The sequence below is a fragment of the Rhodoferax sp. genome (assembly GCF_037143375.1).
GTDB lineage: Bacteria > Pseudomonadota > Gammaproteobacteria > Burkholderiales > Burkholderiaceae_C > Rhodoferax.
Genome location: NZ_JBAWYV010000017.1, coordinates 1 through 45764, shown reverse-complemented (window position 1 = coordinate 45764; position 45764 = coordinate 1). Strand labels below are relative to the sequence as shown.

31 protein-coding genes and 1 pseudogene are annotated in these 45764 nt (G+C 59.8%); 25 read left to right on the top strand and 7 right to left on the bottom strand.

Annotated features, from left to right (window positions below; genetic code table 11):
• From WCG50_RS04830 to WCG50_RS04820, 3 genes are all read left to right on the top strand, one after another.
• The coding region (locus WCG50_RS04830; RefSeq protein ID WP_336898439.1) for a PAS domain-containing protein at positions 1 to 846 on the top strand (846 nt) is incomplete at its 5' end.
• Positions 816 to 3488, top strand: a complete 2673-nt coding sequence (locus tag WCG50_RS04825; RefSeq protein WP_336898438.1) for an EAL domain-containing protein — start codon at positions 816 to 818, stop codon at positions 3486 to 3488. The genes WCG50_RS04830 and WCG50_RS04825, both read left to right, overlap by 31 nt.
• Positions 3489 to 3695: 207 nt before the next feature.
• On the top strand, positions 3696 to 4823 hold the full coding sequence (locus WCG50_RS04820; RefSeq protein ID WP_336898440.1) for an HPP family protein: 1128 nt from the start codon (positions 3696 to 3698) through the stop codon (positions 4821 to 4823).
• On the opposite strand, the gene WCG50_RS04815 is transcribed toward WCG50_RS04820, so the two are convergent.
• The 3 genes from WCG50_RS04815 to glnE are packed head-to-tail and all read right to left on the bottom strand — an operon-like array spanning position 4792 to position 11967.
• Positions 4792 to 7935 carry an efflux RND transporter permease subunit gene (locus WCG50_RS04815; RefSeq protein WP_336898437.1) on the bottom strand — a complete coding sequence of 1048 codons (3144 nt, stop codon included), beginning with the start codon at positions 7933 to 7935 and terminating at the stop codon, positions 4792 to 4794. The two genes, WCG50_RS04820 and WCG50_RS04815, sit on opposite strands and share 32 nt — an antisense overlap.
• Positions 7936 to 7944: 9 nt before the next feature.
• Positions 7945 to 9177, bottom strand: coding sequence for an efflux RND transporter periplasmic adaptor subunit (locus WCG50_RS04810; RefSeq protein ID WP_336898436.1), 1233 nt, complete (start codon positions 9175 to 9177; stop codon positions 7945 to 7947).
• A gap of 57 nt (positions 9178 to 9234) precedes the next feature.
• Entirely contained in the window at positions 9235 to 11967 is a 2733-nt protein-coding gene (glnE, locus tag WCG50_RS04805; protein WP_336898435.1) for a bifunctional [glutamate--ammonia ligase]-adenylyl-L-tyrosine phosphorylase/[glutamate--ammonia-ligase] adenylyltransferase, read from the bottom strand.
• 56 nt (positions 11968 to 12023) lie between these two features.
• Here glnE and WCG50_RS04800 point away from each other — a divergent pair, with 56 nt between their 5' ends.
• The 3 genes from WCG50_RS04800 to WCG50_RS04790 are packed head-to-tail and all read left to right on the top strand — an operon-like array spanning position 12024 to position 18655.
• A complete protein-coding gene (locus WCG50_RS04800; protein WP_336898434.1) occupies positions 12024 to 16019 on the top strand; it encodes a YhdP family protein in 3996 nt (1331 codons plus the stop codon).
• Complete coding sequence (locus WCG50_RS04795) at positions 16016 to 18010, top strand: PAS domain S-box protein (RefSeq protein ID WP_336898433.1); 1995 nt, start codon at positions 16016 to 16018, stop codon at positions 18008 to 18010. Before WCG50_RS04800 ends, WCG50_RS04795 begins: the two co-directional genes overlap by 4 nt.
• Positions 18011 to 18019: 9 nt before the next feature.
• A complete protein-coding gene (locus WCG50_RS04790; protein WP_336898432.1) occupies positions 18020 to 18655 on the top strand; it encodes a response regulator in 636 nt (211 codons plus the stop codon).
• Here the strand turns inward: WCG50_RS04790 and WCG50_RS04785 are convergent.
• Positions 18608 to 18775: a hypothetical protein gene (locus tag WCG50_RS04785; protein WP_336898431.1), complete on the bottom strand. Its 168-nt coding sequence runs from the start codon at positions 18773 to 18775 to the stop codon at positions 18608 to 18610. The two genes, WCG50_RS04790 and WCG50_RS04785, sit on opposite strands and share 48 nt — an antisense overlap.
• On the opposite strand from WCG50_RS04785, the gene WCG50_RS04780 reads away from it, so the two are divergent.
• From WCG50_RS04780 to WCG50_RS04750, 7 genes are all read left to right on the top strand, one after another.
• Positions 18708 to 19925, top strand: a complete 1218-nt coding sequence (locus tag WCG50_RS04780; protein ID WP_336898430.1) for an MltA domain-containing protein — start codon at positions 18708 to 18710, stop codon at positions 19923 to 19925. The two genes, WCG50_RS04785 and WCG50_RS04780, sit on opposite strands and share 68 nt — an antisense overlap.
• Positions 19926 to 19991: 66 nt before the next feature.
• Positions 19992 to 20945, top strand: coding sequence for a chemotaxis protein (locus WCG50_RS04775; RefSeq protein ID WP_336898429.1), 954 nt, complete (start codon positions 19992 to 19994; stop codon positions 20943 to 20945).
• Positions 20946 to 21310: 365 nt separating this feature from the next.
• Positions 21311 to 24928 carry an indolepyruvate ferredoxin oxidoreductase family protein gene (locus WCG50_RS04770; protein WP_336898428.1) on the top strand — a complete coding sequence of 1206 codons (3618 nt, stop codon included), beginning with the start codon at positions 21311 to 21313 and terminating at the stop codon, positions 24926 to 24928.
• A 120-nt stretch (positions 24929 to 25048) separates the two neighbouring features.
• Positions 25049 to 25381: a preprotein translocase subunit YajC gene (yajC, locus tag WCG50_RS04765; protein ID WP_336898427.1), complete on the top strand. Its 333-nt coding sequence runs from the start codon at positions 25049 to 25051 to the stop codon at positions 25379 to 25381.
• Between the two features lie 30 nt (positions 25382 to 25411).
• Positions 25412 to 27292, top strand: a complete 1881-nt coding sequence (gene secD, locus WCG50_RS04760) for a protein translocase subunit SecD (protein WP_336898426.1) — start codon at positions 25412 to 25414, stop codon at positions 27290 to 27292.
• 12 nt (positions 27293 to 27304) lie between these two features.
• Positions 27305 to 28258, top strand: a complete 954-nt coding sequence (secF, locus tag WCG50_RS04755) for a protein translocase subunit SecF (protein ID WP_336898425.1) — start codon at positions 27305 to 27307, stop codon at positions 28256 to 28258.
• 14 nt (positions 28259 to 28272) lie between these two features.
• Positions 28273 to 30669, top strand: a complete 2397-nt coding sequence (locus WCG50_RS04750; RefSeq protein WP_336898424.1) for a DUF1631 family protein — start codon at positions 28273 to 28275, stop codon at positions 30667 to 30669.
• Between the two features lie 12 nt (positions 30670 to 30681).
• Here WCG50_RS04750 and WCG50_RS04745 read toward each other — a convergent pair whose 3' ends face one another.
• From WCG50_RS04745 to WCG50_RS04735, 3 genes are all read right to left on the bottom strand, one after another.
• Positions 30682 to 31191 carry a DUF494 domain-containing protein gene (locus WCG50_RS04745; RefSeq protein ID WP_336898423.1) on the bottom strand — a complete coding sequence of 170 codons (510 nt, stop codon included), beginning with the start codon at positions 31189 to 31191 and terminating at the stop codon, positions 30682 to 30684.
• Positions 31192 to 31269: 78 nt separating this feature from the next.
• Entirely contained in the window at positions 31270 to 32499 is a 1230-nt protein-coding gene (gene dprA, locus WCG50_RS04740) for a DNA-processing protein DprA (RefSeq protein WP_336898422.1), read from the bottom strand.
• Between the two features lie 23 nt (positions 32500 to 32522).
• Positions 32523 to 33722 carry a LysM peptidoglycan-binding domain-containing protein gene (locus tag WCG50_RS04735; RefSeq protein WP_336898421.1) on the bottom strand — a complete coding sequence of 400 codons (1200 nt, stop codon included), beginning with the start codon at positions 33720 to 33722 and terminating at the stop codon, positions 32523 to 32525.
• Positions 33723 to 33932: 210 nt separating this feature from the next.
• On the opposite strand from WCG50_RS04735, the gene def reads away from it, so the two are divergent.
• The 12 genes and pseudogenes from def to WCG50_RS04675 all read left to right on the top strand — a co-directional run.
• A complete protein-coding gene (gene def / locus WCG50_RS04730) occupies positions 33933 to 34442 on the top strand; it encodes a peptide deformylase (protein WP_336898420.1) in 510 nt (169 codons plus the stop codon).
• Complete coding sequence (gene fmt / locus WCG50_RS04725; RefSeq protein WP_336898419.1) at positions 34439 to 35449, top strand: methionyl-tRNA formyltransferase; 1011 nt, start codon at positions 34439 to 34441, stop codon at positions 35447 to 35449. The genes def and fmt overlap by 4 nt, the downstream gene beginning before the upstream one ends.
• A gap of 13 nt (positions 35450 to 35462) precedes the next feature.
• Positions 35463 to 36194, top strand: coding sequence for an AzlC family ABC transporter permease (locus tag WCG50_RS04720; RefSeq protein WP_336898418.1), 732 nt, complete (start codon positions 35463 to 35465; stop codon positions 36192 to 36194).
• A complete protein-coding gene (locus WCG50_RS04715; RefSeq protein WP_336898417.1) occupies positions 36191 to 36541 on the top strand; it encodes an AzlD domain-containing protein in 351 nt (116 codons plus the stop codon). The genes WCG50_RS04720 and WCG50_RS04715 overlap by 4 nt, the downstream gene beginning before the upstream one ends.
• Positions 36542 to 36613: 72 nt before the next feature.
• Positions 36614 to 37801: pseudogene (locus WCG50_RS04710) on the top strand (phosphoglycerate kinase); the annotation flags it as partial.
• Positions 37802 to 38314: 513 nt separating this feature from the next.
• Complete coding sequence (locus tag WCG50_RS04705) at positions 38315 to 38698, top strand: response regulator (protein WP_336898416.1); 384 nt, start codon at positions 38315 to 38317, stop codon at positions 38696 to 38698.
• 71 nt (positions 38699 to 38769) lie between these two features.
• Positions 38770 to 41118 (top strand): methyl-accepting chemotaxis protein, encoded by a 2349-nt coding sequence (locus tag WCG50_RS04700; RefSeq protein WP_336898415.1) that lies wholly within the window; start codon positions 38770 to 38772, stop codon positions 41116 to 41118.
• 3 nt (positions 41119 to 41121) lie between these two features.
• Positions 41122 to 41784: a hypothetical protein gene (locus tag WCG50_RS04695; RefSeq protein WP_336898414.1), complete on the top strand. Its 663-nt coding sequence runs from the start codon at positions 41122 to 41124 to the stop codon at positions 41782 to 41784.
• 10 nt (positions 41785 to 41794) lie between these two features.
• On the top strand, positions 41795 to 42163 hold the full coding sequence (locus WCG50_RS04690; protein ID WP_336898413.1) for a response regulator: 369 nt from the start codon (positions 41795 to 41797) through the stop codon (positions 42161 to 42163).
• Between the two features lie 72 nt (positions 42164 to 42235).
• Positions 42236 to 42544, top strand: coding sequence for an STAS domain-containing protein (locus tag WCG50_RS04685; protein WP_336898412.1), 309 nt, complete (start codon positions 42236 to 42238; stop codon positions 42542 to 42544).
• Positions 42541 to 44763 carry a chemotaxis protein CheA gene (locus tag WCG50_RS04680; protein ID WP_336898411.1) on the top strand — a complete coding sequence of 741 codons (2223 nt, stop codon included), beginning with the start codon at positions 42541 to 42543 and terminating at the stop codon, positions 44761 to 44763. The genes WCG50_RS04685 and WCG50_RS04680 overlap by 4 nt, the downstream gene beginning before the upstream one ends.
• 64 nt (positions 44764 to 44827) lie before the next feature.
• The coding region (locus WCG50_RS04675) for a methyl-accepting chemotaxis protein (protein WP_336898410.1) at positions 44828 to 45764 on the top strand (937 nt) is incomplete at its 3' end.

Here is a 45764-nt window from a genome sequence, read left to right as displayed (position 1 = left end):
TCCAACGAGGAACTGCAAAGTTCGAACGAGGAATTGCAATCGGTCAACGAGGAACTCATCACCGTCAACGCCGAGTTTCAGGAAAAAATCGACATCCTCAATCGCCTCAATGCCGACCTCGACAACATGGCACAAGTGGTTCCGGCTGGCACGGTGTTCGTTGATGAAAACCTGAAACTAACCCGTTTCAGCCCGGATGCGACCCGCATCTTCAAGCTGCGCGACTCGGACCTCGGTCGCCCGCTGGACGACCTGGCCCACACGTTGCTCTACCCCGAACTGATCGCCGACCTGAGCCGCACGCTCAAGGATGGCGACAAGGTGGAGAAAGAAGTGCGCGGCGTCAATGGCCTGCATTACCTGGTGCGCATGCTGCCCTACAGCGTGCCGTCCTCGTCGGCCAAAGGGGCGGTCACCACCTTCATGGATGTGACCGCGTTGCACGAAATGTCGCGCCTGCAGCACATCATCGATGCCCTGGCCGAGCACATTGCTGTGCTCAATACCCATGGCGTCATCACCCTGGTCAACAGTGCCTGGCGCCACTTTGCGATCGAGAACGGGGATGCCGATATGGCGCACTCCGGGCCGGGCATCAATTACCTGGATGTCTGCAAGGAACTGCATGAGCCGCATGACAACACCGCCAGTGCCGCGCGTCGTGGTGTGCGCGAGGTACTTGAAGGCAAGCGTCACCATTTCTCACTTGAATACCCGTGTCACTCCCTGACTGAGGAGCGCTGGTTTGTCATGCATGTGTCCACCGTCGGTGGCGAGCAGCCCGGCGCCGTGGTGAGTCATATCAACATCACAGCGTGGCGCCAGCAGCAACTGGCGGCGGCATGATGGCGAGGCCAGAGTCCGTCACCGAGCGGTTGCAGCAGCTTAAATTGCGCGCTCAGGCGCAGGTGCAACCCCAGGAATCCAGTGTTGACTGGCCCGGCATCATCCCGGTCGAAGTGGCCAAGTTGCTGGAAGATTTGCGCATTTACCAGATCGAACTCGAACTGCAAAACGAGGAACTTCGCGCGTCCCAGCAAGATCTGGCGTTGTCGCGCAAACGCTACCAGTCGATGTTTGAACAAATGCCGCTACCTGCCCTGGTGGTCGAAGCCAAAGGCCTGATCGAAAACCTCAACGAGCGGGCAGCGGTCTTGCTGGGCACCCGCAAATCGCAGGCGGGATTTGACAACCGCCTGTTCCAGGGCTTGGGCCGCGACGACCGCACCCGCCTGCACGTGGCACTGCGCGATGTGCGCCACGGTGACCCCTTGGTGCTGCAAAAGCTGACGCTGACCGATGCGCAGAACCAGCCTCGTGTGCTTGACGCCCATTTGATCCAACTGTCGCTGGACTACCACCTGGATAACCATGTGCTGGTGCTGCTGGTGGACCGCAGCCTGGAGGCTGCCCATGAGACCGAGCAACACATTTTTGCAAGGCTGCTCGACAGCAGTGACAACCTGGTGTCGGCCGCCGACACCACGGGCCGCATGATGCTGGCCAACCAGCCGCTGCTCAAATTCCTGGGCCGTCCAAGGGACCAGGTGCTGGGTCACAAGCGTGAAAATTTCCTGCCCTTGCGTGATGCGATCCTGCAATCCGAGACCGATGCGCAGGTGCTGCGCACTGGTGAGTCGGTGACGCTGGAGGAGCAGTTTCATGTTGGCGGCGCGCAAGGCTCGGTGGCGTTCCTGACGCGCAAGTTCCCCTTGCATGATGCGCAGGGTCGGCTCTACGGTGTGGGCGGCATCTCGACCGACATCACTGACATCAAGGACAAGCAGCGCCAGAGCCTGCTGAGCGAGTCGGTTTTCATGACGGCGGCGGAAGCCATCATCGTGACCGATCCGCAAACCCACATCGTTCGGGTCAATCCGGCATTTACCCAACAATCAGGGTTTTCTGAGTCCTCGGTGCTCGGCCATCGCACCAATATCCTGAAATCCGGGCGTCAGGATGCTGACTTCTACCAAGCCATGTGGCAAGCCCTGACGCAGGAGGGACGCTGGTCCGGCGAGATCAGCAACCGGACCTCCGCGGGCGGCTACTACACGGTCTGGAGCAACATCAACGCGGTGCTGGATGCACAGGGCGAGGTGATCCATTACATTGCCATCCAGACCGACTTGACCCCGCTGCGTGCCGTGCAGTCCCAGATGTTGAAAATGGCTTCGTATGACAGCCTCACTGGCTTGCCCAATCGGGCCTTGTTCAACGACCGCATTGGCCAGCTCATCTCTTTTTCCCAGCGGCGCCATCAAACCTTCGCCCTCTTGTTCATCGATCTTGATCACTTCAAGGAAGTCAACGACAGCCTCGGCCATTTGGTCGGTGATGAGTTGCTGAAGATGATTGCCAAACGCCTCCAACTGGCGGTGCGTGCGGAGGACACAGTGGCGCGCCTGGGCGGGGACGAGTTTGTTATTTTGTTGCCGATGACCAATAGTCAGAATGCCCATGTGGTGGTGACCAATCTGCTGGATCAGTTGCGGGCCCCGATGATGCTGGGCCAGGGCGTTCACTACATTCCGATGGCGTCAGCCGGCATTGCCATTTTCCCGGTAGATGGCGACACCCCTGATCTGTTGCTGCGCAATGCCGACATTGCCATGTACGAAGCCAAACTGTCCGGACGCAACCGCAGTGCCTCCTACATGGCACAAATGAGCCAGGACAATGCCCAAAAATTTTCAATTCAAACGGAATTGGCGGGCGCCATTGAACGCCAGGAGCTAAAGGTTTATTACCAACCCAAGTTCAAGCTCGCAAGTGGAGAACTGGTCGGAGCCGAGGCGCTGGTGCGTTGGCAACGGCCCGGCCATGGTTTGGTGATGCCCGGGGCGTTCATCGCCATTGCCGAAAAGTCTGGCTTGCTGGTGGCGATTGACCAGTGGGTGCTGAATGAATCGCTGCGCCAGGTGGGGCAATGGCAGCGTCTGGGGTTGTGGCAACTTGGCATGCGGCTGGCCGTGAACCAAAATGCCAGCGACCTGCGCCGCCCCCATATGATTTCTCAAGTGCAAGCCATGCTTGATGCGCATCATGTGAGCGCCACCGTCCTGGAGCTGGAAATAACCGAGGACGCCCTGCTGGTGCACACCCAGGAATTGATAGAACGGCTCCATGAACTTCGCCAGCTTGGGATCACGCTGGCGATCGATGACTTTGGCACCGGTTACTCAAGCTTGTCCTACTTGCGAAAACTACCGATCGCTGTGATCAAGATCGACCAGAGTTTTGTGCGCGGTATGATGGTCAACGAAAGCGATCGGATCCTGGTTGAAACCATCGTCGTCATGGCCCACAAACTGGGCCACAAGCTGGTGGCTGAAGGTGTGGAAGAAATCGAACAGCGAGATTTTCTGGCCCGGCTTGGCTGCGAAGTGGGGCAGGGTTACCTCTTCAGTCGCCCGGTGCCTGCAGATCAATTTTTCGACCTGCCTTTGAGTACCAGCGAACCGGTAGGTTGCATTAATGCAGTTTGATTTTTTGTGAGTCGATATCGCCGATAGCGCTCGTGTTACCTGCGTGAGCAGCTATTAAAACCATAGTTTCTTAAGCTGGAATAAGTTTTGTTTTTTGCGACGGAGTCGGTATCATCTTCCGACTTCTTGCAAAGGATTATTAGCGTGAGTCTTGATGAAAAACCCGCCGCCTGGCGTGTCGCGCTCAGCCTTGGGGCGGTCAAAAATATTGCATTGAGATTTCTCGCGGCCCCCTTGCAGGTCGATGCCCGAGAACGCGGGCGTGCTTTTTTGGGGGCGGGCTTGGGCATTTTCATCACTGCTTTGCTGAGTCGCTGGTGGGGTGGCAGCGCTGTTGCGGCCACCTGGCTGGTGGCGCCCATGGGGGCCAGCGCGGTGCTGGTGTTTGCGGTGCCGTCCAGTCCGATGGCGCAACCCTGGTCGGTGCTGATGAGTCACACCTTGGCAGCCCTGGTCGGCGTCACTTGTGCCATTTATATCGGCGATCCGGTGGGGGCGGCTTCTGTGGCGGTGGGTCTCTCGCTGGCACTCATGTTAGCGTTCAGGTGCGTGCATCCCCCTGGCGGGGCCACGGCCTTGCTGGCGGTTTTGCTGCATGCCTCCAACTACTATTTTGTGTTGTTTCCCGTGCTGGCAAATGCCTGCCTGTTGGTGATGAGCGGCGTGGTGTACAACAACCTGACGGGGCGAGCCTACCCTCACTCACAACGCAGTTCCGACCCCAAGCCAAGCGAGGCGGCCCGCTTCAGCAGCAAGGACCTCGATGACGCGCTGGCGCACTACAACCAGGTGCTGGATGTCAGTCGCGACGATCTGGAACAACTGCTGCACTACGCCGAACTGGCTTCCTACCAACGCCATCTGGGCGAACTGCGCTGCGCCGACATCATGTTGCGCGATCCGCCTTCAGTGCAATTTGGCACTTCGTTGAGTGAGGCCTGGAAACTCATGCGCCAGCAGCACCTCAAAGCCTTGCCGGTGCTGGACCGGACCCGTCGCATCGTCGGCATCGTGACCGCCGCTGACTTCTTGCGTCAGGTGGATCTGGATGAGCTGGGCGGCATCGGGCAACGCTTTCGCGCTATGGTCCGGCGCAGCGGGTCAACGCATTCGGACAAGCCCGAGGTAGTAGGGCAGATCATGACGCGCAAGGTTCAAGTGGCCAGCGTGCAGCGCCACGCGATAGATCTGGTGCCGCTGTTCTCGACCGGCGGCCACCAGCACATCCCCGTGATAGACGGAGACAACCGGCTGGTGGGGCTCATTACGCAGTCTGATCTGGTGCGCGCCCTGTACCAGGCCGTCAAGCCCGCAAGTACGCCATCCCACGCTTGATCAGGTTGGCCAAGTCGTCGATGTAGGTGAACACGGCCGGCACCACCAGCAGGCTCAATAACGTAGACGTGATGAGCCCGCCGATGACGGCAATCGCCATCGGTGAGCGAAAGCTCGGGTCGGCGCCCCAGCCCAGGGCGAGGGGCATCATGCCCGCACCCATGGCGATGGTGGTCATGAGAATCGGGCGGCTGCGTTTGTGGCAGGCGTCGACCAGCGCGTCGAAGCGGCTCTTGCCAGCCTCGCGCGCCAGAATGGCGTAGTCCACCAGCAAAATCGAATTCTTGGTGACGATGCCCATCAGCATGATGAGGCCGATCATCGAGGGCATGGAAAGTGCCCGCCCGGTGAGCAGCAGTGCGACAAACGCACCGCCCATGCTCAAGGGCAGTGCGGCGAGGATGGTGACCGGTTGCATGAAATCATGGAATAAAAGCACCAGCACGCCATAGATGCACAGCACACCAATCAGCATGGCGATACCGAAGCTGGCAAACAGCGCCTGCATCTCTTGCGCGTCGCCCAGCTCGGCAATCTGCACACCCGGTGGCAGGTTTTTCAGGCTCGGCAAGGCCCGTGCCTCGGTGTTGACTTCCCCCAACTGGCGGCCGCCCAACTCGACGTCGAGCGTCACGTTGCGGCTGCGGTTCAGGCGGTCAATCTGGGCCGGGCCGCTCTCCATGCTGAGGCTTGCCACGTTGCCCAGCATCACCGGGTTAGGCACCCCGCCCGCGCCCATCTTGCCGGGTACCGTCAGGCGTGCCAGTGTGGCCAGATCTGCCCGCACCGCCTCCGGCAGCTTGACGCGAATCGGCACCTGGCGCTCAGACAGGTTGAGCTTGGGCAGGCTGGTGTCGTAGTCGCCGGCGGTGGCCACGCGCACGGTTTCGCCGATGCTGGCCGCGGTCACGCCCAGGTCGGCAGCGCGGGCGGCGTCGGGGCGCACGATGATTTCGGGGCGCACCAGCGAAGCGCTGGAACTGACGTTGCCCACGCCTTGCAAGGTGCGCAGCTCGCGTTCCACTTTTTGCGCCGTGGCCAGCAGCGTCACGGCGTCGTCGCTCTTGAGCACCAGTTGCATCTTGACGCCTGAATCCGGCGGGCCCACCGTGAAACGGGCGCCCGCAATGTCCGACATTTTCTGGCGCAGTTGCGCTTCAATATCGGCCATGCTGGCGGACCGCTCGGTGCGGTGCGTAGTGGTGAGTGTGAGCACGGCGCGGCGTGCTTCGGCCGAGGCGCCGGGCGCAAACGCATCGCCGCTGGAGCCACCGCCAATCGAGCTGAAGATGCTCTTGACGTGCGGCACCGCCATGGCGGCGAGGCGGGCGCGTTCGGCCGTCGTGCGGGTCTCGGCCAGCGTGCTGCCGGGCGGCAGTTCGATGTTGATCTGGGTCTGGCCCCGGTCAGCGGCCGGCACAAAGCCGGTCGGCAGCAAAGGCACCAGCGCGATCGAGCCGACAAAAAACAGCGCCGCCCCGGTCATGGTGAGGGCGCGGTGGCTCAGGCACCAGCGCATGGTGCGCATGTAGCGCGCCATCAGCCAGCCATCCGGTGCTTCATGGTAGGCCGCGGTGGGGTCGTCATGGGCCGCATTTTTATGTGGTTTCAAAATGTAGGCCGCCATCATCGGCGTGAGCAGCCGCGCCACCATCAAGGACGCCAGAATTGCCAGCACCGCGGTCCAGCCGAATTGCTTGAAAAACAGGCCCGGCACGCCACCCATGAAGGCGGTCGGCAGGAACACCGCCACCAGCGCAAAGGTGGTGGCAATCACCGCCATGCCAATTTCGTCAGCCGCTTCCATGGCGGCTTGGTAGGGTGACTTGCCCATGCGCAGGTGGCGCTCAATGTTTTCGATCTCGACAATCGCATCGTCCACCAGCACGCCGACCACCAGGGCAAGCGACAGCAGCGTGACGGTGTTGAGCGTGTAGCCAAAATACTTGAGGCCCAAAAAGGTAGGAATCACCGACAGGGGCAAGGCGGCGGCCGACACCAGCGTGGCGCGCCAGTCGCGCAGAAACCACCACACCACGAGGATTGCCAGCAGTGCGCCTTCGTAGAGCAACTCCATCGAGCCCTTGAAGTTCTCGGCCACCGGGGCGGCGTTGTCGATTACTTGTTGCAAGGCGATGGTTGGGTTACTTGACTGCAATTCGGCGACCGCGGTGCGCACGCCTTGGGCCACGTCAATTTCACTGGCGCCCTTGGTTCTGAAGACTTCAAAGCCGACCACGGTGCGGCCATCCTGAGTGGCCACCGAGCGCGGCTCGGCGACGGTGTCGAGCACCTGCGCCACCTGGTCGAGCCGCAGGTGGCGGCCATCGGCCAGCGGGATGTCGAGTTGCGCCAACTCAGCCGCGGTTTTGACGGTGGCAATGGTGCGCACCGACTGCTCGGCACCGCTCACATCACCGCGGCCACCGGGCGCTTCCTGCTGCACCAGTTTCAGGCGACGCGACACGTCGATGGCCGACACGTTGAGTGCCGCCATCTTGTCGGCGTTCAACTCAATCCGTATCTCGCGGCTGGCGCCACCCATGCGTTTAACGGCACCCACCCCCGGCACGCTGAGCAGGCGCTTGGCCACGGTGTTGTCAACAAACCAACTCAGGGCCTGGTCGTCGAGTTGGCTGGCGTGACCAGTCGTGCCCGGCTGGGTGGGTGCTTGTGCTGCGGTGGCGGTGAAGGTCAGCACCACGCGCCCGGCGGTCGAGGCTTTGGTGACCGAGGGGTCGCGGACATCGGCAGGCAGGTCGGCGCGGACGCGGGCCACGGCATCGCGCACGTCGTTCACCGCTTCGGCAATCGGTTTTTCAAGGATGAATTCGACCGTGACGGTCACCTCGCCATCAAGCACCTTGGCGTAGATATTCTTCACGCCTTGCAGCGTGGCAACTGCGTCTTCGAGCTTGCGCGCCACTTCAGTTTCCAGCTGCGCCGGGGCCGCGCCCGAGAGTGCCGCGCTGACGGTGACGATGGGCAATTCGATGTCCGGAAAGTCCTGCACCACGCTGGCGCGAAACGACAGAATGCCCGCCAGCGAGAGCAGCACAAACAGCATGATCGCGGGCACCGGGTGCTTGATGGAGAGCGAGGAAAAATTCACACTCGCTCCTTATTTAATAGCTGCTTGCGCAGGTGTTACGGGGGCTAGATGGCTATTTGGCGCTAAACTTTGGGCTGCGACCGGGGCTGAAGCCGGTGCCGTCACAGAGGCCGCCGCCACCGTTTTAACCAGATCACCGTCGTTCAAAAACCCGGCGCCGCTGGCCACCAGCACGTCCGCAGGCCCGATGCCACTCAGCACCTCCACCCGGTCGGCCACGCGCCGGCCAATTTGCAGCTTGACCTGACTCACGCGCTGGTCCGCATTCAGACGAAACACGTAGTCGAAACCATCGCGCACCACAACCGCCTGCTGCGGCACGCTCAAGGCCGATGACTGTCCCAACTCAAACTCGCCGCGCGCAAACATGCCGGCCTTGAAGCCTGCGTCGCCCGCCGTTTTGGCGGCTGTGGGCAAGTCCACATAGACCAGGCCGGAGCGCGTTTGCGGGTCGACGGTGGGCGCCACCATGCGCACCCGGCCCTGCGTCTGCGCGCCACTGGCAGACGTCACGGTGACGGCCGTGCCCACCACCATGCGGCCCAACTCGGTCGAGGTCACTTCGGCGCGCCACTCGAGCCGCCCTTGGCGAATCAGCCGAAACAACTCGGTGCTGTTCATCACCACCGCGCCCACGGTGGCGCTGCGGCTGGAGATGACGCCGCTGTCAGGCGCCAATACCTGGGTGTTTTTGAGGCGCAGTTGCTGTGAGGCCAAACCCGCTTTGGCCGACTCGACCCGGGCTTTTGCGGTTTGCTCGGCGGTCAAATACTGGTTGATCTGCTGGCCGCTGAAGGTGCCGGTGGTCATCAGCGTGCGCACCCGGTCGGCGTTGGCGCTGGCCTCGGCCGCGTTGGCCGTGGCTTCGTTGACGCCCGCGCGCGCTTGCGCCACGTCGGCTTGCACGCTGTCATCGGCAAACCGCGCCAGCAACTGGCCGCGTTGCACCGCATCGCCCACATTGACCAGCACCTCGGCCAGTCGCAGGCCGTTGCTTTCGGTGCCAATGCTGGCTTCCTGCCAGGCCGCCACGTTGCCATTGGCCGTCAGCGTGATCGGCAAGGTGCTCATCTGTGCCTGTGTCGTGGTGACGGTGAGGGCGGGTTTGGCGGTCGCAGTGGCTTGGCTGGCAGGTTTGGTGGGGGCTTTGTCTTTTAAGGCAAATAGGGCTATAGCCCCCGTCGTTATTGCGCAAGCAGCTATTAAAACAATAGCTATTGGTTTGAGTTTGAAAGCGTTCATAAGGGACCGGTTTGACGGTGATGCGTGCGGGCAGCGGCCCGCACGGTGAGAAAAAAATCAGTGTGACACTGCGCCAAACACCGTCTGCCATAACGCCAGCACCGCATCGCGCTCAGTCTGCAACTCAGGCATGAAGACGGTGGTGGGTTCTTCGTTGAGGCGGGCGCGGTGCTGCACCCGGCGCATTTCGCGGTAGGCGCCGGCGGCCGCATGCCCGACACCGGGGGGCAGCAAGCCCAATACTTCGGCGCGTTCCAGCAGGGCGATGTTACCGGTGTTGTCAATCAACTCGGGGTACTGCGTGGCGTTGGCCAGCACCAGGTATTGCATGACAAATTCGGCGTCAAACATGCCACCAGGGCTTTGCTTGACGTCAAAGAGTTCGTGCGCCGGGTCGCCCTTGGCCGGGTGGGCTGCGCGCACTTTTTCACGCATGGCGTTGATTTCAGCCTTCAACTCCTGCGGGTTGCGCGGGGCCGCGATGACGGCTTTGCGAATTGCATCAAAGCGCTGGCGCAAAGTGTCGTCGCCCAGCACGAAGCGGGCGCGGGTCATGGCCTGGTGTTCCCAGGTCCAGGCGGTGTTTGAGCCGCGTTGCAACTGGTAGTTGGCGTAGGCGTCAAACGAGGTGACCAGCAGACCGGCGTTGCCGTTGGGGCGCAGCGCGGTGTCAATTTCGTACAAATCGCCTTCGCCGGTTTTGACGGTAAGCCAGTTGATGAGCTTGCGCACCAGGGCGGCATAGACTTCTGAGGCGTTGTCATCTTCGTCGTCATAGACAAACACGATGTCGAGGTCGCTGCCGTAGCCGAGCTCTTTGCCGCCCAGTTTGCCGTAGGCAATGATGGCAAATTGCGGGGTTTCGCGGTGTTTCTTTTTCAGCAGGCCCCAGCACCAGCGGGTGGTGATGCGCAACACCGCTTCTGCCAGGGCACTCAGGTCGTCGGCCACTTGTTCGACCGTGATCTTGCCTTCGATGTCGCGCGCCAGCGTGCGGAATATTTCAGCATGGTGCGCGCGGCGCAGCAGGTTGAGCAGGGTTTCGTCGTCGTCTTCACCGGTGCCGGCCAGGGAGGCGCGCCGGTGGTCGAGTTCGTGCTCAAACTCGGCGGCGATAAAGCGTTCATCGAGCATTTCAACCCCGGCCAACTCGTCAATCACACCGGGGTGCAGCAGCAGGTAGCGGGCCGGCCAGCGGGCGGCGCCCAGCAGGCGCAGCAGCCGTTCATGCACGTTGGGGCGTTCCAGCAGCATGGCCAGGTAGCTTTCGCGGCGCAGCAGCGGCTCTATCCAGTCGGCCAGGCGCACGGCGGCTTCTTCGGTCACTTTGCCTTCGCTCACCCATTGCGCCGTGCGTGCAATCAGGCGAATCAAGCGGGTGCGGGACTCTTCCCGCAGGGCCAACACCCGGGGGTGCTCGCGCCAGGCCGCGACCCGGGCCTGAAATTGCGCGGGCAATTGCGTCAGCAGTTCATCAAAGCCGGGGGCTGCCGCCGGTTTGGCGCCGTTGCAACTCTTGCAGCCTTTTTCGGCGCCGCCACCGAGCAGCGCATCAAACTCCTGCGCCACACCTTCGCGGTGGCGGTCGAGCTGGTGCAGCAGTTCTTGCGAGGTGGCAAAACCCATGGTGTGGGCGATCCAGGCGAGGTCCTGGTCTTGGGTGGGCAGTACATGGGTTTGCTGGTCGTCCAGGTACTGGATGCGGTGCTCGACCCGGCGCAAAAAGTCGTAGGCTTCGGCCAGCGATTGCGCCGTGGCTGGCGGCATCAGGCCGGCCTTGACCAGTCGGGGCAGTGCACTCAGGGTGGGGCGGGTTCGGAGTTCCGGAAACTGGCCGCCGCGCACCACCTGCAGCAGTTGCACGGTGAATTCAATTTCACGAATGCCACCCCGCGACAGCTTGACATCGTTGGCCCGCTCCGGGTGGCCGGCGCTGCGTTTGCTGGCATGGTCCCGGATTTGCCGGTGCAGGATGCGCAGCGAGTCAAACACGTTGTAGTCGAGGTAGCGCCGGAACACGAACGGAATCACGATGCTGCGCAGACCTTTGGAGGTGAGATCGCCGGGGTCGCCCATGCGCGCCACCACCCGGCTTTTGAGCCAGGCAAAGCGCTCCCACTCGCGGCCCTGCACATGCAAGTACTCTTCCAGTGCGCCCAGCGACACGGCGGGCGGTCCGGAGTTGCCGTTGGGGCGCAAGGCGAGGTCGACCCGAAACACAAAGCCGTGCTCGGTGACGTCGCCAATCAGCGCATAAATAGCCCGCACCGCCTTGGCAAAGTATTCCTGGTTGGACAGGCGACCGCGCCCGATCTCATCGCCCGTGGTGTCGCCGTCCTGGTCGTAGATGTAGATCAGGTCGATGTCGCTCGAGACGTTCAGCTCGCGCGCGCCGAGTTTGCCCATGCCGATAACCCAGAGTTGGGCGCGTACGCCCTCGGGCGTCATGGGGCGGCCGTGGGCTAGGTCCAGCGCCTGCTGCACTTCGGCGCAGGCCGTGATCAGGGCGAATTCGGCCAGGTCGGTCATGGCCTGGGTGATTTGGCGCAGCGGGGCTTGTTGGTCGCAGTCCAGGCACAGCAGGCGCTCGAGCACCAGTTGGCGCGTGGTGCGCAAGGCGCTGCTGGTGTCATAACCCCCGGTTTTCAAGGCCGCGAAGGTCTGGGCCATGGTGGTCTGGTCCGGCAGGCCCGGTGCCAGCAAGTGCAGCTGACTCTCAAAGCGACGTCGAATGCGCACACCAAAACGCGAGTATGAGGACATTGCGGTGCCGGTGATAATTCCTGTCATATTTCCAAGTTCCAATGATCGACTTGACGCCTGCCCCTTCAACACTGCTGAAAACAATGACAACCGTCGCCCGCTGGTCGCTGGGCTTGTTGCTGGCTGCGTGGCTTGTTTTCTTGCTGGCCTGGGGCGCTTTGCACTGGCTGATTGTGCCGCGTATCGGCGAGTTTCGTCCGCAGCTTGAAGCCAAGGCCACGCAGGTGTTGGGTGTACCGGTGCGCATCGGTGCCATCACGGCGGCTTCCACCGGGTTGATCCCGTCGATCGAACTCACCAATGTCCAGTTGATTGATGCCCAAGGTCGGGCGGCCTTGAGTTTGCCGCGCATCCTGATCGCCCTGTCACCGCGTTCACTCGTTAATCTCGGGTTTGAACAGTTGTATATCGACCGGCCTGAACTCACGGTTCGCCGTGACCGCACGGGCAAGATTTTTGTCGCTGGACTGGATTTTTCGAAACCCGGCAGCTCTGAAAATGGGGCGGCAGAGTGGTTTTTTTCACAACTCGAATTTGCCATTCATGACGGGACCCTCCAGTGGACCGATGAACTGCGGGCAGCGCCCACGCTGGCGCTAAAGCAGGTGGAGCTGGTGGTACGCAACAAGGGTCGGCGCCACGATCTGCGCTTGGATGCCACGCCGCCGGTGCTGTGGGGCGAGCGGTTCAGTTTGCGCGGCCAATTTACGCAGCCTTTGCTGTCGCGCAGCAAAAGTCAGTGGCAGGATTGGACGGGCCAGCTTTATGCGGAGTTTGCGCGGGTCGATTTGTCCGAACTGCGTCGCCATGCCGATGTCGGTATCGATCTTCATCAAGGCAATGGTGCGGTCACGGCTTGGGTCGATGTCAGCCAGGGCGAGGTGGTGGGCGCCGTGGCCGATGTGGCTCTGGCCGCGGTGAATGTCACGCTGGGCCCTGATTTGGAGGCCCTTGAACTGGCATCAGTGCGCGGGCGTCTGGGAGGCAAGGTGCTGGCCGCAGGTTTTGAGTTTTCGACCCAGGGACTTCAGTTTGACACCCATGACGGTTTGCACTGGCCGGGCGGCAATGTCAGCGTGAGTTACCTCGGCGCTGAGGGCAAGATCGCGGCCCGCGGTGAGATCAAAGCCGACAAGCTGGACCTGGCCGCCCTGGCCCAGATCGCCAACCGTTTGCCCATGGATGCGCCGGTGCGGGCCCAATTGCTGACCTACGCTCCCAAAGGCTTGGTGGAACGTATTCAGGCCAGTTGGCAGGGCCCCATGAGCGCGGTGAGTCAGTACGCGGTCAAGGGCCTGGTGAGTCAGTTTCAGTGGGCGGTGGTGGGCGATACGCCTGGCATTTCGGGCGCCACGATTGATTTTGACCTGAATCAGTCGTCCGGCAAGGCTCGCATCAGCCTGGCCAACGGCGCCGTGGACTTGCCCGGTTTTTTTGAAGAGCCGGTGATCCCGATCACCCTGATGTCGACCGAGGTCCAGTGGCAGATCAATGGCGAGCGCATTGCGGTGCAACTGCCCAACCTGACCTTCAGCAATGCCGATACACAAGGCGAAGCGCAGATCAAGTGGGAGACCAGCGACCCGGCCAAGTCCACTTCGCACGGCCGTTTTCCAGGGGTACTGGATTTGCAGGCCAGTCTGAGTCGCGCCAACGGCACCCGGGTGTTCCGTTATTTGCCCACCGTGATTCACAAGCCGGTACGCGACTATGTGCGCGACGCCCTGCTGACCGGCAGTGCCAGCGTGGTGAAGTTCAAGGTCCGGGGCGATCTGAACAACATGCCGTTTACCGACCCCAAGCTGGGCGAGTTCCGGGTCTCGGCCGACGTTCAAAATGCCACTCTGGCCTACGTGCCCTCCAGCATCCAGTCGCCTGGCGCCCCGCCTTGGCCGGCGTTGACGCAACTCAATGGCGAGCTGGTGATTGACCGGGCTCAGCTTCAGGTTCGCGCGGCCCGTGCCCGCATGGGGGCTGCCAATGGCTTGCAGGTCCACAAGTTGGAGGCGGTGATTCCCGATTTGAACCATGCCACGGTGACCGTTAATGCCGAAGTGAAGGGTCCGCTGGCCGAGGGGCTGGGCATTGTCAACAGCTCGCCGCTGGCAGCCATGACCGGCAAAGCTCTGGGGCGGGCCGTGGTCAATGGCGCGGCCGACATCAAGCTGAAGCTGGTGTTGCCGATTGCCGACATTGAAAAATCATTGGTGCAAGGCAGTGTCACTCTCAACAACAACGACCTTCAGATCATCCCGGAAGCCCCCAAACTGACCCGTGGCAGGGGTGTGGTTAATTTTTCGGAGACTGGTTTTTCACTGGTGGGCGCCCAGGCGCGCATGCTCGGTGGTGACACACGCCTGGAGGGTGGTTCCGTTGCACAGACTGCTAGCAATGGCGCTCGGGGCCTGCCGCCAATCGTGATCCGGGCCAGCGGCACCGCCACGGCGGAAGGTTTACGACTGGCCCGGGAGATCGCCCCGCTGGCCCGACTGGCGCAGTTCACCAGCGGCAGTGCGGCCTACACGGCGGTGCTGGGGTTTCGCCAGGGTGAACCGGAGTTGCTGGTGACCAGCAACCTGCAAGGCCTGGCCTTGAGCCTGCCGGCGCCCTTGAATAAAAGCGCCGAAACCGCGCTGCCCTTGCGGCTTGAAACCGCACTGGTGCGCGAGTCCTTGCTGCCCGGGCCGGGAGGCGCGTTGCGCTTGCAGGACCAGTTGACGCTGGAGTTGGGTCGCGCCGCCTCGGTGGTGTATGTGCGCGACCTGTCCGGACCCGAGCCGCGGGTGCTGCGCGGCAGCATGGCGGTGGGTCTGTCGCCGCAAGAGTCAGCGCCCATGCCTTCAGAAGGGGTGGCTGCCAACATCAATTTGAGCGGCGTCGATCTGGATACTTGGGGCGCCGTGTTGTCGCAGGTGGCAGGCACCTCGCTGGCCACCACGGCCTCCCAGGGCTACCTGCCCAGCAGTCTTGCGGTGCGGGCCTTGGAATTGGGCTTTGGTGGACGCAAACTGCACAACGTGGTGGTCGGGGGTACGCGTGAGGGCCGCTTGTGGAAGGCTAATCTGCAGGCCACCGAGTTGAACGGTTACCTGGAATACCGGCAACCGTCAGACACCGGGGCGGGGCGCGTCTATGCCCGTCTGGCCCGGTTGACGATTGCGCCTGGCGCCGCCAAGGAGGTGGAAGCCCTGCTGGAGGAGCAGCCCGCCAGCATTCCGGCGCTCGACATCGTGGTGGAAGATTTTGAGTTGCGTGGCAAACATGTCGGGCGGGTTGAGGTCGAGGCCGTTAACCGGGGTGCCGGGACAGCGGCGCGGGAGTGGCGCTTGAACAAGTTCAACCTGATCACCCCCGAAGCGGTGCTGACGGCCAGCGGCAATTGGGCGGCGGTGGGCTCGCCGATCGCTCGTGGCGCCACTGATCGCCGTCGCACGGTGATGAATTTCAAGCTCGACATCACGGATGGCGGCGAGCTCCTGTCTCGCTTTGGCATGAAGGGCGTGGTTCGCAAAGGGCGCGGCAAGATGGAAGGTCAAGTGGCCTGGATGGGGTCGCCCATCACACTGGATTACCCGTCCATGACCGGCGCTTTTACGGTGAATGTTGAAGAGGGGCAATTTTTGAAAGCCGACCCCGGCATTGCCAAATTATTGGGGGTGTTGAGCTTGCAGGCCTTGCCGCGCCGCCTGACGCTGGATTTTCGGGATGTCTTCAGCGAAGGCTTTGTGTTTGACTTTTTCCGCGGCGATCTCACGATTGAGCAAGGTATTGCCAAAACCAATAATCTGCAAATGAAGGGCGTCAATGCCGCCGTGCTGATGGAGGGCTGGGCTGACATTGGCAAGGAAACACAAGACCTCAAGGTGGTGGTGGTGCCAGAGATCAATGCCGGTACCGCCTCGCTGATTGCCACCGTCATCAATCCGGCGATCGGGCTGGGTACCTTTTTGGCCCAGATGTTTTTGCGCCGCCCCCTGAGTGAGGCGGCCACTCAGGAGTTTCACATTGATGGCACCTGGACCGACCCCAAAGTCACCAAGGTAGAGCGCAAGGCAGCGCCCGCCAGCAACATCCCGTGAACACCCTGCCTTTGTCCCGACGTCGGACCCTCTGGACCGCGCTTGTACTCCTGGTGGTGGCGATGCTGGCGATGCTGGTCTGGCTGGCCGGGGTCTATGAGGCCGCCCAAGTGCAAGGTCGTCTGGAGCGCGACGCGTCCGAAGCCGTGGCTGATGTACGGGCTGCATTCACGCGCAACGTGCAAAGTTTGCAAGCCTTGCAATACAGCGACCCATCGCCCAACTCCTGGGCCATCGATGCGGCGGGTTTTCTGCGCGAGCACCGTGAGTTGGTGCGTGTGGAATGGCGCAGCAACGACTTGCATTTGCTTTCACAGGTCGACACCCCCTTTCGCACCCCGGTGTTTGATCACCGGGGCCGCAGCTATGCCCAGTCGGAAGTGGCGCTGGCCTGTGCCACGGCCCACCGCTTCAGTGGCCCGGCCTACACCAGCAGTTATTTCGTTCCCTTCGCCAATGGACTCGGAATGCAGGTGATGGAGTTGTGCCTGCCGCTGCAAAGCGGCGGCAAGCCGGCAGGGTATCTGGTGGCTACCTACGCCTTGCAGGAGGTGCTTGACGCCATTCCTGCGCGCCAAGGCGGACGCAATGACGAAATCGCCTTCACCGAAGGCGATGGCACCCGGCTGGCCATGCGCCGCGCCACCCGCAGCGGTAGCCGGGTCTTTTCCGTGCAGCAATTGGTGGACTTGCCCGGCACCAGCCTGGTGTTGCGCATGGACAGCTGGCGCGGTGCGCCCGATCTGTTTCCCAATGTGCTCACCGCGCTGGTGGCAGCCATGTCGCTGGGCCTGCTCTTGGTGATGGCTTTGCTGGGCCGGGACATGCGACGGCGCCTCAAGGCCGAACACGATCTGGCCGATGCGCTGGCCTTTCGCAAGGCGATGGAAGACTCGCTGGTGACCGGCATGCGGGCGCGTGATTTGCAGGGGCACACCACCTATGTCAACTCGGCTTTTTGCCAGATGGTGGGCTTTTCGGAGGATGAGTTGTTGGGGCGGCACATGCCCGCACCCTACTGGCCCCCCGAGTTCATAGATGAGTACCAGCAGCGCCAGACTATTCGACTGGCCGGTACCGCGCCGCCGCGCGAAGGTTTTGAGTCGGTCTTCATGCGCAAGGACGGATCGCGCTTTCCGGTGCTCATCATCGAAGCGCCCTTGATTGACGCCCAGGGCGTACAAAGTGGCTGGATGAGTGCGTTCCTGGACATCAGCGAACAGCGCCGTGTTGAGGAGTTGTCGCGTACCAGTCAGGACCGGTTGCAGGCCACCGCCCGGCTGGCGATGGTGGGCGAGATGGCGTCGCTGCTGAGTCACGAACTGAACCAGCCGCTGGCCGCCATTTCAAGTTATGCCAACGGGTCGCTCAATTTATTGCAAGACGGCGCCAACGCGGCGCAGGCGCATGGGCCTGATTTGCAGGTGGCGATGCAGCGCATTGCGCAGCAGGCAGAGCGGGCCGGCAAAGTTATCAAGAGCGTGCATGACTTTGTGCGTCGGCGCGACCAGGTACGCGAAGTGGTGGCACCGCAAGTGCTGCTTGACGCCATCCTGCCCCTGATCCATCTGCAGGCCCGCAAATTAGGGGTGAGGGTGCAGATTGAGATTGAACCTGAGGTGCCGCCAGTGGTGTGCGACCGAACCATGGTGGAGCAAATCTTGCTGAATCTGGCGCGCAATGCCATGCAGGCGATGGACCAGCCCGCGATTGTGGAGCGGGTCTTGCAGCTCACGATCCGCCGTGCCCCGGGCGAGGGCGCCCGGAAATGGCTGGAGTTTTCAGTGGCGGATGTGGGCAGCGGCATGACGCCGGAGGTGCAACAACAGTTGTTCAACCCGTTTTTCACCACCAAGGCCGAAGGCATGGGCTTGGGGCTAAGCTTGTGTCGTACGGTGGTGGAACAGCACGGTGGAGTGCTGCTTTTTGAGCCCAATTGGCCGCAGGGGACTATTTTTGTTTTCACCCTGCCGTTGCGCGCTGTGGCATAACATCGGCGCATGTTGCCTTTGATCGAATCCCAGGTTTTTGTCGTGGATGACGACGCCAGCGTGCGTGAAGCGCTGGCATGGCTGCTGCGTTCGCGGCGCCTGGCCAGCGAAGTGTTCGAGAGTGCCGAAGACTTTCAGCGCAAGCTTGAAAAGGGTGCGGTCATCAACCAGCCCAGCTGCCTCTTGCTGGATGTACGCATGCCGGGCTTGAGTGGCCTGGCATTGTTTGAGTGGCTGATTGAGCGCGGCTTGCAGCAGTCGATGCCGGTGATTTTTTTAACCGGCCATGCCGATGTACCCACAGCGGTGGATGCGGTCAAGCGCGGGGCGTTTGATTTTTGTGAAAAACCCTGCTCCGACAATGCCCTGGTTGACCGCGTGGTGCAGGCCTTGGCGCAGTCAGCCGCCTACCTGCAAAAGCATCAAAAAACCGGGCGTCTGCAGGAGCGACAAGCCGAACTCACCGAGCGCGAGCGCGATGTGATGGCCTTGGTGGTGGAAGGCTTGCCCAATAAATTAATTGCTGACCGGCTCGACATCAGCATCAGAACGGTCGAGGTGCACCGGTCCCGCGTGTTCGAGAAAATGGAAGTCAAGTCAGCGGTCGAGCTGGTCAACCTGTTTCGCCAAGTCCCCGGTGGTTGAGTCACTGTCGGCCTTGGCGGCGGGTAACTCGCCCCGGTCGCGCCCCGAGAACATGGTCCACCACACAATCAACACCAGCAACAGCAAGGCCCCCAGAGCCTCCAGCAAGAGCAAACGCATGAACCGACTCCTGTATCCCGTTTTGATCGGCCTGATTGTAGGGACGCTGGTGGCTTGCGGCAGTGCCCCGAGGCAGACACCTGCCGATCGCCCCTCCGTTCCCGAAGTGGCCGCGCCTCAACCGGTGGTGGTGGGCGATACCAGCCTCTTGCCCGGCGCCCTTTTACAAGCCAAAAGTCGCTGGACGCCAGTGCGTTGGGCCGAATTGCCAGGTTTTGACGACGATGCCCTGCATGAGGCCTGGAATGCCTGGGTTAAAAGTTGTGAGCGCCCCGGCCCGGTGTTTGCGCCTCTGTGCAGCGAGGTTCGGCGCTTGAGCATTGGCAGCGGCGAGGAGCAGCGGGCCTGGCTGGTGGCGCGGCTGCAGCCGTACCGGGTCGATGCCCTGTCGGGCAGTGCCGAGGGGCTGCTCACCGCCTACTTTGAGCCGGTGCTGGAAGGCGCCCGCACACCCAGTGCCGCTTTCAGCGTGCCGCTGTACCAGCCGCCGCTCGGATTGGCGCAGCGCAAGCCCTGGTTTACGCGCCAGGAAATTGACACCCAGCCCTCGGTGCAAGCGGCGCTCAAGGGCCGTGAAATCGTCTACCTGGCCGACCCGATTGATGCGCTGGTGCTGCAGATTCAGGGCTCCGGGCGCGTGCGCATCACCCAGCCTGACGGCACGCAAACCGTGGTGCGACTGGCCTTTGCCGGTTCCAACGACCAGCCCTACAAAAGCGTCGGTCGCTGGTTGCTTGACCAAGGCGCGGTGCGTGATGCCTCATGGCCCGCCATCAAGGCCTGGGTGGCGCAAAACCCGGGCCGCGTCAACGAATTACTGTGGAGCAACCCGCGCACGGTGTTTTTTCGTGAAGAAATTTTGTCGGATCTGGATGCCGCCTTCGGTCCCAAAGGCGCGCAGGGCGTGGCGCTGACACCCGGACGCTCCATTGCGGTGGACCCCGGCAGTATTCCCTATGGCACACCGGTCTGGCTGGCGTCACCAGGCCCCACGGCAAGGCTCCAAAAACTGGTACTGGCGCAGGACACCGGCAGCGCCATCGTGGGGGCGGTGCGGGCCGATTATTTTGCCGGTTGGAGTCCGTCGGCGGCCGAGTTGGCCGGCCGTTTGAAACAGCCGTTGCGGCTTTGGGTTCTTTGGCCCAAGTAGTCCGCGGCAAGTTACCATTGACCCTGAAAAATGTCACATCTCCTGCACCCTTGAATGGATAAATTCATGAAAACAGCCATGCGCGATATCGATGAGCGGACTAATCTGGCCGGCAACAGCATGTTTGAATTGCTGCTGTTTCGTTTGGGCGAGGCGCCTGGTTCTGACCGGCGCGAGTTGTTTGGCATCAATGTTTTCAAGGTGCGCGAGATTCTGGTGATGCCCGAGATCACCGTGATGGTGAACTCGCCACCGTCGGTCATGGGCGTGGCCAACATCCGGGGGCAGATGATCACCGTGATTAACCTGCCGCAAATTGTGGGCTGCAATCCCACCAAAGGTCTGGGCATCTTGTTGGTGACGGAGTTTGCCCGCACCACCCAGGCTTTTGCGGTCGAAGAGGTGAACGAAATCGTGCGCCTCGAATGGAAGCATGTGCTCTCGGCCGACAACACCGGGGGCGGTTTGGTCACCAGTATTGCCCGCCTCGATGGCAGTGCCGAGAACACCCGTCTGGCGCAGGTGCTGGACGTTGAGCAGATTTTGCGTGATGTGTTCCCTCAGGAGCATCAGGCCGCCCAGGATGCTGAAGTGATTTCCAAAGTGCACTTGCCGCCCGGCACGGTCATTCTGGCTGCGGACGATTCAGCCGTGGCCCGGATGATGATCGAGCAGGGGTTGAAAGCCATGAATGTGCCTTTCATCATGACCAAAACCGGCAAGGAAGCTTGGGAGCGTCTGCAGATGATGGCCAACCAGGCCGAGGCGGAAGGTAAATCAGTCAAGGACAAAGTGGCGCTGGTCCTGACCGATCTGGAAATGCCCGAGATGGACGGTTTCACCTTGACGCGCAACATCAAGCAGGACCCGCGTTTCAAGAATATTCCGGTGGTGATCCATTCGTCTTTGACGGGTTCAACCAATGAGGACCATGTGAAGAGCGTCGGCGCGGATGGTTACGTGGCCAAGTTCGTGGCGGAAGAACTGGCGGCGACAATTCACAAGGTGCTGACCCGGTAATATTTCTTGACGGGCACATCGGGCTGCGTGATTGCAGCCCTTTTTTTGTCTGAACCTTTCATGGTGGTTTGTATTCATGCTATTTAATTTGTAGCTACTTGCGCAGGTGCAGCGGGGGCTAGGAGCTGATTTTCCTTAAGCTTTCTGGTTTATGCGGTTGGGACGGGTCCGCCCCGCCTTTGCGTTCCTTGTCGTTAGATACACGGGTAAACGAGACCTTGCGCGCAAAGACAATGCCGGACTTCGCGCATACACTTTCCTACTCAAAATAATTGAGACTGCTGGCTACCCGCCGTGCAGTTTTTAGCCGACCGCCCACAAGGCGATCAACCTTGAACCCCTGCCAGTACCCTGGAGATACCTTCATGAACGCACCGCTGCCCGCACACCTTCGACAATCACTTGAGACCGTGACGCTGGATGACAAGTATTCCCTGGACCACGGACCGGCTTTCATGAGCGGCGTACAAGCGCTGGTTCGCCTGCCGATGTTGCAGCGCGTGCGTGATGCGCAATTGGGCAAAAACACCGCCGGCTTCATCAGCGGCTACCGCGGCTCGCCGCTGGGCGGCTATGACCAGGCGCTGGTCAAGGCCGAGAAATACCTCAAGGCGCAGCACATTGTTTTTCAACCCGGCGTCAACGAAGAGCTGGCCGCTACCGCCTTGTGGGGCACGCAGCAACTGGGTTTTGCCCCGCCCGGCAGCAATAAATACGATGGCGTGTTCGGTATCTGGTACGGCAAAGGCCCGGGCGTGGACCGTTGCAGCGATGTTTTCAAGCATGCCAACATGGCCGGCACCACCCCTTGGGGCGGTGTGATTGCGGTGGCGGGGGATGACCACATTTCCAAAAGCTCGACCGCTGCGCACCAGAGCGACCACATTTTCAAGGCCTGCGGCTCGCCGGTGTTTTTTCCGGCCACGGTGCAGGAAATTCTGGACCTGGGCATTCATGCCTTTGCCATGAGCCGTTTTTCGGGCGTCTGGGCCGGCATGAAGACGATTCAGGAAATTGTCGAATCCAGCGCCACCGCCCTGATCGACCCGAACCGGGTGCAGATCAAAATCCCGACCGACTTTGAGATGCCGCCGGGTGGGCTGCACATTCGCTGGCCAGACGCCGCGCTGGAGCAGGAGGCTCGCCTTTTTCATTACAAGTGGTACGCCGCGCTGGCCTATATCCGCGCCAATCGCCTGAACTACAACGTGATTGAAGGCCAGCATGACCGGCTCGGTTTGATCGCCAGTGGCAAGGCGTACAGCGACACGCGCCAGGCGCTGATCGATCTGGGGCTGGACGATGCCACCTGCCAGCAGGTTGGCATTCGGCTGCACAAGGTGGGCGTGGTGTGGCCGCTGGAGGCGCAACTGACGCGCGAATTTGCCACCGGCTTGCAAGAGATTCTGGTGATTGAGGAAAAGCGCCAGGTCATTGAGTACCAGTTGAAGGAAGAGCTTTACAACTGGCGTGCCGATGTGCGGCCCAATGTGCTGGGCAAGTTCAATGAAGGTTCGGGTGATTTCAGCGGTGGCGAGTGGTCCAACCCGAACCCGACCGCCAACACGCTGTTGCGCGCCAATGCCGATTTGTCGCCCGCCATCATCGCCCGCGCGATTGCGCAACGCCTGAAGAAGCTGGGCGTGAGTTCTGACATTGGTGCCCGCATCGACGCGCAACTGGCCATTTTGGCGGCCAAGGAAAGCGCGATGCAGGTGATCGATCTGGCGGGCAGCAAAGACGCGGAGCGCCAGCCCTGGTTTTGCTCGGGTTGCCCACACAACACTTCTACCCGCGTGCCTGAAGGCTCGCGCGCCATGGCAGGCATTGGCTGCCATTTCATGACGATCTGGATGGACCGCGCCACGGTGGGTTTCACGCAGATGGGTGGCGAAGGCGTGCCGTGGGTCGGGCAGCAGCCGTTCAGCAACGACTCCCACATGTTTGCCAATCTGGGCGACGGCACTTACTTTCACAGCGGCTTGCTGGCGGTGCGCCAAAGCATTGCCGCAGGTGTCAATATCACCTACAAAATTTTGTACAACGACGCCGTGGCCATGACCGGGGGTCAGCAAGTCGGCGAGCGCCCGGAGGGTCACTCGGTGGTTCAAATCGCCCAAAGCATGCGGGCTGAGGGCACAGTCAAAATCACCATCGTCACCGATGAGCCGGAAAAATACGCCCACATCACCGGCTTGCCCGTGGGGATTGCGATTGAACACCGTGACCAACTCGACCGCATCCAGCGCGAGTTTCGGGAGATCAAGGGCACCAGCGTCATCATCTACGACCAAACCTGCGCCACCGAGAAACGCCGCCGCCGCAAGCGGGGCACGCTGGTGGACCCGGCCAAGCGCGTGGTCATCAACGAGCTGGTGTGCGAGGGCTGTGGCGACTGTGGCGTGCAAAGCAATTGCCTGAGCATTGAGCCGCTGGAAACCGAATTTGGCCGCAAACGCCAGATCAACCAGAGCACCTGCAACAAAGATTATTCGTGCGTCAAAGGCTTTTGCCCGAGCTTTGTCACGGTCGAAGGCGGGCAGCTCAAGAAGGTGGCCAAAGGCCAGGGGCCGTCACCGTTTGAACTGGGCGCTCTGCCAGAACCCGTGTTGCCGTCGATTGAGAGCGTGGATGGCAAGGTCTGGGGCATTGTGGTTGCGGGGGTGGGCGGCACCGGAGTCATCACCATTGGCCAGTTGCTGGGTGTAGCTGCGCATCTGGAAGGCAAAGGCATCATCACGCAAGATGCCGGCGGCCTGGCACAAAAGGGCGGCGGCACCTGGAGTCATGTGCTGATTGGCGCGACGCAGGACGCGATCCGCACCACGCGGGTGAGCATGGCAGCGGCCGACCTGATCATTGGGTGCGACCCGATCGTGGCCGCCAACAAGGAAACCGCGTTGCGCATGCGAGAAGGGCGCACCCATGTGGCGCTCAACTCACACGCCGCACCGACGGCGGCTTTTGTCACCAACGCCAACTGGGTCAATCCGTCGGACGCCTGTGTTGGCGCGGTGGTGAAAGCGGTCGGGTTGAGCGCGGTGGCAGCGTTCAACGCAGACTCTGCCGCCACCGAGTTGATGGGCGACAGCATTTACACCAACCCGATGATGTTGGGCTTTGCGTGGCAAAAAGGCTGGATTCCGCTGGGCTTTGCCGCGCTGATGCGGGCGATTGAACTCAACGCCGTGGCGGTAGCCAATAATAAAACCGCGTTCGAGTGGGGCCGCCGGGCAGCGAACGAGGGCGCTGCGTTTGAGAAGCGCCTCCTTCCAGGGCAAGTTATTGCATTCACCCAGCGCACGCCGCTGGACGAGTTGATCGCTAAACGGGTGGCGTTTTTGACCGACTACCAAAATGCAGCCTACGCGCAAACCTATCTGGACTTTGTTCAAAAAGTGCGTGCCGTAGACGCCTCGGCGGGCAACAAGAACCTGGCGTTGACCGAAGCGGTGGCGCGCTACCTGTTCAAGCTGATGGCCTACAAGGACGAGTATGAGGTGGCACGGTTGCACACCGACCGCGCTTTCCACAACAAAATCAACGCGATGTTTGAAGGTGATTTCAAGGTGCATTACCACTTGGCGCCACCGCTGATGGCCAAAAAGAACGACCGTGGTGAGTTGCAAAAACAGGTGTTTGGCCCTGCGATGCTGACGGCTTTCAAATTTCTGGCCCGTCTCAAGGGTCTGCGCAGCACGGCCCTCGACGTTTTTGGCTACAGCTTGGAACGCAAAGAGGAAGTCGCACTGATTACCGAGTACCGAGCGAGTCTGGATGAGATTTTGAGTGTGCTGGGCCGTGGCGCCTCGACGGGTGACAACCCGCAGCGTTACCAAAAAGCGCTTGAAATGGCCCGTATCCCTGAGCAAATCAGGGGATTTGGGCATGTCAAGGCGCGTCATCTCAAGACCGCACGCCAAAATTGGGCGCTGCTGTTGGCTCAGTTTCGCAGCGATGCGCCGGTCCTTCGGTCGGCCTGAGGCGTCGCAAATGGGTCACGCAGGCCCGCTTACAATGGCAAGTTGCCTGCCTTTTGCACAGTCAAGTGCGAAAGGCAGTGCTTTGTGTTGCTTTCCTGATTCAATTTTCTGGAGTTTCCTTTGTTTATTTCTTCTGCTTTTGCTCAAACCGTTCCTGCCGCTGCCGCTGGCGGCGATATGCAATCTTCGATCATGAGCATGCTGCCGCTGGTGCTGATGTTTGTGGTGCTTTACTTTGTGATGATTCGCCCGCAGATGAAAAAACAGAAAGAGCACAAGGCAATGATTGACGCTTTGTCCAAGGGCGACGAGATTGCCACCTCTGGCGGCATGCTGGGCAAGGTCACCAAATTGGGTGACAGCTATGTGTCACTCGAAGTGGCCACCGGTGTTGAGATCCAGATCCAGCGCAGCGCCGTGGTTCAGGTCTTGCCAAAAGGCAGCATCAAGTAATCTGATCACTCACTAAAAACAAGCTCGATCATGAATCGTTACCCGATATGGAAGTACGCGATCATCTTGATCGCGCTGGTGGTGGGGGCCTTGTACACCCTGCCGAATTTTTTTGGTGAAGCCCCTGCCGTGCAGGTGTCGTCGACCAAAGTGGCCTTCAAGGTCGATAGCGGCACGCTGACGCGGGTTGAAGAAGCCATCAAGTCGGCTGGGCTGGTCGCTGATGTGGTGTCGCTGGACGGCACCTCGGTCAAAGCCCGTTTTGGCAACACCGAGACCCAACTCAAAGCCAAGGACGCGATTCAAAAAGCGTTGATCCCTGACCCCGCCAATCCGGGTTATGTGGTGGCACTCAACCTGCTGTCTCGGTCGCCCGCCTGGCTGACGTCATTGCATGCGTTCCCCATGTATTTGGGTCTGGATTTGCGTGGCGGCGTGCACTTCATGCTGCAAGTGGACATGCAAGCGGCCTTGACCAAAAAAGCCGAGTCCCTGGCCGGTGACATTCGTACCAGCTTGCGCGAGAAAAATGTGCGCCACAGTGGCATTAGTCGCAATGCCCAGACGATTGAAATTCGTTTTCGTGACATGCCGACTCTGACCGCTGCCAAGGGTTTGATTCTGGATCAGTTCACCGACCTGCAAACGGTCGAGGCACCGGATGGCACCGAGTTCAAGCTGACCGCATCCATCAAGCCCGAAGCGGCCCGTCGCGTGCAGGACCAGTCGCTCAAGCAGAACATCACTACTCTGCATAACCGAATCAACGAGCTGGGCGTGGCCGAGCCGGTGATTCAGCAGCAGGGTCTGGACCGCATTGTGGTGCAACTTCCCGGTGTGCAGGACACCGCCAAGGCCAAAGACATTCTGGGTCGCACGGCCACGCTGGAAGTGCGCATGGTTGATGAAACCAGTGAAGCCCGGGGGGCTGAGAGCGGTACCTCAGCAGTGCCATTTGGCTCTGAGCGTTTTCTGGAACGCAGTGGCCAGCCCGTCATTGTTAAAAAACAGGTCATCCTGACCGGCGAAAACCTGACCGATGCCCAGCCCGGCTTTGACAGCCAGACGCAAGAAGCCGTGGTCAACCTGACGCTTGATGCCAAAGGCGCCCGTATTTTCCGCGACGTGACGCGCGAAAGCATTGGCAAGCGCATGGCCATCGTGTTATTTGAAAAAGGCAAGGGCGAAGTGGTGACAGCGCCAGTGATTCGCTCTGAGATCAGTGGCGGTCGGGTGCAAATCTCGGGTCGCATGACCTCGATGGAAGCCAACGACACCTCTTTGCTGTTGCGCGCAGGTTCGCTGGCAGCGCCGATGGAAATCATCGAAGAAACCACCATCGGCCCAAGTTTGGGTGCCGAAAACATTGCCAAGGGCTTTAACAGCGTGACCTACGGTTTTGCCGCTGTCGCGGTGTTCATGTGCCTGTATTACGTGTTGTTTGGTATGTTCTCCAGCATCTCACTGGCAGTCAATTTGCTGCTGCTGGTGGCGGTGTTGTCGATGCTGCAAGCGACGTTGACGTTGCCGGGTATGGCCGCCATGGCCTTGGTGCTGGGTATGGCGATTGATGCCAACGTGCTGATCAATGAGCGGGTGCGCGAAGAACTGCGCAATGGCGCCTCTGCGCAAGCCGCGATCCATGCCGGCTATGACCGGGCATGGGCCACCATTCTCGACTCCAACGTCACCACCCTGATCGCCGGCCTGGCCTTGCTGGCCTTTGGATCGGGTCCGGTGCGTGGCTTTGCGGTGGTGCACTGTCTGGGTATTTTGACCAGCATGTTCTCGGGGGTTTTCTTTTCAAGAGGCCTGGTGAACTTGTGGTACGGTCGTCAAAACAAGCTCAAAAGCGTGTCAATTGGTACGGTTTGGCGTCCTGAGACTGAGTCTCAGGTCAAGTCAAACTAAGGGAAGGGAATCATGGAATTTTTCAAAATCAAACGCGACATTCCGTTCATGCGGCATGCGCTCGTTTTTAATCTCGTTTCGTTCGTGACCTTTTTGGCGGCGGTGTTTTTCCTGTTCTCTCGGGGATTGCACCTTTCGGTCGAGTTCACCGGCGGCACCTTGATGGAGGTGAGCTACTCCCAACCGGCTGACTTGAATGCCGTGCGCAATACCGTGTCAGCGCTCGGTCTGGCCGATGTGCAAGTGCAAAACTTTGGCACAGCTCGCGATTTACTGATTCGCTTGCCGGTCCAAAAAGGCGTGAGTTCAGCCCAGCAAAGTGAACGCGTGATGACCGCGCTCAAGACCGCCGATGCGTCGGTTGTCATGCGCCGCAGCGAGTTCGTCGGTCCGCAGGTGGGCGATGAGTTGGCCACCGATGGTCTCAAGGCGTTGGCCTGCGTGGTGGCGGGCATCATGCTGTACCTGGCCATCCGGTTTGAGTGGAAGTTTGCGGTGGCGGCCATCATCGCCAACTTGCATGACGTGATCATCATTTTGGGATTCTTTGCCTTCTTCCAGTGGGAGTTTTCCTTGCCCGTTCTGGCCGCCGTGCTCGCCGTGCTGGGCTACTCGGTGAATGAGTCAGTGGTGATTTTTGACCGGATTCGAGAAAATTTCAGACGCTATCGCAAGATGAATTCGCATGAAATCATCGACAGTGCCATTACTTCGACCATCAGCCGCACCATCATCACCCACGGGTGCACTCAGTTAATGGTGTTGTCCATGCTGTTATTTGGCGGCGCCACGCTGCATTACTTTGCACTGGCCCTGACCATCGGCATCTTGTTTGGCATTTACTCATCGGTTTTTGTGGCGGCTGCCATTGCCATGTGGCTGGGCATTCAACGCGAAGACCTGATCAAGAGCGGTACCCAAAAAATTGAAGATCCGAACGATCCCAACGCTGGCGCCACAGTCTGAATAGAATCTGAAGCATGTCCACGCAAGCCACTGTTGCCCAACGAATTCAGCTCGCCCAAGAAACGCGCGCGCGTTTTGTGGCGCAAGCCGGATTGGTCATGGGCGAGGTCGCTGCAGCGGTTCAGGAGCGCCTCTCCAGCCTGATCAATGAACCTGCGCCTTCGCGTGAAATGCACAGTCGTCGTGACGCCTGGACTTTTTACCAAAGCCGACGTGCTGCCTGGTTGGATGGCACCTTAAAACAATGGCAAGCGGCCTTGAAACCGCCTGCGGCCCCCAAGAAAAAAACACTGGAAGATAGCTTTGAGTTGGTTGGCACCGAGGTCGCCGACAACCGCATCGTGGCTTCGCGGTTGGTGCAGGCCTTGATGGAAAAAGTGGGTCCGGACTTCAATGACTTGATTCTGCGCATCAAATTTTTGGTAGGTACGCATTACAGCGAAGGGCCAGAAATTCTTCAGCCCGAAGTGCTGATGCTGTTTATGGTCGAAGAATGGGCGCTCACAGGCATGCCGCTCGATTCCTGGGCCATGGTCAACGAAGTTGTGCTGAATCTCTTGACCGATCGACTTAAAAACGCGTATGTCAGCGCCAACGAACATTTGATCAAACGTGGCGTGCTGCCCACCATTGAACTGAAAGACCGTGTCAAACGGGTCACGTCGGCGCCGTCTCGCGGAGGCTCTAATGGTGGGCCAGCTTCGGGTCAATCGCCGCTGGAGCCAGCTTCCGGCCACAGCGGCTTTTACGACAGCACGAGTAGTCAGGGAGGCCAAAACAACCAAGCCAAGCCCTCGACCACGAGCAGTTTCTCCAGTCGTTTGGGCTGGGGTCAAGAAACTGGTTCGTCTGGGCGACAGAACTCAGGCTACGGTAATGCAGCTGACGAAACACGCTTGATGACTTCCAGCACCCCGCTGGCGCGCGCGCGCAGTCGGGCACAAGGTGTTCTGGGGCAACTCAAACGCTTGTTGATTGGCTCGGGTGGCGCTGATTTTGAGGCAACACACTACCAGCCGCCATCGCCCGCCCTGGCTGCTGCCATGGCAGAGCGTCCGAGTACGGGCAGTTTTTACGCCAGCAGCGAAGAGTCTATTGAAGACTACAGCCCGGCCGGTGTCGCCCGGGTTGCTGGTGATTTACGTCGCCGTACCTCTGACCTGAAGAACAAGGCCGAAACCAAAAGCGAAAAAGCCACGATTGAGATCGTTGCGCTGATGTTCCAGGCGATCTTGCAAGAGGACCGCATTCCCCCCGGCATCCGCGTCTGGTTTGCACGTTTGCAAATGCCGGTGTTGCGGCTGGCGTTGGCCGAGACCGATTTCTTCGGAACCTTGAACCACCCGGCGCGCCAGTTGATAGACCGCATGGGCTCCTGCGTGATGGGGTTTGATGCCAGCGGCATTAAAGGTAGCGCCCTGGAGGCTGAAATCAAACGGGTAGTGCAGGTGATTGAGCAGTACCCGGAGACCGGTAAACGGGTCTACCAGCTGGTGTACGACGAGTTTTTAAAGTTCCTCGCTCAATTCCTGACCAACAAGGTTTCTACCCAAAAATTGGTTAGCGTGGCCCAGTTGGTCGAAGAAAAAGAAACCCTGACGATTCAATACACCATCGAGATGCGTAACATGTTGAAAGACATGCCGGTGCGCGACGAAGTTCGTGAGTTTCTGTTCAAGGTCTGGGCTGAAGTGCTGGCGGTGGCCGCTGTTCGCAAAGGTCCGCAGGACCCGGAGACGCTGGACTACAAAAAATTATCGACCGACTTGGTCTGGGCCGCCAGCGCCAAGCCCAACCGCAGTGACCGCGCTCGCGTGATTCAGGACTTGCCCAAGCTGCTGCAAAAATTACGCGCTGGAATGACTTTGCTGGGCGTGGCCCCGTCTGAGCAGGATGCCCACATAAAAACAGTCAGTGACACCTTGGCGGATGCTTTCCTCTCTAAGACGCAGGCGATTCCAACGGAGCAAATAGCCGCCATGGCCGAGCGCCTGGCGAATCTGGAAGACTTTGTCAGCGAAGACGGCATGGGCGATTTGCCGCTGGACGCAGAGAGCATCGAGATGATGCTCGGTATTGACGCCTCCATGATCGATGTGGTGGCCGATGGTGGCTCCAAGCCGACAACGGCCATGTTGGCGTGGGCGCAAGAGTTGCAGTTGGGCGCCTGGTTTACGCTGGACCATAACGGTCGCCTGGCGCAGGTTCAATTTGTCTGGCGCAGCGACCGTAAGCAGCTTAATTTGTTTGCATCCACCGATGGGCACAGTTACCTGATTCAGGCAGGACGACTTGCTGCCTATTTGCAGGCGGGTCTTTTGTTGCCTCAGGAAGAAGAAACACTCACGGTGCGCGCCACACGCGATGCTTTGGGCAAACTCGAAGCCAACCCGGAACGCCTGTTGGGCTAGGTCGGCCCGCCTTCAGTGGGCGATGCGCCCAGAGGTGTCTTCGCAGAGTTCGTCGAGCACCAGTGCATCGGGCTTCTCCCCCAGACTCCAAAACACCATCAGAACGATGATCTTGAGATCATCCAGCGGCAAGGGGTCCGAGGTGGCGGCCATCGCCCGGTCAATCACCAGCTCGCGCTGATTGGCCGACAAGGCACCGGATGATTCCAGGAAAGAAATAAATCCCAAGCACGAAGCCCCCAAGTGGTTTTGCTCCGCGATGGAGTAAATGCGCATGCTGTGAGGTGAAGGCGTCCACGCCAGGACATCGGACATCGGCGTGCTGCTGACAGGGGCATCGCCCGGCGTCGGGGGCCTCAGGCCGCTAGCGGCGAGGGTCAGGTCGTCAAGCCAAGTCAACGCGTCCTGAATTTCTTCAGGGTCGAACCCGACAGCGCTTAATTTGCGCTCCAGATGTGCCAGTTCAGGACAGGCATCACCGTGCCAATAATTCTCGTAAACGAAAACAAGTACGTCAAACATGGCCTCAATATAGCGCGAAATCGGGTCGACAAAACGGCAAGTTGAGGCACCAATTGGACTTCCCCGCCAATTCTGGCTTTATGCGCGGGCCATGCGTTGAAACAGGCCGCCTGGCAAGCGTGAAACCCGGTTATCGAGCTCCAGTGTCATCAATTGAGCCTGTAAATCGGCGGTATCCAGACCGCAGCGGGCCTGCAGCGCATCCAGTCCGACGGGGTCAAAACCCAGGGCTTGCATGACCCGATCATCGGCGTCGAAAAGATCGCTCGGGCCCGTCGCTTCTGTCTCATTAGCGATCGAATCAGCAGATGCCGCAGGGGCCACGGTTATTTTCATTTCTTCAAGCACATCCTGCGCCGACTCCACCAGTTTGGCGCCTTGCTTGATGAGGGCGTGGCAGCCGCGTGCCTGGGTTGAGTGAATTGAGCCCGGGATGGCGAACACGTCCTTGCCTTGCTCGGCGGTGAGCCGGGCCGTGATGAGTGAGCCCGACTTCAGGGCCGCTTCAATCACCAGTGTGCCCTGCGCCAGTCCGGCCAGAATGCGATTGCGTTTGGGGAAGTTGGCCGAAAGCGGGGGCGTCCCCAGCGGGTACTCACTGATGAGCAAGCCGTTTTGGGCAATGCGGTGCGCCAAGTCCCGGTGCGCTTTGGGATAGACTCGGTCCAGGCCCGTGCCGACCACCGCCACCGTGGCCAGGCGCTGCTCGCCGGGCATGAGGCTGTCAAGCGCGCCTTCATGGGCGGCCCCGTCGATGCCCAGCGCCAGGCCGGAAATTACCGTCAAACCCGCTTGGCCCAGTGCTTTGGAAAATTGCCGGGCATTGGCGACACCTTGCGGTGTGGGGTTGCGACTGCCTACCACTGCCATGCTGTTGACCAGACTGCCGGTAAAACAATGCGCTATAGAATTTGTAGCTGTTAGCGTAGTATTGACGGTGGCTAGAGTGCTATTTGGTATAAATTTGCCGGCGCCCAGCAAGTAGAGCATCAGCGGCGGATCTTCAATATTCAGCAGCGAGGCGGGGTAGTCGGCATCGCCCAGCACCGTGATGTGACGTTGCGCACAGCCTTCGCCGCTGGCCTGTAGCCAGGTCCAGGTAGTGTCAAGCAGCTCAGCCAGTTCAGCCGGCTCGGTACGCAGGTTGTTGGCAAGTGTTTCACTCACCACTTGCCGCAGGGCTGTGCCCGATTGGTGGAAGATCGCACCAGGGAGACCAAACGCGGCCAGCAATTTACGGGCGGTGATGTTGCCAACGCCCGGCGTGAGGCTTAGCCGCAGCCAGAAACCCAGTTCTTCGCGCTCCATCCGGGGCGGTCAATGGCCAGCGGTCAGCGTGGATTCACCAGTCGGTCGCCAACTTTGACGCCGTCGGTAATCTCCAGTATCAGGGCGTAGGAGAGCTTCTCAAAAGTCCGGAACACCATCAGCAAGCCGTTGCGCTCGTCTGGCAATTTAAGCTCGGTGCGCGCTTCATCGGTCTTGTCGATCAGGCGGGCACCGTCTTTCAGAATGGCCATGACATGGCCGGTCTCGATGCCATCTTGGGTGCCTCGGTTGATCACCACTACCTGATTTTGGGCGGCGTTGACCACGGCACTGCCGTAGACCGAGACGATACGGGCGTCTACCTTGCCGGTAGGCGCGTGCGGCACATAGCTTTGGAATTGTTGGGCGGGCTCTGGCAGCATGCGGTCGCCGACGCGCATTTCTTCCTTGGCGGTCACGATGTCAATGGTGGCCGGCACGATGTCGGTGCGGGGCTTGCCATCTTTACCGGTCGACTCTTCGGTGGACTCACTTCGCACCAGCAAGGCCTTGCCGACATATTGCGCCTCGTAGCCCAGCACCACACCCGTCACCGGGTCTTTCAGGGGTGTGGCATTGCGAAAGACGCGAAACGCCTTCTGTTTTGAACCTGGATCGTCCATCAGTGCAGCATCGCCCTGGCCGCGTGCATAAGCACGGTCGCCCCGGGTGAGCAGCACGCGGTCTTCTTGAGTGGCCACAATGCGGGGTGCCAGTTTGAGGGTGTTTTCATCCACGATGACCGGTTCGGCTAAAAACGGCTCAATCAAATGGCTTTTGAGTGTTGGCAAGGCGTCGCTGGCGAGTGTCTCAGAGCGGGTTCGCGGCGACAAGCGCACCGTGTTGGTCGGGGTTTCTTCTGCGGTGGACTGGCGTGTGCGCAGGGTGGCGCGGCCATCTTTTTTCTCAAGAAACAGTTGTTGCCCCGGATAGATCAGGTGCGGGTTTTTGATGTCGTTGAGGTTCATGCCCCACAACTCGGGCCAGCGCCAGGCGCTTTTAAGAAATAGTCCGGATATCGCCCACAACGTGTCACCTCGTTTGACGGTGTAGCTGTCCGGCGCGTTGGGGCTCAATTCGCTCAACGCCACACCGGCTTGGGCCACCTGGTTGGCGGTGGCTTTCTGCTCTGCGGTGATGGGGAAATTTTGTGCCCGCGCGGGTGCGGTGACCAGGATGCCGGCCACCAGCGTCAAGGCGGCGAGAGCGACTTGGGATTTCATCATTGTGTTTTTTATCATGTTGAGCTGCACTGAAAAAGCCTTTAGGTCGGTTCGTGAGGGCGAGTTGCCGAGTGGGCAACTTAATGATAGCTGGATAAGTGTCGCGCGATTTTGCGCCCAAGCCCTTGATACGGCAACGTTTTCTGCGCCGAGCTTGCGCTGGGTGGGTTAAAAGTGGCGAAAATAACGACACTTCTGAACTGGTTAAAAATGGCTTTACTCCCTATCCTCTGCTTTCCTGACCCCAAATTGCACACCGTGGCCAAGCCTGTGCTGACCGTGGATGCCCGTATTCGCCACCTGATTGAAAGCATGCTTGACACCATGTACGAGGCCAAAGGCATCGGCCTGGCTGCCACTCAGGTCGATGTTCATGAGCGGGTGATCGTGATTGACGTGTCTGAAGAGCGCGATGAACCGCTGGTGCTGATCAACCCTCAACTGTTGACCACCAGCGCAGAAACCCATCTCAACGAGGAAGGCTGCCTCTCGGTGCCCGGTATCTACGACGGAGTGACGCGCTTTGACGCCGTCACCGTGAGCGCCCTGGACCGGGACGGGAAAACCTTTGTGCTCGAAGCAGACGGTCTCATGTCGGTCTGTATACAGCACGAGATGGACCACCTGATGGGCAAAGTGTTCGTGGAATACCTCTCTCCGCTCAAACGCAACCGCATCAAGAAAAAAATGCTCAAAGCGCTGCGCGAGGACGAGCGTTGAGACTCATCTTTGCCGGCACGCCCGAGTTTGCCCGGGTCGCTCTGGCACAGTTGCACGCCGCGGGCCACGAGATCGTGCTGGTCTTGTCCCAGCCCGACCGGCCTGCCGGGCGCGGCATGAAGCTGCAAGCCTCGGCGGTCAAGCAATTCGCGCTGGACCAAGGATTGGCGGTAGCGCAACCGCGCAGCTTGCGGCTGGATGGTAAATTTCCCGACGAAGCGGAGGCGGCTCAAGCCGCTATTGCCACGGCGCAGGCCGATGCCATGGTTGTGGCCGCCTATGGCCTGATCCTGCCGCAGTGGGTGCTTGATGCGCCGCGACTGGGCTGCTTCAACATCCATGCTTCGCTGTTGCCGCGCTGGCGGGGGGCTGCACCCATCCACCGCGCCATTGAAGCCGGCGATACCGAGACCGGGGTCACGATCATGCAAATGGACGCCGGGCTCGACACCGGCGACATGCTGATCGTTGAAAAACAAGTCATTTCAGCAACCGATACCACCGCTACCCTGCATGACCACCTTGCCGCGATGGGCGGACGACTGATGGTAGACGCCCTGCAACAGGCTGCCAGCGGTGCGCTACACCCCGTCAAGCAACCGGTGGAGGGCGTCACCTACGCCCACAAAATTGAAAAACACGAAGCCGCCATTGACTGGTCGCAGTCCGCCACGCTGATTACCCAGCGCGTGCGCGCCTTTAACCCCTTTCCCGGCGCCACTGCCGTGCTGAAAGGCGAAACGCTCAAAGTTTGGACCGCCAGCGAGGCGTCAGGCCTCCCGCCTGTTGCTGCGGAATTTGGATCAATTCAGGCTGTAGCCCCCGAATTCATTGCGGTAGCAGCTATGAATTCAGTAGTAAATATTACAGAGCTCCAGCGTCCGGGCGGCAAGCGCTTGCGCGTTGCCGATTTCCTGCGAGGGTTTGAAATTCAGCCCGGCATGGTGTTTGAACCCCATGCCGCCGCGTTGCCGCCGAACGCCCCCTCCACGTCATTGCAGGCCTGAGTCGCCCGGCCGGATGTTTTTCCTGCGTCGTAACTACCAGCACCCCGAGTTCCGCATCGGCGCCCTGGACGCGCTCGCCGTCGCCCCCGGCCTGGCGGCTTGGGGCTTGATGACCGGCGTGGCCATGATGAAGTCCGGCATGAGCACCTTTGAGGCGCTGCTGATGGGGTGCATCGTGTTTGCGGGCAGCTCGCAGTTGGCCGCCATTCCTTTGCTCAGCGCCGGGGCGCCGATGTGGGTGATTCTGGCCACCGGGTTTTGCGTCAACCTGCGCTTTGTGGTGTTCAGCGCCCATATGCGGCCCTATGTCATGCACCTGCCGCTGTGGCAGCGCCTCGTTACCGGCTACGTTACCGCAGACCTGAGCTACGTCATGTTCACCAAACGATTTCCCCACCACGGCGGCGATGCTGCCGATCTGCGCGCCCAGCAGGCCTATCTGGCGGGTAATTGCGGCGTTAACTGGGTGGCTTGGGTCGGGTGCAGCGTGTTGGGTGTGGTGCTGGCCAATTTCATCCCGACAAACTGGGGCCTTGGGTTTGCCGGCATCTTGGCGTTGCTGGGCATTTTGTGTTCTCTGGCCTCGAGCCAGTTGCGCGTGGTTTCGGCGGGCGTGGCTGGGGCGGCTGCGGTGGCGGCCTTTGCGCTGCCGTTCAAACTCAATATTCTGGTGGCCATTGCGGCGGCGGTGGCCTTGTGCCTGATGTTGGAACAAACCGCTGTTGCCAATCGGGACAAGGTATGAGTGGCCACAATGACCCCTGGACTCTGGCCATCATCCTCGGCCTCGCGTGTGTGACGGTGATCACTCGCTCATTCTTTTTCATCTCCAGCAAGCCCTGGAAGCTGCCCCACTGGGCCCAGCGCGGTCTGCAATATGCGCCCATTGCCGCACTGGCTGCGGTGATCGTGCCGGAGATGGTCATGACTCAAGGCCAGTTCATCACCACCTGGCAAGACGCCCGGCTCTTTGCCGTGGGCGCCGGTGCCGCCTGGTTTTTTTGGCGCCATGGCGCTGGCCAAGCCGTTCTGGGCACGATCGTGGCGGGCATGGCGGTGTATTTGCCACTGCATTTGGGGCTGGGCTGGTAACGTTTTGGTCAATCTTTTGCCCGTATTGCGCTTCTACAATCACATCAATCATTTTCATTTCGGGAGTTTTTCATGAACGTCATCCGCTTTTCAGACCTCTGCGCGCAAGGCCAAGTGACCGGCAAACGCGTCTTTATCCGGGCCGACCTCAACGTGCCGCAAGACGACACCGGGACTATTACCGAAGACACCCGCGTGCGCGCCTCCATTCCCTGTATCCAGATGGCGCTGGACGCCGGTGCGGCAGTCATGGTTACCTCTCATCTGGGCCGCCCCACGGAAGGTGAGTTCAAGCCTGCCGACTCGCTGGCACCGGTCGCTCAGCGTATGGCAGAGTTGATGGGTCGCCCCGTCCCGCTGGTCGCCAACTGGGTTGACGGCGTGAGCGTGCAGCCGGGTCAGTTGGTGCTGCTGGAAAACTGCCGCGTCAACAAAGGCGAAAAGAAAAACAACGAAGATCTGGCTAAAAAAATGGCCGCTTTGTGCGATATTTTTGTGCACGACGCCTTTGGCACGGCGCACCGGGCTGAAGCCTCCACCTACGGCATTGCGCAGTTTGCCAAAGTAGCGTGTGCCGGCCCCTTGCTGGCCGCCGAGATGGACGCCATCACGCTGGCGCTGGCCAACCCCAAGCGCCCACTGGTGGCGATCGTGGCCGGCTCCAAAGTCTCCACCAAGCTCACCATTCTCAAAAGCCTGGCTGACAAGGTCGACCAGCTTATTGTGGGCGGTGGCATTGCCAATACCTTCATGCTGGCCGCTGGCCTCAAGATCGGCAAGAGCTTGGCCGAGCCCGATTTGCTGGCCGATGCCAAAGCGGTGATCGACGCCATGAAAGCGCGCGGCGCTGCGGTGCCGATCCCCACCGATGTGGTCACTGCCAAAACCTTCTCGCCCGATGCCGTAGCGACCGTGAAAGCGGCCACTGACGTGGCGGACGATGACCTGATTCTCGACATTGGCCCCCAAACTGCGGCCGCTCTGGCCGAGCAACTCAAATCGGCCGGCACCATCGTCTGGAATGGCCCGGTGGGCGTGTTTGAATTTGCCGCGTTTGAGAACGGCACCAAGGTGATTGCCCACGCGATTGCCGAATCCAGCGCGTTTTCGATTGCCGGGGGTGGCGACACGCTCGGCGCCATTGCCAAGTACGGCATTGAAAAACAGATCGGCTATATCTCTACCGGCGGCGGTGCGTTTTTAGAAGTTCTCGAGGGCAAGACCTTGCCCGCCTTTGAAATTTTGACCCGTCGCGCCGCCGAATCAACGGCAGTGGCACCTGGGCTGGATGTGGCGCGGGGTTTGGGCATGATGGGGTCGGACGCCTCATTGCGAAAAATTTTGACCACCGTCGATGCCAGCCTGACGACCAGCCTGCCGGAAATTTGGCAAGCGCTGGCGGCTGACGATGTGAAAACTGCCAACCGGTTGCTGCATGGCATCAAAGGCTATGTGCCAATTTTCTGCACCGACGCACTGGTGGCACAGGTGACCGAGGTCGAAGGTGCCAGTAAAACGGAAACGGCAGCGGTCTTGAAGCCCCTTTTTGCGGCGCTGGCGCCCCAGTTAGAGGCGCTACTGCTTGACGTTCGTCGCTATGTGGCTCAAGCCTAGGATCGCGACGGCTATTGAGTTTACTTTTCAAAATAATTCGATTTAAATCAAATTATTTTTGGATTTCAAAGTGATAAGCTGTCTGATGAATATTTGATCACGATCAATTGGGAGCCAGGTTATCAATGTCTCTGCTCGTTTAAGTAAAAGATTACTCACATGAAACTCACAAGTGCTCGAATTCTGGTGGTTGACGACGATGCCGTCATGCGAACCTATGTGGTGAATTCGCTTCGACGAATGGGCATTCAAACCATCGAAACCTGCGCAGATGGCACCAGCGCCCTGGAGATGATAAAAAGTTTCAAGCCTGACCTGGTGTTGACCGATATCCATATGGATCCGATGGACGGCCTGGAGTTTGTACGTCAGTTGCGTGTTTTGCCGGATTTGGCGCTGCGCAAGACCCGCATTATTTTCATGAGTGCCGATGCCAGTTCAGGCACTTTGGCAGAAGCCCTGCCACTGGGCACTTTCGGCTATATCGTCAAGCCGCCCAGGCCTGAAACCTTGCAAGCCAAGCTGGAGTTGGCTTTGAAATAACAAACCCGATCGCGAGGGCAGTCGAAGAAAAATAAGCTTGATCTGGCTTAATAAAAATTAAAATAAATCCCATGACTACTGAAATAGACAAAAAACCCGTGAGTCATTTTTTCAGACTGGGTGTCGCGCTGATGAATCTGTTCAGTGGGCCGGTCAAATTCTGGGGCCTGCACGTTCCATTGCTGGCCGCGCTGTGCATTGTGGTGGCGCTGCACTTGTCCAATCTGGCTGATTCGTATCGGCAGTCCACGCAGCGGGGTTTGGCCACCGCATTGCTGGAGCGAATCGCCGATGTGGTGATTCCGTTGCAGGTTTCTCGTGGGCAAACCAACCTGCCGCCATCAGATGAACCCAGTGCAAGTGCCGCACGAAAGCAAACGCAGCAGGTTTTAACTTCAGCGGTTGAGAACCTTGATATCCAGATAAAAAGCAATTCACTGCCCGAAATCCAGCAGCGGTGGGCACCCTTGCGCAGTGGCATCCTGCAACTGGCCTCAGACGCGCAAGCCTCCGCTAACGACCGGGTCGTCCTGTTTAAGCGGTATCGAGATCTCATTTTTGGCCTGCAGCAGCTCATGGTGTATGTCAATGATGCCTCCGGATTGGCGCTGTCTCCCGAGCCGGGCATTTACTACCACGCCTCGATTCTGGTGGACCGTTTTATCCCGTGGATTGAGTCCATCGGCTTGCTGCGCTCCCAAGGTTCGGGCATCCTGGCGCGTGCCGAAAAAAATCCCGCAGACCTCTTGCCGGTGGCCTTGTTCGCCGATGGCGTGGCAGAAGAAGCAGTCAAGCTCAACGCAGTGCATGGGACGCTAAACCGGGCCGGCGACCCACCACATGAGAGCTGGAGCCAGGCCATCAGCTTGGGCCAAACTTTTGAAGCCTCGGCCAGAAAACTCTCTGAGCAGACGTCGGCGGCTGATTATTTTGCAGCGGGAACCCGTGTCATTGAAGCGTCAAACCTGGCCAGACAAGAAGTTGCCCAGCACCTGACCTTGCTTTTGAAGCAGCAGCGTGATCATCTTAAAAATGAGATCGCGGTCACTATGGCTGTGTCTTTGGCAGGCTTGTTTCTGTGGTGGTATTTTGTGATGAGCTTCTTCCGGCTGACGCAGATTGATCGCTCAAGGACCGAAAGAGCCATCGAGCTCGCCGCACAAGGAGATCTCACGGGGCGGGCCGCCTCCGGCATTGAAACGCTGGGCAACTTCGGTCGGCACATGGACGTCATGATGACCAAGATGTCGGCCATCGTGGCCAATATCCGTACTGCTGCTGTGTTGCTGGGCGACACCGGCAAGCGATTGGTCGAAAACACCCGCTCTCTGTCAGAGCGCGCGCATGCACAGGGTGAACATCTGCAGCAAACCTCCATGCACGTCAAACGGGTCAGCGAGACGGTGGCCCGCAATGCCTCTGCCTCCCAGGAGATCAGCATGATGACTGACAGCCTTCACAAAGAGGCGGATGCTGCTGGCCAATTGATGCACCAGGCCGTCCAAAGCATGGGGCCTTTGCAAGTCACCTCGGCGCGCATGTCGGACATCATCGGCACCATCGACGGTATTGCCTTCCAGACCAACCTGCTGGCACTCAATGCGGCCGTCGAGGCGGCTCGCGCCGGAGAACAAGGACGTGGTTTTGCGGTGGTGGCCGCCGAGGTGCGCAACCTGGCCAAGCGCAGTCAGGTGGCAGCTTCCGAAGTGCGTGGTTTGATCGCCGAATCTTCCACACGCGTCACCACCACGGTGACTGAAATTCAGCAAGTCAGCGTCATGATGGAAAGCCTGATTTCGGGCATTGGCGAGATTTCCATGAACGTCAACGTCATGGCCGAAGGCAGTGCAGCCCAAAGTGCGGCCTTGGAAGAGGTTGTCAATGCCGTTGGCGATCTTGACATCCTGACGCAGGAGAACACCGGCTTGATAGCTCGCGCGACCGACAACTCCGACCGCATGATTGCCCAGGCTTCTGCCCTTGAAATTTCAGTCGGTGACATCCAGCTGCGCCAAGGCACGGCCGATCAGGCTCGACAAATGGTGTTTGACGCCATGATGCACATCCAGGGTGTGGGCATGGAGCGGGCTATTGCCGACTTCCATGACCTTGAGGGTCCGTTCCTTGACCGTGACCTCTATGTTTTTGTACTCGATTCCGAGGGCTACTACGTGGTTGATGGTGCCAATGCCCAGCGTGATGGCACCCACTTGAGCGAGATACCAGGCCTGGACGCCGAGAAGTTGATTGACGATGCGCGCCAAGTTTGCGATGAACACCAGGGAGGATGGGTGGCCTATTCAATAACAAACCCGACAACCGGCGTAGTACAGGCCAAATCTTCGTACGTCGTACCCCTGGATGGCGGTCGCTTCCTGGGTTGCGGCTGTTACCTCAACGCTGAATGGTTGCACCTTTAAATGATGAGTAAAGATCAACAACTCTCTGCCACGCCTGATTTCAATCAGGCGTTGGTAACCCTGTGTTCTGCAGTCCTGCCGGTCTGGGGCCGCCAGTTGGCCACTTCGCGCACCCAGTCCGAGGCCGCCGTGTCGGAGATGATTTCTGCCTTCGCAGAAATTGGCCCGCATCTGGACCGGGCGGCCCGCCAGTCACACCAGATTACCGCGGCACTGTCGCACGGCGAAGGCGGCATTACCCAATTGGCGCAGGCCTGCGAAGCTGAACTCGCTCCCTTGCTGCCCAACCTGGATGACACTGCCGCCGCCGCCATTCGCCGTGTCTTGGCCATGATTGGCAAAACGGTCGATGCGCTGGAACAAATTGCCAAGCCCTTTGAGCACGAGACGCAAATGGTGACGCAACAGGTCGACCGAATGTACGTGGGCTTTCAGTACCAGGATCGCATCAGTCAGATGATCACCCTGCTTCATGAAGACATCGAGCGTCTGCAGACCGTCTTGGTTGAGCCCGGAGCCGAGCCCGAAGCGCTGGCGCCCCAGGCCTGGCTGGACCGGCTCGAATCACAGTACGCGATGGCCGAGCAGCGTCATGGGCATAGCGCCAACACGCTGTCTGGCGACGATTTGTTGCCCGACAACGATATTGAAACAACATTTTTCTGAAGAGGTTTTTATGGCACAAACAATTTTGGTGATAGATGACTCCGCCAGCCTGCGCCAGGTAGTGGCCATGGCCCTGCAAGGCGCCGGCTATGAAGTGCTGCAAGCAGGTGATGGCGTGGCGGCCCTCGCCTTGCTGGATGGCCGCAAAATCGGCATGGCTGTGTGCGATGTGAACATGCCCCGCATGAACGGCATCGAGTTCGTCAAAGCCGCCAAAGCCTTGCCCGCCTACCGTTTTCTGCCGATCCTGATGCTCACCACCGAGAGTCAGGAATCAAAGAAAGAAGAAGGCAAAGCCGCCGGTGCCAAGGCGTGGATGGTCAAGCCCTTCTCGCCTGCGTCGCTGGTCAATGCTGTTTCCAAACTCTGCCTGCCTTAAAACAACGGTCTAGCCGCATTTTGCTTGCCCTGCGCGAGCCTTAAAAGTTTCCACGACCACCAGGACCTTGTCATGAGCACACCGTTTGAGCTACCGGCTGAGTTAACGATTTACAGCGCACTGGAAACCCGGGATGCCTTGCTGGCTTGGGTCACCGAGCAAACTGCGCAATCGAGCAGTCACCTCGAGGTGTCGGCGCGTGACGTGTGCGAGGTCGATGGTTCTGGCCTGCAGTTGCTGGCGGCACTGACCAACATGGACCTGACCTGGCGGCTGGTGGAAGCCAGTACCGCGTTCAGTGAAGCCTGCCGTACTTTGGGACTGGCCAGCTGGTTGGACCCTCGCTACCTCAAGGCAGACGCACAAGGAGTGACCGCATGAGCTACTCCAGTAACGATGCCGATCAGGATTTCATCGCGGCGGCCATGCCGGCCTTCATCAGTGAGGCCGTGGAACAAACAGAAGCGATCGAGACCTTGCTGCTGGAGCTGGAGGAGCAACCCAACGACCGCGAATTGCTCGACTCGTTGTTTCGCTGCGCCCACACCGTCAAGGGGTCCGCTGGAATCTTTGGTTTGAACAAGGTGGTTGAATTTACCCACCACGTTGAAACCCTGCTGGACCAAATGCGCGAAGGTGTCATGGTGCTGGGCCCTGAGTTGAGCACCTTGCTCTTGCAATGCAACGACCAGATCAAGTTTCTGGTGGCGACTGCCTCAGACGAGTCCGCCGATACGCCCGAGCAAAAAGACGAGCGGGCTGATCTCGTGATTCAACTGCGTGCCTTGACCGAGGCGCCGGCAAAAAATCAGACCGCTGCCGCAAAGCAGGCTGCATCGTCCACGACCCCGTCCGCGCCTGTTGCGCTGACCAAATGGACGATCACGGCTGGCTTTGGCCCCGAGACCTTTCGCAACGGCATGGACCCACTGTCAATTGCCCGCTACCTGGGTGGCATTGGTGAAGTGTTGTCGATGCGTTGCGGTATTGATACCGTGCCGTCGCTGGTCAATCTGAACCCTGAAACTTGTTATTTGAGTTTCAGCATGGAACTGGCGTCCAAGGCCAGCCGGGAAGACGTCGAAGGCGCTTTCAGCTTTGTGGCAGACGACTGCGAACTCAACGTGATTGCGCCCGAGACACCGGGCCAAAAGCTGGCACGCCAGATTGAAGAAATGCCCGAGACCCCCCGACTCGGTGATTTATTGGTGTCGGTGGGCGCCGTCACCCAGGATCGTTTGGCAGAAGTGCTGTCCACGCAGCAACAAACCCGTGGCATGCCCGCTGCGCCCAAATCCAAACTCGGAGATTTGCTGGAAACCACCGCTGGCGTAGCGCCCGAAGCGGTTGAGGCGGCACTCGGCAAACAACAAAAGTTGCGCGAAACCGGCGCTGGAGAAGAAGGCCGTTACATCCGGGTGCAGGCCGATCGGCTCGACGCCGTGATCAACCTGCTGGGTGAATTGGTCATCGCTGGCGCAGGGGCCACCTTGCTCGCACGTGAAACCCGTCAAAGCGCTCTGGTGGAAACCAACCTGCAGATGAACAGCCTGATTGAAGAAATTCGCAACGGCACGCTGGGTCTGCGCATGGTGCCGGTGGGTGAGACCTTCAGCCGCTTTCGCCGGGTGGTGCGCGACACCGCCTCCAGCTTGGGCAAAACCGTCAATTTTGAAATCGTCGGTGGCGATGCCGAGCTTGATAAATCGATGGTCGAGAAAATTGCCGATCCGCTCATGCACCTGGTTCGAAATTCGCTCGACCATGGTCTCGAGCCACCGCAAGAGCGCCTGGCAGCAGGCAAACCCGCCGCAGGCAAACTGATTCTGAGTGCCCAGCACGAAACCGGGGCCATTTTGATTCGCATCGAGGACGACGGTCGCGGCATCAACCGTGAACGCGTGCTGCAGCGCGCCTGGAACCGCGGCTTGATCGAGCAGGGCGTGGTGCCTTCCGACGATGTCATCAACATGATGATCTTTGAGCCCGGTTTTTCGACCGCCGAGCAGGTCACCAACCTGTCGGGCCGGGGCGTTGGCATGGATGTCGTGCGCCGCAATATCGAAGCCCTGCGCGGGTCGCTCAAGTTGACCAGCAATCCGGGCCGTGGACTGCAGGTGGACATTCGCCTGCCGCTCACCCTGGCCATCATCGATGGCTTTCTGGTGGGCGTGGGCAAGTCCAAGTTTGTGTTGCCGCTGGAGTCGGTGGTCGAAGTCATCGAGTCGGGCGGGCAGCACGTCAAGGTCGATGCCAGTGGGCGCCATTGCCTGGAACTACGTGGCGCGGTGCTGCCGGTGGTGCGCCTGCGCTCCCTCTACACCGTGGAATCCACGTTGCCGGAGCGGGTGAGTGTGGTGGTGGTGAATTCGTCGCGCGGCAAATATGGCATCGAGGTCGAGGTCCTTTTGGGCCAGCAGCAAACCGTCATCAAACCACTGGGCCGTTTATTCAAGACCCTGCGTGGCATCTCGGGCTCCAGCATTCTGGGCAGTGGCGAAGTGGCGCTGATTCTGGATGTGGGTTCTCTGGGAGATTTGGTGACCGCTGATTTGAGCCGCACCAGCCATGCACCAGCCTCGGCAGTTGCTGCCCCTTGAAGACCGTTCGATAAAGAGTCGGTTTTCATCAAAGATTTATAAAATTTATCGTTGGAGTTCTTCCATGAACCTGAATAACTACAAAATTGGCACCCGGCTAACCGTGCTGCTGGCGGTTCTTTCCGCCTTGTTGGTGGCAGTGGGTGCGTTTGGTTTGGCCACCTTGTCCAAGGCCGATGAGACCATGCACCTGATTTATTCCGATCGAATGGTGCCCACGCATCAGCTCGATGAGATCAACTTTTACATGATCCGTAATCGGTTGGTCATCAGCAACACGCTGATCGAACCCACGCCCGAGCGCATTGCCAAGTACACCAAGGAAGTGGAAACCAATATTGCGGGCATCAGCAAGCTATGGGAGAGTTATTCCAAGACCTCGATGTCGGCAGAAAATGCCAGGCTGTCCAAGCTGTTTGCAGAGACCCGGCGTGAATTTGTTCAAAAAGGATTGCTGCCTGCCGTAGCGGCCTTGCGCGACAATAATTTGCCAGAGGCACGGCGTTTGGTACTGGAGGGCCTGAGCCCGTTGCACGATGCGACCAAGCCGCATTTGATCGCCTTGCTTAAAAACATTCAAGAGGATGCCGCCAGTGAATACGCCGCCTCGGCGGCGCGCTATCAAACCGTGCGCAATATCTCTGTTGCAGCGATCATCGGTGGCCTGCTGTTTGCCGTGATTTTTGGTCTCTTCCTGGTGCGAGGCATTACCCGGCCATTGGCCCGTGCGGTGGACATTGCAGACGACATTGCAAATGGCAAACTTGATGGTGCAATCAAGGTCGACAGCACCGATGAAACCGGCCATTTGCTGACTTCGCTGGCCCAAATGCAGACGGTACTGGCCAAATTCCAGAGCGCTCAAAACGAGATGGCGCAACAGCATGGCGCGGGCATGATCGATTACGTGATGCCCACCCATGAGCTGCCAGGGGCGTATGCCGCCATGGCGCAAGCCGCCAACGAAGTGGTGCAATCGCACATCGCGGTAAAGATGAGAA

Bases quoted from the DNA above. Each gene is read 5' to 3' on its own strand.
- WCG50_RS04810 (WP_336898436.1), bottom strand. From the start codon at position 9,177: ATGAACGCTTTCAAACTCAAACCAATAGCTATTGTTTTAATAGCTGCT.
- glnE (WP_336898435.1), bottom strand. From the start codon at position 11,967: ATGACAGGAATTATCACCGGCACCGCAATGTCCTCATACTCGCGTTTT.
- WCG50_RS04800 (WP_336898434.1), top strand. From the start codon at position 12,024: ATGACAACCGTCGCCCGCTGGTCGCTGGGCTTGTTGCTGGCTGCGTGG.
- WCG50_RS04790 (WP_336898432.1), top strand. From the start codon at position 18,020: ATGTTGCCTTTGATCGAATCCCAGGTTTTTGTCGTGGATGACGACGCC.
- WCG50_RS04780 (WP_336898430.1), top strand. From the start codon at position 18,708: ATGGTCCACCACACAATCAACACCAGCAACAGCAAGGCCCCCAGAGCC.
- WCG50_RS04785 (WP_336898431.1), bottom strand. From the start codon at position 18,775: ATGCGTTTGCTCTTGCTGGAGGCTCTGGGGGCCTTGCTGTTGCTGGTG.
- WCG50_RS04775 (WP_336898429.1), top strand. From the start codon at position 19,992: ATGAAAACAGCCATGCGCGATATCGATGAGCGGACTAATCTGGCCGGC.
- WCG50_RS04770 (WP_336898428.1), top strand. From the start codon at position 21,311: ATGAACGCACCGCTGCCCGCACACCTTCGACAATCACTTGAGACCGTG.
- secD (WP_336898426.1), top strand. From the start codon at position 25,412: ATGAATCGTTACCCGATATGGAAGTACGCGATCATCTTGATCGCGCTG.
- secF (WP_336898425.1), top strand. From the start codon at position 27,305: ATGGAATTTTTCAAAATCAAACGCGACATTCCGTTCATGCGGCATGCG.
- WCG50_RS04750 (WP_336898424.1), top strand. From the start codon at position 28,273: ATGTCCACGCAAGCCACTGTTGCCCAACGAATTCAGCTCGCCCAAGAA.
- WCG50_RS04745 (WP_336898423.1), bottom strand. From the start codon at position 31,191: ATGTTTGACGTACTTGTTTTCGTTTACGAGAATTATTGGCACGGTGAT.
- dprA (WP_336898422.1), bottom strand. From the start codon at position 32,499: ATGGAGCGCGAAGAACTGGGTTTCTGGCTGCGGCTAAGCCTCACGCCG.
- WCG50_RS04735 (WP_336898421.1), bottom strand. From the start codon at position 33,722: ATGAAATCCCAAGTCGCTCTCGCCGCCTTGACGCTGGTGGCCGGCATC.
- def (WP_336898420.1), top strand. From the start codon at position 33,933: ATGGCTTTACTCCCTATCCTCTGCTTTCCTGACCCCAAATTGCACACC.
- WCG50_RS04720 (WP_336898418.1), top strand. From the start codon at position 35,463: ATGTTTTTCCTGCGTCGTAACTACCAGCACCCCGAGTTCCGCATCGGC.
- WCG50_RS04715 (WP_336898417.1), top strand. From the start codon at position 36,191: ATGAGTGGCCACAATGACCCCTGGACTCTGGCCATCATCCTCGGCCTC.
- WCG50_RS04705 (WP_336898416.1), top strand. From the start codon at position 38,315: ATGAAACTCACAAGTGCTCGAATTCTGGTGGTTGACGACGATGCCGTC.
- WCG50_RS04700 (WP_336898415.1), top strand. From the start codon at position 38,770: ATGACTACTGAAATAGACAAAAAACCCGTGAGTCATTTTTTCAGACTG.
- WCG50_RS04695 (WP_336898414.1), top strand. From the start codon at position 41,122: ATGAGTAAAGATCAACAACTCTCTGCCACGCCTGATTTCAATCAGGCG.
- WCG50_RS04690 (WP_336898413.1), top strand. From the start codon at position 41,795: ATGGCACAAACAATTTTGGTGATAGATGACTCCGCCAGCCTGCGCCAG.
- WCG50_RS04685 (WP_336898412.1), top strand. From the start codon at position 42,236: ATGAGCACACCGTTTGAGCTACCGGCTGAGTTAACGATTTACAGCGCA.
- WCG50_RS04680 (WP_336898411.1), top strand. From the start codon at position 42,541: ATGAGCTACTCCAGTAACGATGCCGATCAGGATTTCATCGCGGCGGCC.